Source organism: Flavobacterium sediminilitoris, assembly GCF_023008245.1.
In the GTDB taxonomy this organism is placed as follows: Bacteria; Bacteroidota; Bacteroidia; order Flavobacteriales; family Flavobacteriaceae; genus Flavobacterium; species Flavobacterium sediminilitoris.
Map to the genome: position 1 here is coordinate 288,357 of NZ_CP090145.1, position 57,671 is coordinate 346,027.

The window sequence follows — 57,671 nt, forward strand, 5'->3', positions numbered from 1 at the left end:
ACAATAAGCTTTTATAACTAGTACTCATTATATCTTTCAGGATAAGTTCTATTGCTTCGTATGTGTTTGGAGGTACTCCCTTTTCTACAAAAAACAAAAAATCATCTTGAAAATTATCAATAGGTATATACGGAATTAAATTCAGTATAAATAAAGCAAAAGGGAATAATGCCATAAAGAAACTAAATGCAACTGCACTTGCTCTATTTGAAAATGCACCTCTTAAAATTCCTAAAAAATAGAGTTCAATAATATCATACAGGGTCAACCCTTGCAAAGATGATAAACTTATACTTTTAGCAAAACCAACTAATTGTTTCACTAAAGGAATTTTATTAAGCTTATTTTCAATCAATTCAGACATTAGATTGCTTTTAAGCTTAAATCCATATTATAAACAGAGTGTGTTAAAGCTCCTGAAGAAATATAATTAACTCCACATTCTGCATATTGTCGAATAGTCTTTTCATTAATATTTCCAGAAGATTCTGTTAAACATTTATCTCCTATCATACGAACTGCTTCTTTAGTCATATCATAAGTAAAATTATCTAATAAAATTCTATAAACACCTTCACAAGTTAATATTTCTTTTACTTCATCTATATCTCTTGCTTCAACAATTATTTTCAAATCTCTATTACTTTCTTGAAGATATTTCTTTGTTTTATTGATTGCGTTTGTTATTCCTCCTGCAAAATCAATGTGATTATCTTTAAGCATTATCATATCATACAAAGCAAAACGATGATTTTCTCCTCCTCCTATTTTTACTGCCCATTTTTCAAGAGCTCTAATACCTGGAGTTGTTTTTCTAGTATCTAAAATTTTTGTTGGAGTTCCTTCTAATAAATCTACAAAATATTTTGTTTTAGTTGCTATTGCACTCATTCTTTGCATAGCATTTAAAACCAATCTTTCTGCTTTTAAGATAGCTTGAGAACTTCCGAAAACATTAAATACTATATCTCCATATTTTACACTTTCTCCATCATTAATGAATGTTTCAACAATCATATCTTTTTCTACATGTGAGAAAACCATTTTTGCAAATTCAACACCTGCAATTACTCCTTCATCTTTTACTAATAACTTTGCTTTTCCACGTGCTTCTTTAGGAATACATGCTAAAGAACTATGGTCACCATCTCCTATGTCTTCACGTAGTGCATTCTCTATTATCAACTCTAATTCGTTTTGAAATTGTGCTTCTGAAATCATCTTATTTTTGTAATTTAATTGCTAAGTTATGAATTCAAACTAACAAACTCAATTGTTTTAAAAAAAAGCATAAAAAAATCCCGCTTATGCGGGATTCTAGTATAAAATAATTCCTATTTATAAACAGATTCTTTTTTAAAATGCTTTGTCAATAAATAATAAAAAACAGCTCTATATTTATTTTTATTCGATTTACCATATTGATCAATTACAGCCGCAATTGCAGTATCTAGTTCTGGACCATCTTTTAGTCCTAACTTTTTAATTAAAAAATTATTTTTTACTGTTGCTAATTCTTTTTCATCAGTACCTGATACTGTTGAAGAGTCAGCATTGTAAATTGATGGACCGCAGCCAATAGTTACTTTAGTTAATAAATCCATATCGGCAGTTACACCGCATTTGTCTTTTAAATCTGCTGCGTACTTTGTAATCAGTTCGTCTCTTTTACTCATAATCATGTTGTTTTTAAATGTTAAGACCAATCGCTTTATTTTATATAAAACGTATTATATCCTTATAAAATTATAATTTTATTTTAACTTTTTAAAATATTCCAATAAAATTTTGTCATTTAATTTCTCAGGAGTACTTATTTCTAACAAAGATGGTCTATTATCTAATTTTAAAAACGTTTCTAACTTTATTTCTAAATCTATTGAATTATCAGCAATTTCATAATTAAAATTAAACATCTTAGCTAAATGATTTGCTTTTAGATTATGAGAGGTTTCAAAAAAAGTATTAAATGTGTTTTCTTCTTGATGGCCTGGTAAAATTCTAAAAATTCCTCCTCCACTATTGTTAATCAAAATTATTTTAAAATTATTTGGAATATATTGATTCCAAAGTGCATTACTATCATAAAAAAAACTAACATCGCCCGTTATTAAAATAGTTTGTTTTTCACTAGCTAATGCCGCGCCAATTGCTGTTGAAGTGCTCCCATCAATTCCACTTGTTCCTCTATTACAATAAACTGTTACTGATCTATCTACATTCAAAAGTTGCAAATAACGAATTGCAGAACTATTACTTACTTGTAATTGAATATCCTTTGGTAGTTTTTTAGTTATAATTTCAAAAGCTTTAAAATCAGAAAAAGGAATATCTTTTAAATAAATTTCTGATTTTGCCATTCTATCTTTTACAATTTGAGACATTTTAGCTTGATAAAACCCTTCTAAACTATTTCTTTTTACGGTTATTTGCTTCAAAAAGCCTTCAATATCAGTTTTAAAATGCTTAGTAAGACATCCATAAGTATCATAAGCTCTTAGTTCATCTACATGCCAATGTTCATTAGGTTTATACTTTCTAAGAAATGCTTTTATTCGTTTTGAAACAACCATTCCTCCAAAAGTTAATAAAATATCTGGTTTAAAATACTCAAACTCTTCTTCACTAAAAGGTGTAATTATAGTATCAATGTTAGAAATGAAACGCTCATGATGTAAATTTGACGTTTTTTCTGTCATTACAATTACAGAACTATCATTAGCTAAACTTTCTAAAACAGACTGTTCTATTGCGTTTGGTTTACTTTCACCAATAAGAATCAGTTTCTTCTCACTAGTATTCCACTTTTGAATATATTCTTGGCCTAAAACAAAATTCTCATCTTCCTCATCAAAATCAACCCATTCTGGATTCACACTAACTTCTGAAATTATCCCATACAGAGGTTCTTCAAATGGTATATTTATATGTACAGGACCTTTTTTATTTTTTGCTAAATGTAACGCGTATTGAATAGCAACATCATTATCTCTTGAAGCTAATTCAGTTAAATTAGCACTATTTAGTATATGATTAGCAAAAACATTTTCTTGACGAATTGTTTGACCATCTCCTATATCAATTTTCTCTTGAGGTCTGTCTGCACTAATTATTACTAATGGTATTTGACTGTAGAATGCTTCCGCTACTGCTGGATAATAATTTAGAACTGCTGATCCAGAAGTACATACCACAGCTACTGGCTCTTTTAATTGTTGTGCCATACCTAACGCAAAAAAAGCTGCACATCTTTCATCTACAATACTGTAACATTTAAAAAAAGAATTATTTACAAAACCAATAGTTAAAGGTGCATTTCTAGAACCAGGAGAAATAACAATATGTTTTAATCCTTTGGCTTTACAAATTTCTATTAAGCTTTGAGCTAAAGGTATTTTTGGGTATTTATTTTGTTCTATCAAAGTTATATTTTAAGAGTTCAAAAAAGTGAACAAAGAATTTCAAATACAAAGTTATAAAGTTGAAAAGGTTTTTAATACTTTTACTTAAAATAAATTATTACATAATGAGAGTCAATTTACGTGCTTACTCTATTTCCGACTGTCAATCAATTTTAGACATTATAAACTATAATATTTTACATTCTACTTCCTTATATGATTATGATGTTAGAACACTAGAGCAGCAAATTGCGATTTTTGAAGACAAATTAGAAAAAAAATTTCCCATTATAGTCGCCGAAATTGATAATGAAGTTATTGGTTTTGGTTATTATAGTGAATTTCGTTTTAGAGAAGCATATAAATTTACCGTTGAACATTCTATCTACGTTTCAAACACATATCATGGAAAAGGAATTGGTAATCTTTTGTTATCTGAACTTATTCGTTTAGCCAAAAATCAAAAACTCCATACTATGATTGGAGTTATTGATTCCGAAAACCAAAACAGTATAAATTTTCACGAAAAATTTGGTTTCAAAATAGTTGGTAATATTAAAGAATCTGGGTATAAATTTAACAAATGGCTTAATTCAATAATAATGCAATTATTTTTAGACTAGCTGCTATTTCTTGTTTTCTATCCAATTAATAATTGAATCATCGGTTGGCAATACTCGTGGTGAGATCACATTATCAAGTTCCCCTTTTTCATTAATTAAATATTTTTGAAAATTCCACTCTACCTCACTATCTACAAGTCCATTTTTAGCTTTCTGAGTTAAAAATTTATAAATTGGATGCATATCATCTCCTTTAACAGAAATTTTACCCATTATTGGAAAGCTCACACCATAATTTCGTTCACAAAAAGTTGCAATTTCATTATTTGTTCCTGGCTCTTGTGATCCAAAATTATTAGCTGGAAAACCAATAATTACAAAATTATCTTTACTATATTTTTCATACAATAATTGTAGATCTTTATACTGAGGTGTTAATCCACATTTAGACGCTGTATTTACAATCATAATTTTTTTTCCTCTTAAAGCAGAAAAATCAAAATCATTTCCTTCAATATCTTCAACTTTAAATTGATATATATTTTCTTTCATTTTATCATCTTTTTTTAAAGTGAGTGTTTTATTTGTTTGAGATTTTACATTTAAAACTGAAAACACACAAAACATTCCAAAAATTAAATATTTTTTCATCGCTATTTTTACTTCAAATTTACCTTTTTAGAAGCTATATTTCCTTAAACAAATCATAAATCTAAATAAAATTTGTAATTTAGAACATTAAATAACTAAACTTTATGTTTTTCTTTAGAACACTAATTTCTTTTTTACAAGATGATGAATATAGAGATTTACTCATTACCACAGCCATCATATTATTAGTTGGAACATTAGCTTATCATTATTTAGAAGGATGGAGCGTAATAGATTCTTTCTATTTTTCAGTTGTAACATTAACAACTATTGGATATGGAGATTTTGCTCCTCAAACAGATGCTGGAAAACTTTTTACGGTTTTATATATTGTAATAGGAATTGGAATGATTCTTAGCTTTATTAATACAATTCAGCACCATTACACTTATATGAGATATAGAGAAAAAAAAGATATCTTAAAAGGTAAAAATTTTAAAAAAGAAGTCAAAAAAATTAATCCAAGAAAAGATTCAGTACTTTAATTGTCTCTTTTATGTTTTACATCTAACAATAATTTTATTATAAGCTTTCTAGCTTTGTTTTAGAAAAACAAAGCTTATGAAACAATATCTTATACTCCTTATATTTCTTTTTTACATTTTTAAATAACTATTCTCAATCTAATTTAGAAAACAATGTTGCTATTCAAGGTTACAATTCTGTTTTTTATTTTAAAATTGGAAAAGCTTAATTAAACAATCAAAATGAAAAAAAACTATATTCCATTAATTACAAAACTAATTATAGTCATACTTCTTTTACAAACTTTATTTTTTAAATTCACTGGAGCTCCAGAAAGTGTTTATATTTTCTCAGAATTAGGTTTAGAACCATACGGTAGAATTGGTATCGGCATAATTGAACTACTTATTTCCATTTTAATCATAATTCCTAAAACTACATTAATAGGTGCTATTTTAGGATTAGGAACAATTTTAGGCGCTATTTTTTCTCATCTTTTTTTCTTAGGAGTCGAAATACAAAATGATGGCGGCTTACTCTTCATATTAGCACTAATTATCTTTTTTTGTTGTCTTTATTTAATTTATATAAACAGACATAATCTTCTAAATTTTAAATTTACAACATAAGCTCACTAAAGATATTTATCCTATTATTAAAACATTTCAAGTTTTTTTCTATTTTTACGAAAACTACAATAATGAGACTTTTCTTAGCTTTTACTGCAATCCTAGTATTATCATGTACTACTAAAAAAGAGATGATTCAATCATCTGAAAATCAAATTGTTTCTGAAATAAAAGAAACTAATTTTTCTAAACCAGAAAATGTAGCAAAGACATTATCCTTTTTAGCTTCGGATGAATTAGAAGGAAGAGATTCTGGAAGTGAAGGTATTGAAAAAGCAAGTATCTTTTTAGAAAGAATTTTAAAAGAGAATGGTGTAAAACCATATTTCAATTCCTATCGTGACACTCTTACAAACTTTGATAAACCATCTTACAATATTGTTGGATATATTGAAGGTAACGATCCAAAATTAAAGAATGAATTTGTTATTATAGGTGCGCATTACGATCATATAGGTAAAATTGCAGCAGTAAACGGAGACGATATAGGCAATGGTGCAAACGATAATGCATCTGGAACTACTGCCGTGACAGAAGTTGTGAAATACTTTGCTAAAAGTAAAAGCAATAAACGAAGCCTAATTTTTGCTTTCTTTTCTGCCGAAGAAAAAGGGCTATTAGGTTCAAAACATTTAGCTAAAAAATTAAAAAAACAAAACATGAATTTATATTTCATGTTTAATTTCGAAATGATTGGAATTCCAATGAAAGATCGTGATATGTTAATGTATATAACTGGTTTTGGAAAAAGCAATATGGCACAAAAAATAAACGAATATGCAAATGAAAAACTAGTAGGATATCTACCAATAGAAACACAATATCAACTATTTAGAGCTTCAGACAATTATCCTTTTTTCAACGAATTTGAAGTACCAGCGCAAACTGTATCTACTTTTGATTTTGAAAACTTTCAATTTTATCATCAACCAGATGATGAATTTGAGTTAATGAACCCTACTCATATGGCTAATGTTGTAAATAAAATGATTCCTGTTTTAGAAGAAATGATGAATGCTAAAACAAAGGAAATAGTCCTAAAGAAGTAGTTTTTAAAATTATTAAAAACCAAACATTAACAAATATATTATTATCCATCAGGTATAAGTCCCGAAATTTCTTCGGGATTTTTTTATTTCTTACTTTTACAAAAAATCTAGATTAGATGAAAAATATTGTTATCACAGGAACATCAAGAGGAATAGGATATGAATTAGCACTACAATTTGCTAATGAAGGTCACAATGTATTAGCTATTTCAAGAAAAACACCTCAGATGTTAATTGAACATAAAAACATCACATGTTTATCTATTGATATTTCAAATGAAAATGAATTAAAAAAAGCGGAAGAATTTATTTCAAATTCATGGAAGAAAGTAGATATTCTTATTAATAATGCTGGAAGTTTATTACATAAACCGTTTGAACAAATTACATCAAAAGAGTTTCAAAACATCTATAAAGTAAATGTTTTTGCTGTTGCAGAACTAACACGTATTTGCATTCCGTTTATGATAACAGGAAGCCACGTAATAACTATCAGCTCAATGGGTGGTATTCAAGGAAGCATGAAATTTGCAGGATTAGCCGCTTATAGTTCTAGTAAAGGTGCAGTCATTACATTATCAGAACTATTAGCTGAGGAATATAAAGAAAAAGGAATTGCTTTTAATGTTTTAGCTTTAGGTTCTGTAAATACTGAAATGCTTCAAGAAGCTTTTCCGGGGTATGAAGCTCCAGTTTCTGCTAAAGAAATGTCTGATTACATCTACAACTTCGCCTTAACAGGAAACAAATATTATAACGGAAAAGTATTACAAGTATCTTCTACTACGCCTTAGTTTTTAATTTCAAAATTATAGACTTGTAGCCCATGAGTGACGTTTTACAAAAATACCTCCCTGAACATGCTGTTCTTCCTTGTTTTGAACTAATCAAGACTAATCATGTACACTTAAAAATTGTAAACGAAAGACAAACTCGTCATGGTGATTATAGAAAAAATGCAAATGGCTACCATCAAATTACAGTAAATGCTAGTTTAAATAAATATCGCTTTTTAATTACTCTAATTCATGAAATTGCGCATTTAGTTGCTTTTGAAAAATATGGTCAATTTATAAAACCTCATGGAAATGAATGGAAATTAACATTTCAACATCTAATGCTTCCTTTTATTCGTTCTGAAATTTTCCCTAATCAATTACTTCCGCTTTTAGCACGACATTTTAAAAACCCAAAGGCAAGTAGTGACACTGATGCTACTTTATCCTTAGCTTTAAAACAATTTGACGAAAAAGAATCTGATAAAAATTATATCTTTGAAATTCCTTATGGAAGTCATTTTAGAATTCAGAATGGTAAAGTTTTTAAAAAAATAGCCCTTAGAGTAAAACGATATGAATGCATTGATCTACAAACAGGAAGAATGTACTTATTTCAACCTAATGCTGAAGTGGAATTAATTCCAAATTAATTTATACTTAAAAAAACAAAAAAAATTGACATAATACACTCTATCTTTTTTATAATATTGATGACTTTATCTCAAATTCTATTTATACTAAATATTTAAATTAGTACCTTTAAAATATCAAAACTAAAATTACGAGCTACAAGCTAAAATTAAAAATATGAATACAAATTATTATGCAATATTAATGGCAGGCGGAGTCGGATCAAGATTTTGGCCTGTAAGCACTGCTGATTTTCCAAAGCAATTTCACGATATGTTAGGAACAGGAGACACATTAATTCAAAAAACATTTAGTCGATTATCTCAATTAATTCCTAAAGAAAATATTTTAATTTTAACTAATGAACGCTACAATAATTTAGTCTTGGAACAATTACCAATGGTAAAACAAGAACAAATTATACTAGAGCCTGCCATGAAAAATACAGCTCCATGTATTTTATATGCTTCACTAAAAATAAAAAAACAAAACCCTGATGCAGTTGTTGTTGTTGCACCTAGTGATCATTGGATTGAAGATGAAGTACAGTTTGTAGCAAATATTCAACGCTCATTTGACTTTTGTGAAATGCAAGAAACTCTTATGACATTAGGAATTGTTCCTACTTTTCCAAATACAGGATATGGTTATATTGAATTTGACAAACTCGACAGTAGACCTATTAAGAAAGTAGCTCAATTCAGAGAAAAACCTGATTATCCAACAGCTAAAAAATTTATTCAAAGCCGAAACTTCTTATGGAATGCTGGTATTTTTATTTGGAGTATAAAATCAATTACTCAAGCATTTGAAAAATTTCAACCAGAAATGTATCACCATTTTATGAAAGGTTATGATTTATACAATTCTGAAAATGAGAAGGCATTTATTCTTGAAAATTATCCTGAAGCAGAAAACATTTCCATTGATTATGCAATATTAGAAAAAGCGCAAAATGTTTTTGTCTTACCTGCTACTTTTGACTGGAATGATCTTGGGACTTGGGGTTCATTATATGACAAATTACCAAAAGATAAACAAGAAAATGCAATCATAAATGCAACAGTTCTTTTAGAAGATTCATCAAACAACATCATTAGAACGGAAGGAAAAAAAACAGTAGTAATAGACGGTTTAAATGATTATATAATTGTTGATAAAGAAAATGTACTTTTGATATATCCAAAAAGCAAAGAACAAGACATAAAAAAGATAGTCAATAAGTTAAAATAAAAAAACATGGATAAAAATCAAGATTCAGGTATAAATATTCTAGGTATTTTAAAAAAATACTTGCTAGAAATATTTGATATTGCTCATGATACAAATAAACAAGCTACTATAGACGAGATTAAATCAGGCGTTTATATGAAAGGACAAACCGCTTGGGTATTGATTTTTTCTATTTTAATTGCTTCTACAGGATTAAATACTAGTTCCACTGCTGTTGTAATTGGTGCCATGTTAATTTCACCATTAATGGGTCCGATTTTAGGAATGGGGTTGTCTTTAGGGATTAATGATATTGACTTCTTAAAAGTTGCATTAAAGAATTTCGGAATTATGGTTGTTTTAAGTTTAACCACTTCTTTCCTATTCTTCAGTATTCCAATGTTCCAAAATGAAACACCTGAATTAATAGCGCGAACTTTCCCTGATGTTAGAGATGTTATAATTGCTCTTTCAGGTGGATTAGCTTTAATTATAGCTTTAAGCAGGAGAACTAAATCTCTAAACACTATTGCTGGTGTGGCTATTGCAACTGCTTTAATGCCTCCTTTATGTACAGCAGGCTACGGATTAGCAACTGGAAAATGGGATTTCTTTGGCGGTGCTATTTTCTTATTTTCAATTAATACTATTTTTATTGCTTCTGCTACTTTTATTATCGTTCGCTTTTTAAAATTTCCTTACGAAGCTTATGCTAATTCTAAAAGAAGAAAACTTATATCTCAAATCATTTCCTTTTTTGCTTTAGTCATATTAATTCCCAGTATGTACATGTTCTATGAATTATATAAAAAGTCTGACTTTAATCAAAAAGTAACCATTTTAATTAATAAATTAAAAACAGAGCAAGGTATCTTAATTTTAGATGTTGACACAGATTATGCAACAAAAAAAATAGAATTTGCAGTAATAGGAAAAAGTCTTTCTAATAGTGACATTGCCCAATTTACAAAAGAAATGAATCAAATGGGTTATAAAGACTGTAATTTTAAAGTTCTACAAAACGCAGGAAATATTGAAACAATTAACAAGATTAAAGAAATTGAAAATTCTTTTTTATCAAATCAACAATTGCTTGTTAAAAAAGATGCAACCATATTAGAAAAAGAAAAAGAAATTTTTGAATTGAAAAGTCAGTTAATTTCTAAAAACGAAACAGTATTCCCTTTTACTGAGATAGCTAAAGAAATAAAAGCTCTGCATCCTGAAATTAATGAAGTTGCATATTCCAATGCTGTAATTACAAATTTCTCAAAAACAGATACAATTCCATCTTTTGAAGTAAAATGGAACAAAACATTCAATTCTAAAAAGAAAACAGAAGCAATTGCAACATTACAAAACTGGCTGCGAACAAAATTAAAGAACGAAAAAGTAATTGTAAAATAAGACTATTATTAATGAGTATCTTCTTCCAAATACATTTTTCTCACTTTTTTAAACAATTCAGATGAATACACAAAATCGGTTACCGCTTCATTATCTGTCTTAAAAATCTCTTTATTAGAACCTTCCCATTCTAACAATCCATTTTTTAAGAATATGATTTTCTGACCAATTTCCATTACGGAATTCATATCGTGTGTATTAATAACAGTAGTGATATTGTATTCTTCGGTAATCTCTTTAATTAAATTATCAATTACAATAGCGGTTTTTGGATCTAACCCTGAGTTTGGTTCGTCACAAAACAAATATTTCGGATTGTTTACGATAGCTCTAGCAATAGCTACTCGTTTTTGCATTCCACCAGAAATTTCCGAAGGTTTTTTATCGTTTGCATTGATTAAATTTACTCTATCAATCACAAAATCAACACGTTCTTTTATTTCGGCAGGTGTTTTTTTTGTAAACATTTTTAAAGGGAAGCCTATATTTTCTTCAACAGTCATACTATCAAAAAGTGCACTTCCTTGAAAAACCATTCCTATTTCCGTACGAAGTTCTCTTTTTTCATCATCTGTTAAATCAGAATAAATTCTACCATCAAACTCAATAGTTCCTGTTTCTGGTGTGTGGATTCCAAGTAATGACTTTAAAAAAACCGTTTTACCAGAACCACTTTGACCAATAATAAGATTAGTCATTCCTGCTTCAAATTGAGTCGTTACACCTTTCAATACTTTTTGATCTCCAAAGGTTTTTTCTAAATTAGTAACTATTATCATTAGCTTAAAAGGAGTTGAGTTAAAATATAATTCATTAAAATAATAACAACTGATGTCCAAACAAAAGAAACTGTACTTGCTTTTCCTACTTCTAATGCTCCACCTTTCATATAAAAACCATGAAAAGATGGTATTGTTGCTAATATTAAAGCAAATACAATAGTTTTAATAAAAGCATAGGTTATGTGAAAAGGAATAAATTCTGTTTGAATACCTTGAATAAATTCTGAACTTGTTGTAAAACCACCATAAACACCAGCAATATATCCTCCAAAAACACCTAAAAACATACTTAATCCAATAACAAATGGATATAACAATAAGGCTATTATTTTTGGAAAAACTAGATAATTTAGCGAATTAACTCCCATTACTTCCAAAGCATCTATTTGTTCGGTTACACGCATTGTTCCAATACTTGATGTAATGAATGATCCCATTTTTCCTGCCATAATAACCGAAATAAATGTTGGTGCAAATTCTAAAACAACAGATTGTCTTGTAGCAAATCCTATTAAGTATTTAGGAATCAAAGGATTTGTTAAATTTAATGCTGTTTGAATGGCAACAACACCACCTACGAAAAACGAAATAAAGGATACAATTCCTAATGAATCTATAATTAAATCATCTATTTCTTTAAAAATGAGTTGTTTCATTACGCTCCATCTAGTAGGTTTATTGAAAACCTCTTTAAGCATAATAAAATATTTTCCAATTTGTGATAAATAACGTATGAGCATCATTTTTTTGATTGTTCAATTTACAGTTTATAATAGGTAGTAAAAATCCGTGAGGTAAAAATAGTATATTTTGATGGATTTTTTAAAATTTCATTCATTGAATAATACGCAACCGTTATTTAAAACAACTTTTCTTTCATTTTCTTCCAAAAAGAAAATATAAAAAAACGAGTTACTAAAACACAGTAACTCGTTTACAAATTGTGTAGCAATTATTTAATTATAATCCTAAACAAGCAACTCCTTCAGTATATACATAACGGTCTGGACAAACTCCATCGCCAGATGGAACAACCCCTAATTGAGGATTATTAAAATACCCAGGCTCTGGTAAACAACAATAATCTGCTATAACTTGAACTTTACCTCTTCCTCCTCCAATGTTCTTTTTATTTTGAGCTGTTAACTCTTCTACATTGTTTAAACTTAAAATTGATTTTTTCATAATATAAAAATTAAATGGTTAAAATTATTTTTCTTAGAAACTTGCAAGAATTCTTTGGCAAATATTAAAGGAATTAAACCGTTTTACAATTGGTCTTTTATACTATTTATAAATCTATATAGTATTATTTATAAATAATACACTTTTAAAAACAAATCAATTAACTAAAAATCAACGACTTAACACGTTTAAAAACTAAACACTCTATATCAACCAGCAAAATTATCTTAAAACACTATTTTGCTTTAAATTTGAACTTAATCTTAAAATGAAAAAAATGAAAAAGTCTATTAATCAACTAAAGTTTGAAAAATTAAGTAAGAATGAATTAATGAATATAAATTCAATAGAGATTGAAGGTGCTAGTGGGAAAAATGGAGGAAACCCTGATGGATTAGTTGGTCCATGTGGAACTGAACCAAGCCCAAATCAACCAAACTATGAAATGGTATATTTACTATGGAAAAACTGTGTTGAAATGTATGAAAACCCAGCCATGTCTGGAAATTGTATTTTCTAAACTATTTTTCGTTTAATTTATTAATAAAGAGAATCGGGGTGACACCCGTTTTCTCTTTAAATATTCTAGAAAAAGAAGCTCCATTTTTATACCCTAACATTTCAGCAAGTGCTTGTGTAGTATAGTTTCTAATTTTTTTATCTTCAATTAAAATTTTAACAATATAATCCACTCGTAAGGTATTTGTATAATCATTAAAACTCATTTTTTTATAATTATTTATAAAATTTGAAAGGTAAGTAGTGTTTGTATTTATTTTTTTAGCTGCATTATGAAGATTGAAATTTTTATCTAGAAAATATTTCGTTTTTTCAATTTTATCTAATCCTTCAATTATTTTTAATTCAATATCATCATTTATAAGAACAGCGTTAGAAATGGTGTTATTTTCAAGTTCTTTTTTATTGTAATTCTCTATAATTTCAAGTAGTTTTTTATTTTGTTTCTTCTTTTTTAAAATGAATAAATAGAAAACAATCAAGATAATAAATATTGTTAAACCAAGTATTAATGTAATTATAGTTTTATCAGATTTAAGATTGATATTCTCTTTTTTAATTAAGCCTACTTCTTCTTTTAGATCGGTATTTTCAAGTGTTCTATATGCTTCTGCAAATTGTTTTTTTTCTTCGTCTGTTATTTTTTCATATAAGAATAAAAAATTATCATAGTAGTGATTAACCGAATCTGCGTTATTTTCTTTAATATAAATCTTAGATAAATATTTATGTGATAGTAAATAGTTAAAATCTACCAAAGTATCCGAATCTGAATGATTATTTACAAACTCTAAAAACCCTTTTTTTGCAATTTTATAATCTCCTTTTTGATAATTATTGTAGTAATAATTAAACTTTGCATTCAACAATAATTGTTTGAAATTTAGTTCTTCATAAAGGGTAATTGCTGTAACAGAATATTCATTTGCTATATCAAACTCTTTTTTATGATTATATAGAAGTCCTAAATAATAATTAGCTGGTGCTAAATATTGTTTTTCATTCGTCTTTGATATAATTTTATTAAACTCTGTAATTGCAGAATCACAATATTTTGTATTAGTCTTAGAATCTTGATTTAACTTTCTAAAATAAATAGATCCTAATGTGTTTGTTATGTATTTATCAATAAAACTATAATTGTTAACATCATGAATTTTTTCTAATAATACTCTTATTTCTTTAATTTCTTTTATTGCTTCATCTAACAAATTTATTGCACCTAGGTTCATTGCAATATTAATTTTAATTTTTGCTAATTGAAAAGTGTCGTCATTTAACAAGGCGTATTCTTTTGCTTTTACATACTTCTTTATGGACTCATCAAGTTTACCATTATTTTTATCAATATGACCTAAGAGTATATATATGCTAGCTAAATCTTTATAATTTTCCTTTTTAATTACAATCTTGCCTAAATATTCTTTTATTTTTTCATCAAATGAGGTTATATCAAACTCAGCTCCTGTTACTGTTAAAATATATTTCTTTGTAGTATAAGCAAATGCTAAATCAATATCGTTTTTTGATTGAAATATTTTATTTACATACAATAATGCACTATCAGGTTTATTTTGTAATTGAAAAAATTGTTCTTTGTAAAATTCAAAACCTTTTTCATTCGGTATTTGAGCATTAACTTTTAAAGTTAAAAACAATATTACAATAGTAAGTAATCTCAATTTTTTCATAAATTTCAATAATTAAAACAACTTTTCTTTGATCTTTTTCCAACGATAATTCCTGATAAAGATAGCTTGTTCTTTAGTAACGAATAGCTCTTTCTTAGAAAACTTGGCCTTTAAAAAACCTTGAATATAATCGATAAACAATAAAGGTTTCTTCTTTTTTATCGCTAATTTTAGTGATGCAATTGCTGTAATAATAAAACCATAACCCAAACTATAAAAAGCTTCACCTTGTTTGTATCGAGCTGTTTTATTATAATTTGCTCCTGTTGGTTTTAAGTGCTTTACGTGTAATGATTCGTTTGTTATTACTTTCCAATTATAAAATTTACAAAGTAATTCATCCACTGTATCCCAACCCATAGCTGGTTTTAAACCACCAATTTGCTTAAATGTTGCTTTTCTATAGGCTTTAAAAGCTCCGCGAATATGATCTTTATCGGTTAAGTTTTCTAAAATCCATTCTCCATTTTTCTCAATATAGGCAAAACCGCCAACCATTCCGATAGCATCATCAGATTTAAAATGTGTAATGATAGTTTCAAAATAATTTATTGGAAAAATCAAATCGGCATCTACTTTTACGATAATATCGTAATTTTCATCAATATGTTTTTCGCCTTCATGAAAAGCTTGAATAACCTTACTTCCTGGCAAATGAATAGCATTTGATTTTCTTTCTACTAATGAGATAAATGAATGTTTTTCTATAAATGTTTTTACTATTTCAGCCGTTGTATCTGTAGAATTATCATCAACAACAATAATTTTACTAGGCAAAACTGTTTGACTTATTAAAGAATCTAAAGTCAAACTTATAAATTGTGCTTCGTTGTGAGCTGGAATAATAATGTAGTAATTCATTGTTTAATCACTATTGACTAATTATTTTTCACTTTTTCTGCATAAACCAAATAGTATCTATTCGTAAAATAACGAAGTAATGGTCTGAAGCCTAATTTCTTTACAGGATGTGTAAACTTGATACTATCTAAAATCTTAAATCCTGTTTTTTCTAATAGCCAATCTAATTGCCAATCTTCAAACTCATGATAATGTCTGTCCCATTTGTCTGTTTTGCTTCTATAGGCTGATGAAAACCATAAACGCATAGGAATTGATATTAAAATTTTATCACATTTTACATTTTCCAAAACGGTATATGGATTTAATAAATGTTCAAAAATTTCAAATGCAGTAAACACTTCATAATTTTCGTTTACAAGGCTACTTTGATCTTTATCTATATCTTCTCCTTTAGTATTAATAACGGTATAGCTGTTTTCTTCCATTATCTTTGAAAATGGATTTGAAACTCCTAAATCTAAAATTGTCTCTGAAGTTGAAACGTGCTTTTTAAGAAACTCTAAAGTTATTTTAAAGCGTTTATTTGGAAATGTTTTTTCGTACATGAAAAAGTTTAAAATTTGAAACTTGCGTAAAATTAACCTTTAAACTTTAAACCTTAAACTTTTAAATAAAAAAATTACATTCTATATACAATTGCATTGATATTCATTCCTGCACCAACAGATGCAAAAAGAATAACATCTCCTTTGTTTAATTGATGATTTTCTATTTCTCCTTTAGTTAATAAATCAAAAAGTGTTGGCACTGTTGCTACGCTACTATTTCCTAATCGATGAATGCTCATAGGCATAATTTCTTCTGGAACTGGTTTTTTATATAGTTTATAGAAACGTTGAATAATAGCTTCATCCATTTTCTCATTAGCTTGATGAATGAGTATTTTTTTGACATCTTCAATATCAATTCCGCTTTTATCTAAACATTCTTTCATTGCTTTTGGAACATTTAATAAAGCAAACTCATAAATTTTTCGTCCATGCATTTTTATATAACGAACGTTTGGATCGTGAGTTTCATTAAATGAATTTCCAAAAAACAAATAGAAAGCTTCGTCATAAGCGAATGTAGCTGTTTCATGAGCTAAAATTCCACCTTCATCATTTGTAGCTTCAATTATAGTGGCTCCTGCTCCATCAGAATAAATCATAGAGTCTCTATCGTGAATATCTACTACTCGTGATAGCGTTTCTGCTCCTATAACCAAGCATTTTTTTGCCATTCCTGCTCTAATAAATGCTTGAGCCTGTATTACTCCTTCTATCCAACCTGGACACCCAAACAGCATATCATAAGCCACGCACTTAGGGTTCTTTATTTTAAGATTAAACTTTACACGTGTTGCTAAACTCGGTAAAATATCTGTTTGAATTGCTCCCTTTTTTACATTTCCAAAATTATGAGCAAAAATGATATAATCTAATGTTTCTGGGTCTATATTCGCTTTTTCAATTGCTTTTTTTGCTGCTATTGTAGCAATATCCGAAGTATTTAATTCGTCTGTAACATATCGTCTTTCTTTTATTCCTGTAATTTCAAGAAACTTTTCCGCAACAACATCATTTGGATGTGGAAAAGGTGTTCCATCATCATTCAAAAAAACGTGTTTTGCAAAATCTATATTAGATACAATTTGTGTTGGAATATAACTTCCAGAACCTGTTATTTTTATATTCATAGCATTGGGTTTCTAAAACGAATTTATTACTATTTTTTTAACTACTCTATAAACATCTCTTAATATTTAAAGTTATTGCGAAATAATCAAATTATTTCTCTTAAAATGGTTTTTTCTTTATTATTTCTTTATTTATTGAGAAAACTTTATTTGCAATACTGTTGCCATACTTAGAGCTTGTGTTTTCATTTGCTCAGCATATTTCCCTTCAAAATAAGCATCAATAGTAGAGTATAAATATTGTAACCAGATATCAAAATGTGTTTTAGTAAATGCTGCTTTTTCGTGTACATTTTTATGGATTTGAAACATATTATTTTTATATCCTCCTTTTAAAAATAAAGCTTGCTCCCAAAAGGTAGCTAAAATTTCAAAATGTTCTTCTAAATGTTTATCTGTATCTGTTATTTTGGTAAAGAAAAAATTAATTGCATCATCTGCTAGTAATTTATCATAAAATTTACGCATAATGAGTATCAAATCTTCTCTTGTTTCTATATCTTTCATTTCATTTATTTCTTAAAAATTAATTCTATTTTCTACATATTTAATTATAATAATAACACTATTATTTTATGTAGAATTCCTAGAAAAAAGCGGACAATTTTTTATAGTCTTTAAGCTAGCCTTTTTTAATTGTTGTTCATTCTTTTTGATACTCTAAAATAGTTAAATTATTTAATTATTTGTGCCTTCTTTTGGTATTGTAAGATGTTTCGATATATTGCTTCGCTAGTTCGCTATCGCTTGAATCAAAGATTGATAAATTAATCTTACTTTTAATGCTTTGAAAAAGCTTTCTACAACAGCATTACTAACCATTCCTTTTTCTTGACCTGTTTCTTATTATGGATTTGTATCTGTTTAATTCTGATACAAATTCTTCGCAAGCATGCTGTGTTCCTCTATCAGAGTAAAAGATTAATGATTTGTTTTTGATTGGTCTATTAATGAAAGTCATTTACAATAGCTGCTTTTACTTACTTTAAAAAACGAAACACATTTTCTCGACTGAAAATTCAGTTTTATAGGATTGGATAAATTTATATTTTACTTGTTGTTCTTGGAAATCGAAGATTCATGAATTCTAATCAATAAAATGAAAACTTATGAATAAAAGATGCCAACTGTTTTTTTAAATATGTTAGGTTCTATTTTTACATCTGCTAACTCTTTTGCAATTGTATTAATTTTTCTTCCTCTTTGCTTCTCCTTGATATTGTCTTATTGATCAATTTTCCTTGATTAAACGTCTTAATTAATTGTCCACCAAAGATAGTAACTCCAATTTATCTATTATTTAATAAAGTATACTTACAAGCTTCCTTCCTATAAACAGGAATAAATAGAAAAAGGCTTCAATTATAATCGAAGCCTTTTTATTACTTACTAGTTTCTAAAAACTAATTACTTTATTATATATATGCTTCAATGGGAGCACAACTACAAACTAAGTTTCTATCTCCATACGTATCATCTACACGACGTACGCTTGGCCAAAATTTATTTTCAGCAACATATTCTAATGGGTAAGCCGCTTTTTCTCTTGAATATGGTAATTCCCATGTATTAGCTGTTAACATGGCTAATGTATGAGGTGCGTTTTTCAATTCATTATTTGGTTCTTCTGCTGTAGCAGCTTCAATTTCTTTACGAATAGAAATCATTGCATCACAAAAACGATCTAATTCTGCGATATCTTCACTCTCTGTTGGTTCAATCATTAATGTTCCTGCCACTGGAAAAGAAACAGTAGGAGCATGAAATCCATAATCCATTAATCGTTTTGCAATATCTGTTACTTCAATTCCTTTTACTTTAAATCCGCGACAATCTAAAATCATCTCATGAGCAGCACGTCCCATTTCTCCTGAATATAATACAGGGTAATGCTCTTCTAAGCGTGCTTTCATATAATTTGCATTTAAAATAGCATGTTTTGTAGCATTTGTTAATCCTTCAGAACCTAGCATACTAATGTATCCATAAGAAATTAAACAAACTAATGCCGAACCATAAGGAGCTGCAGAAATCGCTGTAATAGCTTGCTCTCCTCCTACTTTAATAATTGGATTTGATGGTAAAAACGGTACTAATTTATCGTTTACACAAATAGGTCCTACACCTGGTCCACCGCCACCATGAGGAATAGCAAATGTTTTATGTAAGTTTAAGTGACAAACATCTGCACCAATTGTTGCTGGATTTGTTAGTCCTACTTGAGCATTCATATTTGCTCCATCCATATATACTAACCCACCATTATCGTGAATAATTTTTGTAACTTCTTTTATTGTACTTTCAAAAACACCGTGTGTTGATGGATAAGTAACCATTAGACAAGAAAGATCAGCTGCATGTTCTATTGCTTTTGCTCTTAAATCTTCAACGTCAATGTTTCCTTTTTCAGTTGTTTTTGTAACAATAATCTTCATTCCTGCCATAGCAGCAGAAGCAGGGTTTGTTCCGTGTGCAGAAGCTGGAATTAAACAAACGTTTCTGTGTGCATTTCCATTTGAAATATGATATGCTCTAATAGCCATTAGCCCTGCATATTCTCCTTGTGCTCCAGAATTAGGTTGTAGTGTTGTTCCTTGAAAACCTGTTATTACGTTTAATTGTTGTTCTAATTTTTTAAGTACAATTTGGTATCCTTCTGCTTGCTCAATAGGTGCAAACGGGTGAATACTGTTCCAGTTTGCCATAGACAATGGTAACATTTCAGCAGCAGCATTTAGCTTCATTGTACAAGAACCTAAAGAAATCATAGAGTGGTTTAACGATAAATCTTTACGTTCTAATTTTTTAATATAACGCATTAACTGACTTTCAGAATGATGGTTATTGAAAACCTCATGTTGCAAAAATTCTGACTTTCTTTCTAGCAAAGTCGGAAAATTATTTTCTGTTGTTAATGCTGTTACTTTAGTTATTTCTTTGCCAACAGCTTCTGCGAAAATGGCAATTACTTTATTAATATCTTGTAATGAAGTTGTCTCATTGAAAGATATTGATATTGTTTCATTATCAATATAATAGAAGTTTACTTCATTTTTCTCTGCAATTGTTCTTACTTTTTCAGCGTCTGCTTTTACAACAATTGTATCAAAGAAAGAAGTATTCGTTTGATATACTCCTATTTTGTTTAAAGCTTCAGCAGCAGTAACGGCCGAAGCGTGCACTTTTGAAGCAATATATTTCAATCCTTTTGGTCCGTGATAGACAGCATACATACCTGCCATAACAGCTAGTAATACTTGAGCTGTACAAATATTTGACGTTGCTTTCTCACGCTTAATATGTTGTTCACGTGTTTGTAATGCCATACGCAAAGCACGATTACCATTTGCATCTTGTGATACTCCGATAATTCTTCCTGGCATACTACGTTTGTATTCTTCTTTTGTAGCGAAGAAAGCAGCATGAGGGCCTCCATAACCCATTGGTATACCAAAACGTTGTGTTGTTCCTACTACTACAGCAGCTCCCATTTCTCCAGGAGGTGTTAATTTTACTAATGATAAAATATCGGCAGCAACTCCTACTTTAATATCGTTAGCATTTGCTTTTGCAATAAAATCAGTATAATCATTTACTTGTCCATATTTTCCTGGATATTGCAAAATAGCTCCAAAAAAGTCTGTTGAAAAGTCAAATGTTTCATGATTACCTATAACTAATTCAACCCCTATAGGAGTAGAACGTGTTTGTAATAATGATAGTGTTTGTGGTAATATTTCTTCTGAAACGAAGAATTTATTAACATTGTTTTTCTTTTGATCACGTGTACGCACATCAAACAATAAAGCCATTGCCTCTGCTGCTGCTGTACTTTCGTCCAACAGTGATGCGTTTGCAATTTCCATTCCTGTTAATTCAATAACTGTAGTTTGAAAATTTAAAATGGCTTCTAAACGTCCTTGTGCAATTTCTGCTTGATATGGTGTATAAGCAGTGTACCATCCTGGGTTTTCAAAAATATTTCTTTGAATAACAGCAGGTACAATTGTAGGGTGATATCCTAGTCCAATGTAAGAGGTAAATACTTTATTTTTCTTTCCTAATTCTTGAATATGATTTAAATATTCATATTCTGTCATAGCAGTATCTAAATCTAAATTAGATTGTAATCGAATATCGTCTGGAATAGTTTCATAAATAAGTTGTTCCATATTTTCAACTCCTACAGTTGAAAACATTTTTTCTAGGTCATTTTCACGAGGACCTATATGTCTCAAAGCGAATGCATCTGTTCTCATATCCTTAAAAAATAGGTATAATTTGTGTGTGTTGTTATTGGGCAACAAAAGTAATTATTAATCTTGTAATATTTTCTTTTTAAAAAGCTAATTTTTGTGATTTTATGAACTAATTGCCATTGTTATTAACACATTCCTTATTTTTGTTATATGCGTATTTTTAAAAACCTTGTTGATTTTTATATTGAAAGTAGCCTACATGTAGCTATAGCACTATATGCTTTGATAAGAATTACCTTTCTAAAATTAGACATTCCTTATGATGAAGCTGTTACTCATTTTGGTTTTTTTGGGACTATTGTGGGTTATAATTTTATAAAATATGATGAATTAGCGCGCATAAAGAAAATAAAACTTACTTTCCGTTTAAAAGCTATTATAGTGCTGAGTATCCTTTCCTTTTTTGCTGCTTTTTATTACTTTTTAGAATTGCATTCTCAAACGAAATTTGTGGGATTTATTGCTCTCTTTATTACTATTTTATATACTTTACCTTTTATTCCAAACAGAGGTAATATGCGCAACTGGAGTGGTATAAAAATCTATTTAGTTGCCATTGCATGGGTAGGCGTCACTGTTATTCTGCCTGTTATTAATGCAGACTATGATTGGAACATTATTGTAATTTTAAAATGTATTCAACGCTTTATTTTTATTATTTTATTAATGCTTATTTTTGAAATTATTGATTTAAAAGTAGATCATTGGCATTTAAAAACTATTCCACAACAACTAGGAATGCATAAAACCAAAATTTTAACTTATTTGCTATCATTCATCTTTGTGTCTTTGGATTTTGCAAAACCTGATATTACAATTCAAAATTTATTAACTACACTCTCAATTGCAATTATTATTTGCTTATTTTCTTTTTTTGCTTCTACTAAGAGGAATAAATACTACACTAGTTTCTGGGTTGAAAGTATTCCTCTTTTTTGGTGGCTCTTGTGCTTGTTTTAAACTCAACTCTTTTTCCTTTATTAAATCAAAGAGTCGTTATGATTGATTATTAAAAAATGAGTTGATTTAAAAAGATATTTCATTACAGTTTTCTTCTTATTCCATTTCTTTCTACTCTTGTTTTTTTACTAAAAACCGCAAAAGAAAATAAGCCATGGGGTACCACAACTACGACTTTGATAAGGGGTATATACGGGGTTGATAGGGTGTATATAGGGAGTATCACCGTCTTTGACTCGTTTTTGACTCGTCCTAAAATAACTATACAAATACAATTCCTTAATCTGTTTATTTTACTCTATACAACGATTCTTCATTTGGTTAATACAATTTGTTGTCTTTTTAAATACTATTACTCTTCCATACTGTTTCTATACACTATCCTCCCTTTATCCTAACCTTTAAGTAACCTTTAATATGGAGTAGTAAGTTTTTGACTCGTCCTAAAACAACTATACAGGTTATTAAATTAATCCTGTTTTAACTATACAAATATAGTTTTTAACCCTCCATTTACTCTTGTGATTTTTTTTTCACTTTCAAAATAAAATTACAAAAGTTGTAAACTTTTTTTCAAAACGAAAAAAAAATCACAACATAAAAACAACACGAAATTCTGGAATTTCGTGTACTACTTTAAAAAAATAATTCCTCATTGTGTTTTTCTAACTATTTTTAAGAAAAGAAAATACGCATCCCAACCTTTTTTACTTTTTGATACTCTATAAGAATAAGGTTATTAAAAAAAAGATAAAAAAAAGATAAAAAAAAGGCATGGTCTTTGTAACTTTTTTATACGATTAATCGTATAAAAAGTATAGAACAGTTAAAAAGTACGTATTTATACGTACAAAAAACATTGAAAAATACGTATTTATACGTATTGACCGGTGTCTTTTTAAAAACTAGCTTTGACTTTTACAATTTGCTAATTAACCATTCACTTATGCATATAAAATTAAAATTAGGTGTGCTGGCAATGACTATTGCCTCACCCTTAGTGTTTGCCCAAGACATTCTTTGGGAAAAATCTTACGGAGGAAAACATGCTGAATATCTGTATGATGCTATTGCAACGCCAGATTATGGCTTTATTTTAGCAGGAAGTTCTATTTCGGGAAAAAACGGGAACAAAGAGGATAAAAACAAGGGCGATTTGGATTATTGGCTTTGGAAAATGGATGAGCATGGGAATCTAGATTGGCAAAAAAGTTTTGGAGGTAATAAAGTGGATTTATTGCAGAGTATTGCTATTACTCATGATGGTGGCTTTATTTTAGGGGGTACTTCTGCTTCTGATAAAGGACTCGATAAGAAGGAAGTGTGCAAAGGACAAGAAGATTTTTGGGTTATAAAACTCAATGCTAAAGGACAAGAAATGTGGCAAAAAACCATAGGTGGTAATGGTATGGAGCGTCTTTTGAGTATTGCACCTACAAAAGATGGTGGTTATATCTTAGGAGGTACATCGAGTTCAGATAAATCGGGTAAAGATGAAAAGGGAGTTGATGATGTGTATGGTAAAAGTGAAGATAGTAGAGGGAATCTGGATTATTGGGTAGTGAAATTAGACAAAGATGGAAAAGTGCTTTGGCAAAAAACCTTAGGGGGTAAATATGTAGACGAACTAAAAAGTATTTCACAAACTACAGATGGTGGTTATATTTTGGGTGGTTATTCTAATTCTCCTATTTCAGGGGATAAAACCGAGAGCAACTTTGGACTAGGTGATTACTGGATTGTAAAACTAGATGAAGAAGGGACAATAGAATGGCAACGCACTCTGGGTGGCGATCAAGATGATCATTTATTTGCGCTATCTCAGACTACAGATGGTGGTTATATTGTGGGTGGTAATTCTAATTCTGGTGCTACTAATTCCAAATCAAAAACCAACAAAGAAGGCACTGATTTTTGGGTGTTAAAACTAGACAAAACAGGGAATATCGATTGGCAAGAAACCTACAATTATGGGAAGATTGATATTTTAACTTCTATTGTAGAAAATCCGGATGGAAGCTACTTAATAGGGGGTTATGCACAGAGTGAAGCACAAGTGAAAAGTCAAAAGTCAAAAGTGAAAAGCCTGCAATCGGACAAAGAAGGTATTAACGATTATATTGCATTAAAAATCAATGCAAAAGGGGAAGAAATCTGGACGCAAACCGTAGGAAGCAAGGGTGAAGAAGTGATGAAAAAACTACTTGAAACCCGAGATGGTGGTTATTTGTTAGCGGGTACATCAAAAGGTAGTGTTTCTAGAGATAAAAATTCGGTAAAAGGCGGCTATGATTTTTGGGTGGTAAAACTACGCGATAAAGAGCGAGAGGAAAAAGCACGAATCACGGTAGAAGCCATGCCAAATCCGGCTATACATTTTACCAATGTGATTGTCAACTTCGAATATAAAAAAGGAACTGCTACCCTGTATGATTTAAATGGAAGAAGCTTGCAAAGTATGGAAATTACAGGAGACAAAACCATTCCTATGGAGCTTAGCACTTTACCACAAGGGATTTACCTTATAGAAATTAGAACCAATACCCAACACGGCAGTGTGAAGGTGATTAAAAAATAAAGAATTGAAAACAAAACGATACACCATGAGAATAACAAAACTGCTAACTATTGTATTGATAAGTGCTTTAGGGTTTGGGCAAAACGATCCTAACCCACAAGATTATCTGCCAAATATAATTCCTCCATCTCCTGAAGCTTATGCATTGGGAAACTACGGAAATATTCCAGTAGGATTATTTACAGGATCTCCCAATGTACAAATACCCTTACTAGAATTTAAAACAAAAAGTATTACTATCCCCTTTAGTCTATCTTACAGTTCTAATGGAATAAAGATTGATGATGTTAATTCAAAAGTAGGATTAGGTTGGAACTTAATTGGTGGTGGTGTTATAAATAGAGTTATAAGAGATCAGCCAGATGAGAATGAAAATTTCTCTATTCCAATAATATCTAATAATAATTATCAAGACCCACTCTTCATGCAATCGCTGGATGTTATAAGCGAAAACGAATATATGGATTCTGAAAGAGATTTATTCAGCTATAGTTTTAATGGAAATTCAGGACAGTTTGTTTTCAACACTGATGGATCAATTGTTCATTTACCTCAATCGGATCTTAAAATTGAAGTTCAAGTAAGTCAAGAAACCCCCAATATTTACAACTTCAAAATAACAGACCCATTTGGCGTAATTTATTTTTTCGAAGAAAAAGAACAAACTATGTTAAGAACTTCGGGAGGAGGTCATTCAGTGCCAAATACAAATTATACTGCTTGGTATTTAAGTAAAATAAAGACAATTGATGGGCTTGAAATATACCTTAACTATTCTAATGATGTTTCTTATTATGTTGCCTCACAAAGTCAGCAGCTGTCAAAATCCTATCCCAGTTTTCAATATTCAGTTGGAAAACCTCATGTAAAAGGGATAACATATTCTCCTATTTACTCTCATCATATTAGAGTTATTGGTAAAAGAATTGAAAGTATTGAGAGTAATAATCCAATGTATGGGAAATTGTTTTTTACTTATAATAATGAATTATATAACGTTGAAGATCCTAATACAGTACTTAAGGAGATACGTAAAGAAAACAAAAACAACGAAGTTATTAATAAAGTATCCCTTAATTATCTTTCAACAAATACTGAACGTCTTTTTCTTCAAGAAATCATCTCAAATGATCCTAACAAAAAATATAGTTTTGAATATATACAGCCTAATGCTTTTCCAGCAAGATTATCGTTTGCAAGAGATGAATGGGGCTATTTTAATGGGATAACTTCTAACGTGAATTTAATTCCAAAAGTTAATTCTCATGGTTTAGAAAACACTAATTATAATCATGCTAATCAACAAATAAATCCTATTTATTCTAAAATAGGCTTATTATCAAAAATCTTTTATCCTACAAAAGGTTATTCTTCTATTGAATATGAATCTAATGATTATTTAAAAAAGAATACAAAGGTCCTTCCTACAAATTTATTTAATCAGTTAATAAATATTAACTCAAATAGTAATGAAAGAAATAAAACTGTTTCTCAAAACATATTTACTTATTTTGACCATAGGGTTAAATTAACAGGTAGCTCTGAGTTTTATAATTGTGATCCTGATCTTAATGTGGGGAATAATAAACATAAAACACTTACTAGTATATTTTGCGTAGAAGACAATGAAGAGGTGCGATTATTTAAGTATGACCAATGGGGAGATATGATAGATGTGGGCTATTCAACTGACTTAAATTTTGGAGATTGTTATTTTTATGCCAAAGAAAACAAGACATATACAGTTTCATTAAAAAATAATTTTAATTGTACTAGAGGATATACTTCTATTGAGTATTATAAAGATGACTACACAATAATTAATCAAAATATAAATGTTATAGCGGCTGGTAATAGAGTAAAAAGTATTATTGACTATAATCATGATAATATGATAATTGATACAAAACGATATTACTATTCTAAATTAAATGAGCTTAATACTTCTTCTGGTATAATTGGGCTACAGCCATTTTATGCCAGTATAATGAGATGGAGAGAGGCCGTTATGAATGATGGATCACCTGCACCAATTGGCTTTCGAGAATTTTCTGATTTAGTAGTTTCTTCTAGTTCTTTAAATAATATGTATGTTAATGGAAATAACATCTATTATTCTTATGTAACCATCAGTTATGGAGGCAATAATTTTGAAAACGGAGCAGAAGAAAAACAATTTATGATTAATAAAGACTATTTTGGGAAAACGATATACAATAGTGATGATATTTCTGGAGCTCCATTTACTAATTTTGGATGGAATAACGGCTTTGAAATTGAATCGAAAAGTTATACCAAAAAAGGAAGTAATTTTTATCTATTAAAAAAACAATCCAACAACTATTTTCTTGACGAGACTAAGACTGTTGAATTAATCAACTTTGCTACTCGAAAAAAATATGATGAAATCCTAGAAGGCCCAGCTGTATACACGTGTAATTCGACTGATGTTACAACAAGATATCCTATAAAAACCTGTACAACAAATCATAATCACATAAGATATGTAGGGAGTTGGCATTGCATTGTGCCTGGAGCGAACAATGTTACTTCTTATATAAATCACCCTTGTTATGGCAGAAATGTAGGAGATTTAATCCCTTATTACGACAGATTGGACAATGCTGACATTGTTGAATACAAGAATATATCTTACCGATTTTATTTAAAAAATAAAACATCAACAGACTATTTTTATGACACTTCAAACAATCTAGTTGGCCAAGTTGAAAATACGATTATTAATTCACATAATAGCCCTAATCATCTTCAACAAACAACACAAACTATAATAACCAGTTCACCAGAAGAAACGTTAGAAACCAAATATTCTTATGCCCATGAACAAAGTAATCAAGCATTAATTGATAAAAACATGATTGCTATTCCATTAAAAACAGAAATAAAAAGAAATGGAGTTGCCCTTTCTTCTCAAGAAACCCAATATAGAGACTGGGGCAATGGTATAATAGCGCCTGAAATTATAAAAACAGCCAAAGGAGCTGCAACAGCGGAAGACAGAATAAAATACAATGCACTAGACAACACCACAGGTAATCCACTAGAAGTGCAGCAAGAAGGCGGACAACCCATCACCTATATTTGGGGCTATAACAAAACGTTGCCTATTGCTAAAATAGAAAATGCCACCTATGCCCAAGTGCAACCATATGAAGTTAATTTGCAAACTCTTTCTAATGGAACAGATGAGGCAAGTTTAATAACGGCTTTAAATAATTTGAGAACAGTTTTACCCAATGCGATGATAACCACCTATACACACAAACCACTTATAGGTGTAAGCACTATGACCGATTCTAAAGGGAATTTTGTACGATATCATTATGATCCTTTTAACCGATTGGAATTTGTAACGGACAAAGATGATAAGGTAGTAAGCGAAAACAAGTATCATTATAAGAATTAGAAAACTTTATAATTGACCAATATGGGTGTAATTAAATAATGCTATTTACATGCTCAATATTTTTCTTTCTTGGAACGATAACAGAAAAGAAAAATGGTTGAAAAATGAGGTTAAAAAAATAAAATAAATCATCCCGCTCGATGGACACTCCTCCAAAGGAGGGGAATGCAAAAAAGACAACTATATAGTTATGAAAAAAATAATATACCTATTAACCCTAATCCCCTTTCTTGCTTTAGGACAAAGTACCGATCAAAACTGGGTGAAAACCATTACGTACAAACAACCCACTGCAACTCCGATTCCAGATCCTGATGTAAGTGTTGCCACTGTACAAGTGAGTTATTTTGATGGATTGGGAAGACCTATTCAACAAGTAGCCCACCAACAATCGAATTCAGGAAAGGACATTGTAACCCATATAGAATATGATGAATTTGGCAGACAAACCAAAGAATATCTGCCTTATGTGAACACGACGTCTAATTTAAATTACGATCCGACTGCCCAAGCTTCAGTAATGAATTTTTATGGCATACTCGATCCTTCAAAAACAGGTAATCCTGCTTTTGATATTACAGGCAATCCATACAGCGAAAAAGAACTAGAAGCTTCCCCACTAAACCGAGTATTCAAACAAGCTGCTCCAGGTGATCCTTGGGCAATGGGACAAGGTAAAGAAATAAAATTTGAATACGGAACGAATATAGGAACAGGAAATGGAGCTGTAAAATTATACAAAGCCAATGCGACATGGAATGCTGCCTTAGGCTTATACACCATTAGTCCTCAAGACTTAGGGTATTATGCCGAAAATCAACTATACAAAACCATTACCAAAGATGAAAACTGGAAATCGACACAAACTCATCCAAGGGACAATACCACTGAAGAATACAAAGACAAAGAAGGACAAGTGGTATTAAAACGTACTTTTAATAATGGCAATCCACACGAAACCTATTACATTTACGATCAATTTGGTAACCTTACCTATGTGATTCCACCACTAGCAGAAGGCATTGCCAGTCAGGCTAATTTGGATAATTTAGGGTATCAATACAAATACGACCATCGCAACCGATTAGTAGAAAAGAAACTACCGGGTAAACAATGGGAATTTATTGTTTATGACAAACTAGACAGACCTGTAGCTACCGGACCTGCTTTTATACCTGATGGTGGAACAATCGTAGGCTGGATGATAACGGAATATGATGTTTTTGGAAGAGTAATCCAAACGGGTTGGAAACAAATGACTGTTACGGCATCTGAAAGAGCCGCAAAACAAAATAGTATAAACACTGGAAGTAATCCTTTCGTTTTCGCTGGAGATGACCTTATCTTAACCAAAAATTATTATGATAATTATTCTTATCCAAATGCTCCAAATCCTGTACCAACGCAAGTGGAAGGTCAGACTATTGCTACCAATGTAAAAGGCTTACCAACCGGTTCATGGGTAAGGGTGATGGACAATGCCAACTCAAATGCAGCAGAAACCAGCTATACTTTGTACGATGATCGTTATAGACCTGTGCGTTCGTATACATCTAACCATTTAGGTGGATTTACACAAGTAGATTCTAAACTCGATTGGGCTGGAAAAACCGAATATACCATTACCACCCATAAATACGATACGAACGCTACAGTACTAACGGTTACCAATCGTTTTAGCTATTCCCCACAAGACCGTTTAACCCAACACAAACAACAAATAAACAGTCTGCCAGAACAGCTTATCACCCAAAACACCTATGATGAACTAGGACAATTGATTAGTAAAAAAGTAGGTGGAACCAATGTAAGCCCAAGTGCTACAGGACTACAAAAAGTAGATTATACCTACAACGTGAGAGGCTGGCTGAAAAGCATTAATGATGTCAACGATATTGCCACTGAAAAGGATTTGTTTGCTTTTAAAATTAGTTATAATGATCCAACAAATGCTTCAAAAGCGTTATTCAATGGGAATATTTCAGAGACTTTTTGGAAAACAAACAGTGATAATACTTTAAGAAAATATGAATATTCTTATGATAATCTAAATCGATTGTTAGACGCGAACTATTCAAAAGCAGGAGGAGCAGCAACAGCACCTGATGCTTATAAAGAAGCTTTGACCTACGATAAAAATGGAAATATTATAACTCTAAATAGGTACAGCGCTACCGATAGTCCTGATTATGCATTTCACATAGACAATTTAGAATATTTCTATGATTTGGAAAAGCGAAATCAATTAGTAAAAGTTATTGATTATGAAGCAAACCCACAAGGTTTTAAAGATGGTATTAATACCGACAACGATTATACTTATGATAACAATGGAAACTTAACAAAAGACAAAAACAAAGACATAACGGCTATTGTCTATAACTATTTGAATTTGCCTGTTAAAATAGTTGTAGGCACCAATACTATTACCTATATTTACAATGCAACAGGACAAAAAGTAAGCAAAATAGTGAATGAAGCAACCAACATAACCCAAACCAATTATTTAGCAGGAGGTTTTCAATACAAAAACAATGTATTGCAATTTTTCCCACATGCTGAAGGCTATGTAAAACATGAAGCAAATAATTACAGCTATGTTTTTAATTATACTGACCATTTAGGAAACGTAAGAGTCAGTTATTCAGATATAGATAAAAATGGTAGTTTAGGGGGTGAATTAAATGTTGAAAGTTGTGAAACTCATTATGACAGAAATGGTAATCCATATACTATTTGCAATACTTATTTTACAGACTCAATACTAGAAGAAAATCATTATTATCCTTTTGGACTGAAACATACTGGATATAATATGAATAATTCTCAACCTAATTACCAGTATAAGTATAACCATAGAGAGTGGCAAGGTGAATTAGGACTGAATGTTACTGCAATGGACTTCCGTCAATACGACCCAGCGATAGGTAGATTTAATGTAATAGATGTGATGACCGATATTATGCCTTCATTATCTCCTTATCGTTTTGCATTTAATAATCCTATTTTATGGAATGATCCTTCAGGAATGTTAGAAGGTACTGATCCAGAAACTGATCCTACGATTATTTTAAAGGAAGTTGTAGTTACAGGAAAATCAAAGAAAGAAAGTTTAGCAACAAGACCTGCAAATTTTACTTATAATTTGATCGACTGGAGTAGTGTTGATAACAATAAAAGACCTACACTTGAGCAGTATAATAAACATAATGGTACAAATTATCAATCTTTTGATGATTATTATTACAATGAGCATTATAAGCCTGCTTATAATCAAATGATTGGAGATATACATGGAGCCACTGGTCAAGCTGCTACAGTTGTTGGAGTAGTCGCAGCAACTTTAGTAGGGACAGCTTTAATATTACCTGTATTAGTTGCTGCTGCACCTACAGCTCAGTCTTTTATTGCAGCAGAACTCACAGGATATACTACTATAACAGGAAAAACAATTGTAACAGGTATGGCTTCAAATGCACTATCACAAGGCATTGCTAATGGAGGGGATGTATTAGAAATAAATGTTATAGAAGTAGGTTCGTCTGCTATTCCAGGTGTTGGCCCAACTATAATTGGAGAAACATTTAATTTAAAAGCTGGTGATATAATGAATGGTAATTTTACTCCTACTACACCACAAAGTTTTGATCATGCTCTACTTCAAATTGGTGGGGGACTTCTGAGCAATTATTCAGGTAATAAAATTGATAATTTTACTACAGGAAATACTGTAGAATCTGTATACAAAGAAGTATTGAAATTTACTATTGAAACAGGTTCAAATGTTGCACCAGGATTAGCAGATAAATAATATTAATTTTATGAAAAAGCATATTTATAAATTTATCATTCTGGGATTTCTATTAGTTTTAGGATATTTAGTATTTAAAGGTTACAATTATAAAAAAGAAATAAATGAGAACAGCAAAACCACAATAGCTAAATTTTTGCACTATAAGAATTTTCCTAAAACAAAAAAGTATTATTTTAAATATTTTGTAAATGAAAAACGCTTTGTAAATTCTTATGGTCAAACACAAAAAGGATTTCACAAGAACAAAGGTAAATTCTATAGTATTAAATACTCTAAAAACGATCCTAATAAAATTATAGTAAATTTTGACAAAGAAATCACAGATACGGTTGCTATATTAGAAGCTGGATTTTCTATAGAAGATATAGAGTGATAGTGTTAATAGTATAAAAAAACCAGTTCTATTTGAACTGGTTTTTTTATTACATCATATTTATTTTAGCTGACTTTATAAAATGGTCAACGGTGGTAAGTAAACAATCTCTATCTTTTTCGGGTAGTGTAGCAATATCCTGAAATCGTTTTAACATTAAAGGGTCTTTGAATAAATCACTTTGTTCGTTTTCTCCTAAAAGATACCCTACTGAAGTATCTAATATATGGGCTAATTTTTTAGCAGCCCCCACGCTGGCGCAAGCATCTTGCTTGTGCCCACAAAGTAAATAAAGCAAAACCACTCTGTAAAAAGGGGTAATGTTTCAAAGTTAGTGACACCTATTTTTATAGTTATTAATCCATTGAGAAACAAAGTTTAATTGAAAAAAAGCATAGAAAAGGAACGCAATATTGCGTTCCTTTTTGTATTATATAAAGCCTTAAAACGAAGAAAACAATAAAAACTAAGACCTTGTGTGTTAAAGTTAGTGATGCGTTTTTTACTTATGAAAATAGTTGTAGGCACCAATACTATTAGCTATATTTACAATGCAACAGGACAAAAAGTAAGCAAAATAGTGAATGAAGCAACTACCATAACCCAAACCAATTATCTAGCAGGAGGTTTTCAATACAAAAACAATGTATTGCAATTTTTCCCACATGCTGAGGGCTATGTAAAACATGAAGCAAACAATTACAGCTATGTTTTTAATTATACCGACCATTTAGGAAACGTAAGAGTCAGTTATTCAGATATAGATAAAAATGGTAGTTTAGGGGATGAATTACAATACTATTGTAAGCCTAGAGTCCCTTCAAATTGTATAGAGTATTTTACAAGCTCAATATTAGAGGAAAATCATTATTATCCTTTTGGACTGAAGCATTCAGGATATAATATAAATAATTCTCAACCTAATTATGCATATAAATATAATGGAAAAGAATTGCAAAGTGAATTAGGACTTGACCTTTACGATTATGGAGCTAGAAATTATGACCCTGCACTAGGTAGGTGGATGAACATTGACCCACTTGCGGAGAATAGTAGAAGATGGACACCATATAACTACGCTTATAACAATCCTATGTATTTTGATGATCCTGACGGGATGCAAGCAGACCATGATTATAAATATGGTACAGATGGTCAAATAACTTTAGCAAAAAAGACAGAAGATAAAACAGACAGATTAATAGCTGAAAATGGAGATGTTATTGCTGATAATATTGATCAAAGAATATTAAAAGATAATATAAATATATCTGAAAATGGTTTGTTGATTGATGGATTAGACAAAAATGAAGATGTTGATTTAAATGCAAGAGTTGGAGATTTAATGACTAAAGTATCTCTTTATGAGCAAAAAGAAATTAGTTGGGGGTTCTTTGGAGAAAATAAAGGAAATGGGGCGCAAATTGTTGTTTATAGTTATAAAGATAATAACTATAATACTAGTGAAGCTGTGCCAAGCACCTTTGGTAGTGATTATTCATTAGATTATGGTAATCATACTCATACAGATTTATTAAATGGAGGAGGCAGTAGTACTCCTAGTAGGGATGATATGGAAAATGCAAATGCAAGAAAAGGTAATTTTGTTTGGGGTAGAAAAGGAGTTTCTCAATATAATGAAAATGGGAAAATTATTCAACCTAATGGTAGTGATTTGATAAGAGATTATAGAAAAGACAGAATGAAATCAGTTTATGATATGAATTATATAAAGAAAACATTAAAATGGAAAAAAGAATTTACCTCTTCAAAATAGTATTAATATTTTTAGTGTTATCTGTGTTTTTTTCTTGTAAAAATAAAAACTCTAATAAAAACATAATAAAAGCCATAGAGTTGACAGAAAACAACTCGGTAATTAAAGACTCTATTAAACAATTAAAGAATAAAGGAGTAAATTTTCTTGTTTGTTTTGTTAAATCAGATGAAAGTTATCAATTTTTATCATTTAATTTAGTTAACGATCCTGGAACGAATAAATATCCTTACAATATTAAAACTAATTTTGAAATAAGGAATATAGAAGGTATTGATATTTTATTTAAAGATTCAAAAGATAAGTTTTTTGGTCAGAAAAAAAAGTCTGAAAAGAAAGTCCAAGAACTCTTAAATAAAAAGATTATATGTTTTGATTGTAAAGAATGGTTTAGAGATTATTATTTTGTTGAGTTTATTTTTTGTAAAAATAATTACAATAATTTTAAATCTTTTGACTCCAAAATACAAAATAAAGAAGAAGAAATAAAATATAAAGAAGAAAAACCTTATCATAAAGAAGTTTTTTATCCTGATTGCAATTAAATAAAAATCTTCTATAGATAAAAATATTAAACCACTTTTAACGGAGTGGTTTTTTTATGTTCAAAAAGATGACTTTTAGAGAAAATAAGGTTTAAGTACGTATAAATACGTACAAAAAAGGGTTAAAAATCAGTATAAATACGTATTGACAAACAGGAAATCAAAGTTTATATTTAGGGCTACGGTTTACCGTAAGGAAATGTAAAACAAATTAAAGTTATTTGTTGTTAAAAGTATAGCAATTAAAGAAGCTTAAAAAAGTATTTATTAATTAATCAAAAATCCTTATTATGGAAAACATTAAAGCAATTAAGCCAGGTCCAAAACCAAAAACACCAGATGGCACACCAGATGAAAGAAGACGAGTTAACCCAGAGAATCAACCAAAGCATCCAAAGTTAAAACCACATAAGCATAAGCCAAATGATTAGGAATTAACTTAAAAAACAGCTTCTTTAACTGTAAGCTTCCCTAAAAATCGGACAGTTATATTATAGGATAAAAAGAAGTATTTAGGGAGTGAGATACTCAAGATTTTGAAGGAGTATGATTAAGGAAATGTTGAGCTTAGAGTTGCTACCTTTGAGTAGACGAAAAAGTTAACCTCTCTTACCTAAAAATCAATAAAAAATTTATATTCTATTTTTGCATAATTAAACAAATCAGCTATCCTTTAAAATTTGGAATAAATGCCTTTAGATATAACAATTCGATTTGGTCAACTAAGTGATTTAGAAATTTTACAGTTCTTATTTGTTGAAACAATAAATTCAACATGCCAAAAAGATTATACGAAAGAACAATTAGAAGCTTGGATTTCAGGCGTTGAAAACAAAGATCGTTGGGTTAACATTATAACGAATCAGTACTTATTAATTGCAGAAAACAACGATGTTATAGTTGGGTTTTGTTCTTTAGATAATGGAAATTATATCGATCTTTTATTTATTCATAAAGATTTTCAAAGACAAGGTATTGCTCATACTCTTTATCTAACTATAGAAAAAGAAGCCAAAAAACAAAATCAAATCTTATTAACTGCTGATGTAAGCAAAACAGCAAAGCCTTTTTTTGAAAAAATAGGTTTTAATGTAGCTACGGAACAAATTGTCATAAAGAAAGGAATCGAATTGATAAATTACAAAATGAAAAAAGAATTAACAGAACTCTTAAATTAAAAATAGATTAACCTATCCCGTTATTCTATAAAAAGTAATTTCAAAAAAATGAAACTTTTTTAAATACAACAATCTCTATTTTTTATTTACAAAAAATATCTTTCGTGCTACCGTTTGATTATGAAAAACTTAGAGTTAAAAAACACTATAAACCTCTACTCTATCTGGCATTCTCTTGATTTAACAAAAAAATAGCCTCTTTTTTATTTGTATTTTCGCAACCCCAAATCAAATAAAAAATACCTATGAAAAAACAATTACTAGCTCTTTTTGGGCTTACTTTGTCATTATCAGTCCAAAGTCAAACCACAAATGAAAGTGTTAAGCTAAAACAAATTAAAAGTGTAGAAACCAACACTCTAAATGGAGATAAAATTACAAAGACATACTCCTTTCAAGATGGAAAATTAACTAGTATTAAAACATCTGATCTTATCCAATCTTTCTTTTATAATAAAAAAGGTATTTTAGATAAAACCGTTAAAGAAAGAGAAGGCAGTACATGGAAAGAAGTGGCTTCTTATTTTTATGATGAGAGTGATCGTTTAGTAAAATTTACAAGTAAATATGAAGAAGGAGATGAGAATGTTACTAAAACGGTAACTTTTAAACATGAAGGAAGCCGAATTATTGCCATTACTAAAAACAGTAATAGTTCTCTTAAATTCACTAAATACATTGATTACGTTGTAGAAAATGGAAAAATAATACGTGAATCTGAACGCAATTTAAGTCAAAAAATAATCAATAAAAAGGAAATGCATTATTACAAAGACAATCTATCTAGATATAAAGGATTAGTTGGTGATAAATCTATTGATAATTACACTTATGATGATAAAAATTCTGCGATGTTATTACTTGTAAAGAATGTTTTTGGAGAAAATTATCAAACTATTGTGCCTTTGATTGCACCACACGAAAACGAATTTCCTATAGAAAGTATTTCGTATCATAACTTTTTGAATTTTTCATCTACTGCTACTCACAAAACAAAATATGGCAACACTTATACTTATAATAATTTAAACTTTCCTAAAACTCATACTCAAAATAAAGGTAAGCTTAAAACAGTTGTTTCCTATGAATATGAATAAAACATAATTTTTAGGTTCATTACTTACTCTTACATAATTTTAAAAGAGGTTGAAGGTAAAATCTCAACCTCTTTTACTTTTTCTATAATTTTAAAAATACTTAAATTTATACTATCTCAAAAAAATGAAAAAATACGTATTTATACGTATTGATTACTGTAAAAAGAAAGCTTAACTTTGAAAATGAAAAATATTCTTAATCATCTATAATTCTTATATTTAAAACAGATTATAGTGTATTGAATATATAAAACAAACAAATAACAAATAAACCAACGCTTTGGGAAAATCGCTTACTAACTTTGATTAAAGTAAGGAAAGGGAATAGAGCGATTATACTATTATAATGGGATATTCACTAATCTTTTAAATTATTACTTATTATGAAAAAAACTAAATTGTTTTTATCTAGCATACTATTATCGGGTATGTTATTCATTTCTTGTGGAAGTGAGGAAACAACAGTTGAACAAAACGTGGAAACTATTTCGTTTTCAAAAACAGATGAAATGTTAAATTTTGAAAGTGCATTGAAAACATGGATGCAATTTAAAAAAGGAGACAAATTAAACACCAAACAAAACCCTACTCTAATTCTTGAAACTGAAAAAGCTTCTAAAGATTTATTAGTAGCAATTGGTAAAGATGAATTTATTGGAAAAGCTGAATTGTCTACTGATGAACTGGTACGCTTAACCATGAAAGAATACTCTAAAAAACTAACTGAAATGTATAACCAACAAAAAAATCATTAAACATTATGAAAAAAATAATCTTAATTGCAGCACTTTTAGTTGGTTTACAAAACTTTGCTCAAAAAACATTTGAAATATATAATTTTACAGGACAAACTGTAGAAATTGCTAGTATCATTACAAAAGGGACTTCAACTTATCCTGAATTTCACAGTAAACCTTTTGGGTTAATATCTATTCCTCCTGGAGGAAGTTTTACTTTGGAGAATGCTTCTAATGTTTTTAGATTTCCATTTGAATCGCCTACAAGTATACCATATATAGATAAATGGGAAAGATTAAATTCTCCTTCTTCTGGAACGGTACTTACAAGTCCTATTGCATGGTCTTTTGGTAATAGTCAAGTATTCCATAGAATGCTGTTTTATGTAGGTAGTAGTTATAACAATTTACCTGCTGTGCCAACAGGCGTAACAACTGTTGCTCCTGCGGTAACTGGAGCTGGATGGCAATTAGACTATGATTGTTCTAATCCTGCACCAAATGTTTGGTTTTATACTATTGTAATCTATTAATATAAATAGGGAATAATTTATTGCCTATCTTATAATTAACTGTGTAAAGCTATTAATGACCTTTGCACAGTTTTTTATTTGAAAAACTTAAGTGGTACAGGAACTTGGGAAAGTCCAATTGGTGGCGGACTAAATTTTAATGACAACATGCTATTTATCGCTACAAATGATAAGAGCGACAAAGTATTTTATGGAAATGATACTAAATTTGAATTAATTATGAGTAAAAATGATAAAATAAATGGATTGTAACTCCAATAAATTCAATTAGCAATGACAATTTAGGAGTTATAATATATGTATGCCTTTGACAAAGAAGACAATTGGAGTGAAAGGCTAAATAATTCTTCCACTGAAAGTTAAGATAAATTCATATTAGTCTAAACAACTAAAAAGTTTTTTTTATCAATTTAGAAAACCTTTTTTTATATTTGGTATAGATTATTTATTTACTTATTTTAAAAATATTATAGTTCTAAAAATGGAACCTAAAAAAATAGAATTGATTGAACTTGAAAGGCAATTAAGTTGTCCTACTGGCGATAATGGGATAAAAGTTGCCGAAAACATGAACTATACTAACATTAAAATGACCTTATCCTCTATTGAAAATTTAGAACTTAAAAATGAAGATTCTATACTAGAAATTGGACATGGAAATTGTGGTCATTTAAATAAAATATTAGAAAAAGGAAACGCTATTCAATATTTTGGTTTAGAAATATCGGACACCATGAAAAACGAAGCTGAAAGGATTAATAAAGATTTTATATTGAATAATACTGTTAACTTTCAAATTTATGATGGAAACACAATTCCTTTTCCAGATAATTCCTTCGACAAACTGTTCACTGTAAATACTATTTATTTTTGGAGCGATCCTATTTCTTTTTTAAATGAAATATTCAGAGTCTTAAAATCAAATGGAATTTTCACTTTAACCTTTGCCCAAAAAAAGTTTATGCAAAGTCTTCCTTTTGTAAAAGATAAATTTATGCTTTATAATAATGACACTTTAAAAGAGCTTATTTCAAAAACAAATTTTATAGTATTAGATATTATAAATAAAACTGAAAACGTAGAGAGTAAAATAGGTGATTTTGTTGAAAGAGAGTTTACTGTAATGAAATTAACAAAGAAATAATCTGATTTAGATTATTTCGTAATATTTACTCCTTTAAAATGCAAGAAATAGAAGCCTATTCACATTTTATTAAAAACTTTTTTACAGCATATTATCCTATAAGTGAAAAATCTACTTTACTTATGCTGTCAATTGCTACCGTTAAACACTTAAAAAAAGATGATTATTTACTAGCTGTCGGACAAATTTCAAAAGATGTTCATATTTTGTATAAAGGAATCGTTGTGTCAAGTTTTTTATATGACGATGGAAGTACTTATCATAAAAATATATTTTTAGAAGGTGATTTCGTTGGTTCAACTGTTTCTGCGTTAAAAAATGAACCTTCAAATTTTGCTTTAGAAGTTGTTGAAGATTGTATTATCATAAGCTTTGATTATAAAAAATATAGAACTCTTATTGAGGAAAATGTAGATTTAAAAAACTTCTATATTTCATATCTTGAAAAAAATTGGGTAATAGACAAAGAGCAACGAGAAATTGAAATAGTTATGAAAGAAGCTAAAGTTAGGTATATAAACTATATTAATCAACATGTTGATATAGAAAAAAGAATTCCTTTGCATTATATAGCTTCTCATTTGGGAATTACTCCTACGCAATTAAGCCGAATTCGAAAAGATTTGAAAAAAAAGTTATAGAATCAACATATGTAAATGCAAAACAAATTTCATCTCTGCAACTTTGCATTATGAAATTTATTATTGTATATCTATTAGCGTTTATCGGTGGTGTTTTCTTAGCTATTCAAGCTGGATTTAATACTCAATTAAGTGTTTTATTAAAACAGCCTATTTTGGCCGTTATTTCTACATCTATAACTAGTGCTGTTTTAGGCTGTGTTCTTATCTTAATTTTCGGAAAAGAGAATATTCAACCTAATACATTTGGACAAGTTCCTTGGTATTTATGGTTTGTAGGAGGTCTTTTTAGTGTAATTGGTATTTCTTTATACTTCTATACTATTCCTAAATTAGGCATTTCAAAAATGATTGCTTTAGGTCTTTGTGGGCAATTGGCTTTTTCTTTAATTGCAGGTAAATTTGGCTGGCTTAATCTTCCTATTGAACCCATAACAACAAAACGAGTATTAGGTATTTTAGCAATGATTATTGGTATTTTTTTAATTAACACTAAATAACTATGGACATTATTCAATTAAACATTAACAATCTTATTTCACTCTGGAAAACTGTGTGTAATCCTTTCAATAGTTATAATGAAACTGGTAATATTCATTATTGCTTGATTCCAAATTCTAAATGGCCTAATCGTATTTGGACTACAGATGAGTTAACAGATGATCAATTATTAAAAATTGCAGAAATTATAACACTAAATGAAACTGAGCTTACTTTTTCTTATTTTGATAAAATTGTCAATGGACAAGAAAACTCATTCGCTATCAGTCATAATTTTAAAAGCAAATCTATTCAATATGGTATGAGTTTACATCTTACTCGCCTATTTAAAACATCAATGAATTTGACTTTTAAGAATGTTAAAAATGAGAAAGATTCAAAAATATGGTGCGAAGCATTTGAGTTAGCATTTGGCTACAAAATAAGCGAAGAAACAGTTAACAAAAGTTATTCGAAAATTAATTATACTATTGTTCTTCATGAAAATGAAGTGGTTGGAACTGTCATCTTATATTTAACAAATCACATTGCTGGAATTCATAGCTTAGGTATTATTCCTGAAATGAGAGGAAAAGGTTATGCTCAAGAAATAATGTATTCTGTTTTAAATAATTCTCTAAATTCAGGAGCTCTTTTTGCTACATTACAAGCTTCTGAAATGGCAAGAAATATGTACCAAAAAATGGGCTTTTCAACTCAATTTATAATGCGAAACTTTCAACTTTAAAAAACTCAATAAGCTCATTTAAATCAACTTAACAATATAAAACGAGCTATTTTTATTTTTTTAAACTCTAAAAATCATTAAATTTATTCCATTAATAAACATTTAGACAGAAATCCAATGTTTTTAAAAAAATGGAAAATCAAACAATTAAACAATTTATTATGTTAAAAAAGAATTTAAAATTAGAAGGCGTTAAAGAGTTGAAAAAAAATGAATTAAAAAAAATAAACGGAGCTTCTCCTGTGGATCATTGTAGCAGAGCTTTACAAAATGCTGATACAGGAGTATATAGTTGTTTTGGTCCTTATGCTCTTGTAATATATAATGGTCAAGGATATTGCTGTCCTATTTAAAAAGTAAAAAATATAGAGTATTTATAAAGACAGATAATTGTTAATTATCTGTCTTTTTTATTACATACAACTAACAATAATATTAATAATCGCTATTAAGACAGTGATTGTATATTTATATTTTATTATTACATTTGCAAAAGAAATAGAAGGAAATGGTGTTCTTCCTTACCCAACCGCTTTCTAAAAGCTGATGACGCCTGATTAATATAATGTTTAATGCATTTAATCAGGATTACTATGCAAAAAAATAAAATAAAGAAGCCGTCATTCAGTAGTAGCATTACAACTCAAATAAACTTATTACTAAAACAATTTCCTGTAATTTCTTATCTTACAAAATGGCTATTTATTAGTTTAATTATTGGATTATGTATAGGTTCTGCTTCGGCTGGATTTTTAGAATCTTTAAATTGGGCCACAAATTTTAGGGAAAATCATTTATGGCTTATTATGTTTCTTCCTTTAGGAGGCTTACTTGTAGGCTTATTATATCATTATTTTGGAAAAGATGTAGAAGCTGGGAATAATATGCTTATTGATACTATACATAAGCCTAAAGAAACTATTCCTTTTAAAATGGCTCCTTTTGTTTATTTAGGAACTATAGTTACTCACTTTTTTGGTGGTTCGGCCGGACGAGAGGGAACTGCTCTTCAAATGGCTGGCGCTATTGCTGATCAATTTAGTAAACCTTTTAAACTAAATACAAGTGAAAGAAAAATTTTAATTATTGCTGCTATTGCTGCTGGTTTTGGTTCTGTTTTTGGAACACCATTAGCTGGTGCACTTTTTGGTTTAGAAGTTTTTTTAATAGGCCGAATTCGTTACAATGCTATTTTCCCTGCTTTTGCTTCTGCAATTTTAGCTGATTTAGTAACGGATCTTTGGCAAGCAAAACACACTCACTATCATATACCTACTATTCCTGAAGTATCGTTTACAACTATTTTATATAGTGTTTTAGCTGGTATTTTATTTGGTCTTTGTGCTGCTTCATTTAGTAAAATTATTCATTTTACAAGCTCAATATTTAAATCTAAAATTAAATTTCCTCCTTTACGTCCTTTTATAGGAGGTATAATTGTTGCTATAGCTGTTGTTTTAATTGGTACTACTAAATATATTGGTTTAGGAATTCCTACCATAGTAGAATCTTTTGAAATACAAATGCCAACTTATGATTTTGCTTTAAAAATGGCTTTTACAATTATAACGCTTTCCGCTGGGTTTAAAGGTGGTGAAGTAACCCCATTATTTTATATTGGTGCTACATTAGGAAGTGCTTTATCTCTTTTTATTCCACTACCAACTGGTCTTTTAGCAGGAATGGGATTTGTTGCTGTTTTTGCAGGTGCTACAAATACACCTATGGCTTGTATGTTAATGGGTATTGAATTGTTTGGTTCTTCATGTGGCATTTATATTGCCTTAGCTTGTGTAGTTGCTTATCTTGTTTCTGGGCATAATAGTATTTATGGAAAACAAATGATTGGCGAACCTAAACACAATAAGTACATTAATTATAGAAAAAAACGAATAAAAGATCTTTAATTCAGTTTACAAAAAATGGTAAAGAAGAAAATAAAACGAAAATTACGTATTTCAAGATATGTCATATATAAAGAAACATTAGTTGATTACAAAGAACATTTATGGTCTTTTATTGGAGCCTTTTTTGGTATTGGATTAATTGCATTTTTACAAAGTAATTTACTATCAAAAACTGAGAATATTTTCCTTATTGGCTCTTTTGGTGCTTCTTGTGTTCTTATTTATGGTGCAATTCAGAGCCCTTTAGCACAACCTAGGAATTTAATTGGTGGTCATACAATATCGGCAATTATTGGTGTCACAATTTATAAAATAATACCTGACATTATTTGGTTGTCAGCTCCTCTTGCCGTTGCTTCCTCTATTGTTTTAATGCAAGTTACCAAAACCTTACATCCACCTGGTGGCGCAACAGCTTTAATCGCCATTATAGGTACTGAAAAAATTAAAGAGTTAGGATATTTTTATGTTTTATCTCCTGTGCTATCTGGCACACTTATTTTGTTTACCCTTGCATTAATTTTCAACAATATAACTCCTCGCAGACAATACCCAACTAATAAACGGTTTACAAATTCTATTCGGAAAGTTTTTATTAAAAAGAAAAGTTAAGTACTTTCAATAAAAAAGCCTCGCTTGGATATGAAACGAGGCTTTGTGAATTATTCTATTTCATTTTTTTCATAGATATCGCATTCATACAATATCGCAAACCACTTGGTTCTGGTCCATCTGGAAAAACATGACCTAAGTGTGCATCGCATGTATTACAAACTGCTTCTACTCGAATCATTCCAAATGAAATATCTTTAACATAACCTACTGCATTTTCTTTTATAGGTTGTGTAAAAGAAGGCCAGCCTGTTCCGCTTTCAAACTTCTCATTTGCATCAAACAACAAAGTATCACAACAGATGCAACCATAAACTCCTGGCTCAAATAGAGAACATAATTCTGAACTATGTGGTCTTTCGGTTCCTTTTAATCGAGTTATTCTATATTCTTCTTCTGTTAATTGAGCTTTCCATTCGGCATCCGATTTTACTACTTTTTTGTCTGGGTCAGGATTACCTCTATTCGTAAAATGTATAATATTATTCCAATTTAGCATAATTTTAATTTTTAAGAGTTAATCGTTTTTTTAAACTCAATAGTATCTGAAAAAAGTCGCATAATTTTCTTTAACTTAGGATTTATAATATTCTTGCAAAAAGGCTTTTCAGGATTTTTTAAATAATAATTTAATTGTTCTTCTTTGTTCATTTCGAAAGAACGAAAGGATAATACTTTTGTAATTATCTTGTTATCAAATTCTTTTTGCAAATCATTAAGTATTGTTATTGCTTTATTTTCTTGCTCTTTTGAAAAATAATAAATTGCTGAACGATATTTTTCTCGCATGGAATGATTTGAAGTACAGCTATGTGTGTTTAAATGGACTTCAATTAAAGTTTTAAGACTCATTTTATTTAAGTCGTATTCAACAATTACGGCTTCTGAAAAAGATTCATTTTCATTAACGGATGCAATCCAACCTTGCTCTACTCTATTTACTCCTACTAATGATTGAAATATAGCTTCTGTACACCAATGACAACTACCTCCAAGTCCTATTTTTTCTATCATATTATTTTTTTTTAAGAACTACATGACAAGGCAGAACAGCCAATTTTATGTCGAGCCCAATCAGGTCTTTTAGCAAACCATTTTTCATACTTTGGTTGTTCGTCATAAGGATGTAAAAGCATTTCGTATAACTCATTTAACAAGTTATAATCACCTTTATTTGCATCGTCAATAGCTAATTGAGCCATATAATTACGTAAAACATATTTAGGATTAACCTTATCCATTGCTATTTTTCGTTCCATATTAGAAAGATTTTCTATATTCAATTGATTTAAATATAAGGTTAACCAATAAAACCAAGTATCTAAAGTTAAGTCTTTTACCTCATCAATAATATAAAAAGCATTTTTAATTTTTTCAAATGCTGTTTCAACCGAATCTTCTTTGTTAATTTCACTTAATTTTCTAAAGAAAATAGTCATGTCAGTCTCTGTAAGCTGAAGGTTTTCAGTTAATAAATACACTATATTTCTTGTGTTTTCATCTTCCTTTTTAATTCCTAGCTTATCATGCATCATTTTCAAATACTTCATCTCATACTTCTTTGAAAAATCATTCAAGATTTCTTCTAATGGCTTAGCTTCATCAATTAATGGATACAATGCATTGGCAAGTTGTAATAAATTCCATTGCGCAATTTTAGGTTGGTTACCAAAACGATAACGTTTATGTTCGTTATCCGTTGTATTAGGCGTCCAATTTGGATTATAATCCTCTAACCATCCATAAGGCCCATAATCTATAGTTACTCCATGTATAGACATATTATCTGTATTCATTACACCATGTACAAAACCAACACGCTGCCAATTTACAATCATCTCTAATGTATTATTAGCAACTGCTTCAAAAAAAGAAATGTATTTATCTTTACCTTCTGTTTTTATTTCAGGATAATAATATTTTATGGTAAAATCTGTTATTATTTTCAAGTTTTTATAATCTTCACGAGCTGCAAAGATTTCAAAATTTCCAAATCGAATAAATGATGGTGCCACTCTACAAACTATAGCTCCTTTTTCATAATCCGCATTTCCATTGTACAAAACATCTCTTAGGACTTCGTCTCCACTTAATAATAGTGCTAAAGAACGTGTTGTTTGAACACCTAAATGAAACATAGCTTCGCTACATAAATGTTCTCTAATAGAAGAGCGTAAAACTGCGAAACCATCACCACGTCTTGAATAAGGTGTTTTTCCCGCTCCTTTTAATTGAAGCATATAATATTGATTATTATGCTCTACTTCAAATAAATTTATAGCTCTACCATCTCCTAATTGTCCTGCCCAATGTCCAAATTGATGACCAGCATAACACATTGCATAAGGTTCTGTATTTTTTAAAACTTCTTTTCCCGAAAATACATTTAAAAATGCTTCTGAATGGGTATCTTCTTTTGATAAACCTACCAAATTAGCTACTTCCAATGCAGAATGAATAAGTTTTGGATTTGAAGGATTCTGTGGTTTCACATAAGAAAAACAGGCTTCTACTACTTGCCTAGGCTCGTTAACCTCAACTATATCTGAAGGCAATTCATTAGTAAATCTATTTTTTATATTGAGTTTCATTTTTGTTGTATATAAGAGTTACTTCTCTGTTAGCTTTTGCAATTCTTTTCCAATTTCAGTTTCTTTTGGATTTCTTAATCTCTTTGTGCCAATAACAATTGTAGGAAAGTTTAACTTTCTATTTTCATATAAATTTCTCAATTCGTCAGCATAAAATTCATTTTCTTCTACATCGTAAAACTGAAAATTTATATTTCGACTTTTAAAATAGTGAATATAATATTGTGTTTTATGACACCTATTAGCACCATAAATCTTAATAATTGGTAATTTAAGCATAATTTATAATGTTTTCAAAAATTCAATTGCTTTTCAACATTCAACTGAAAATCATTAAAGACAACATTGCTTTTTGATTTATTAAAATAAACCAAAGTGTTCCACTTGTTCTATAATCATATATAACTGAAGAAATATTATGAGTTTCTTCCGAACCTTCATCGTGTTTTGAAAGAAATTTTTAAATCCTATTTTTTTGCATTTCAATAATTTTATCACATGTATTGGTAGATTTCCTTTAAAAACAGTTTGAATCGCTAAAAAGATAGCTTTATCATTTCCCTTTTAATGCATTTACCATTTTTTGAAGTAATAATACTTCATGACTATGACAACCTAGACACCAATGCTAAAAACAATATATTACTTTAACCTTTCTTCATAATTTGATAATTGAATAGGACTTATTCATTACCGTTTTCATCAATCCATCTTTTCATCTTTAATTCTAGCGCTTTTCTTAGCTTAATTCCGTATTGTATTACATTTGTAGATATAACATTTCCCTTTCTTTATTTTAATTTATCGGCATACATTTTTCTTAGTTTAGCTATTTTTGGATCAATAACCGCTCTACAATAACCTGCTTCTTGATTTTCATTGTAATAATTTTGATGATAATCTTCTGCTTCATAAAAAACATCTAATGGTTTAAGCTCTGTTACAATAGGCATAGTATATACTTCTTGTACATTTTTAAACACTTTTTTCGCTATTTCTTTTTGTTCATCATTATGATAAAGTACAATAGAACGGTATTGTGTTCCTCTATCTGCTCCTTGGGCATTAAGAGTTGTAGGATCATGACTTGTCATAAAAATAGTCAATAAATCTTCATAAGAGATTTCATCAGCATCAAAAGTTACTTGAACAACTTCTGCATGACCTGTGTTTCCAGAACAAACTTCACGATAAGCAGGATTTTTAATATGTCCATCTGCGTAACCAGATACGATTTTTTCAATCCCTTTTAATCTTTGAATTACTGCTTCAATACACCAAAAACACCCACCTCCAAAAGTTGCTAACATTCTATTTTTCATTTTTTAAACCTTTCTTTTATAGTGTTGATTATTTACTTATACAAAGGTAGTATAGAAGTAATTTTTATACTTAATAATACTTCCTTTTTATTTGTGCTTTCTTCCCATAATTAAACTAAATACAATTTTAGCTTTAAAAATCAGGTATTTATACGCTATAAATAACTTTTTAATACTCTTAATTTTGAGTATATCTTAAAATATTTTCTAAAAGAAAAACAATAAAAAAAAAGCAAACAATAAAAACTTACAAAAATGGATTTCGAAAAAAGACTTGAAAAATTGTCTAAACCAGACATTATCTTAATTATTACTGACCAAGAAAGAGCCACTCAAAATTTTCCTATTGGTTGGGAAAAAGAAAATTTACATAGCCTTACATTCTTAAAACAAAATGGATTTAGTTTTGATAGAGCATTTTGTAATAGCTGTATGTGTTCACCTAGTCGTGCAACTTTATTCACTGGAACTTATCCTGCACAACATAATGTAACACAAACTCTAACTTTTGGTGGAGATTATTCTTCCGCAGAAGTAGAATTAAGCAATACATTACCCAATATGGCCAGAATGCTTATTGATGATGGTTATGATGTTCAATATCGTGGAAAATGGCACTTAAGCAAAGGTGAAGGAGAAAATGGATTAACCGCATCTGATGTAGCCTTATATGGCTTCAAAGGATGGGAAGCACCTGATGCAGGAGAAGATACTAAACCTGAAAACTTTGGTGGAGGATTTGCTAATCATGATAAAGATTATATCCAACAAGGAATAGCTTTCCTAGAACAAGTTAAAAAACGTCGCTCTAAAGGAGATAATCAACCTTATTGTTTAGTATTATCGTTAGTTAATCCTCATGATGTGTTATGCTATCCTGGTGGGTTTGATTATGGTTATAATGACAATTTCTTAAAAGGATCTATTGGTTTACCTAAGACTGTTAATGAACATTTATTAGTAAGTAAAAAACCAATGGCACAAGAGCAAATTTTAATTGGTTCTGCATCATTATTAGGACCACTTCAAACGGATGAAAAAAAACTAAATTACATTAATTTCTATGGGAACATGCTTAAATGGGTAGATAAGGAAATTAGTTTTTTCTTAGATACTCTTTATAAAAAAGACGTTAACAATGAAAGCTTAGCGGACAAAGCTATTGTATTTAGGTTATCTGACCATGGTGAAATGGGACTTTCGCATGGAGGATTACGCCAAAAAGCATTTGTAGCGTATGAAGAAGCTATTAGAATTCCAATAATTATATCAAATCCTATATTATTCCCAGCAGATGAACCACATAAATCAACCATGAATTTAGCTTCTCTGATTGATATAATGCCTACTATAGCTTCCTTAACTGGAGCTACTCCTCCTTCTGGATTACGAGGTGTAGACTTAACTCCTATACTTAAAGAAGATGTTTCTGTTCAAGATGCTATTTTATTTACGTATGACGATACTAAAGCTGGAGCTAATAATATGCCTTCTGCTGTGAAAGCCTCAAACAGACTGAGATGTATTAGAACAAAAGACTGGAAATTTGATTATTATTTTGACGCTTTAGGAGCTTATCCTACAGAATATGAACTGTATGATTTAAAGAATGACCCTGAGGAGACTACTAATTTAGCTTATGATTCTAATTATAAAGAGATACGACTAGAATTAGAATTAGCACTAAAAAAACTTGAAGCAGAAAAATTACTAATTCACAACTAACCCTATTTAATATAAAAAAACACTTGCAGTTTATCAAATAAACTGCAAGTGTTTTTTGTTCAAAAATTATTTTAAAGATAATTAATCTAATCATTTAAAAACATCTCCCAGTTTTAAAATAATTGTATTATTTATTACTTCAATTCCTTACCTCTTTTTTTTGATTATAATTTTGATTTATTAAACTCGTAAAAACACTTTTTACATCAAAAAAAAAACATAATTAATTAAAAAACAGGTATTTATACGGTTAAAAAAACAATCTATACTAAATACCTTTACATAGTAATATTACAAAATCCCAACGTGGAGTTCAGAAACCACATTAATAAACGAGGCGAAAACCTGAAAAGCCTTATGAGTAAGGAAACAAATAAATAAACAAACAAACAAATTATGAGTCAAAGTTTAGCAGCCTCATCGGCACAGATCGATGTTCTTGTAGTCATAGACACAGAGTACATCAAAAATAATTTTCCAAAGAATACTGACCCTAAAAAAGCTCAAGGTATAAATCATAACAGTCAATATATGATTTGCTATAGTCCTAGAGGAATTGTTTCTGGTCAAGGAACAGCAGATTTGAGTTTTAAAGCTAATGTTGGAGATAATGTTTCTTTTAGAGGCACATCAATTCAACAAAATTCTGATGATTCAGTAATTCTTTATGGAATTGAGTACTGGAAAGGAGATAAAGTTTTTAATACATTTACTACTAATATTGTTACTCGAAATAGAGCTGTTCAGCCTAATCCTGAACAACAAAATGGTATTCCACCTGTTTTAACAACTCAGAATTTTACAAGTTATGATTCTAAAATTGCTAGAGGCGGAACTGAAAACTTCTATGTTTACATTGCTGTCTATACTCTTGCTAGTGATGGACAAACACAAGAGTTATATGGATATTACTATTGGGATCCACAAGTTGTTGTTCCAACCTAGTTTTTCATCAACTTTATTAAACATAAGGTCTTAATTGAGAACACGAACATGAGAAATCTAGTTCGTGTTTTCTAAATTTAAATATATATTATTATGATGATGTCTACAATAACTCAACAGTCTATTTTTAAAATTTTGATTGTAATTGATACCGTTGAAATTCAAAAAAGATATACAAATCCAAATATTAACTATGATGAACCTATTAAAATAGATGAATCGACTTGGTTTGCTATCTATCCAAAAAAAACGAATCATAAATTACCTGATTCTCTACATTCTGTTTTTTTTCAGGCAAAAAAAAATCATAAAATTTCTATTTCAGGGATTTCTATTGATGGAAATTCGTCTGATAGTATTATGCTAAATGAAATTGAAAACTTTAATACAAAAAAAGAAACTTCTAATTTGTTTACATCAGTTTGTACTTCTAGAAATATTGTTACAAGTTATTTAAATACTGATAATGATCTAGCTATAACTAATACTAATCAAAATTTTATCTGGTTTGAATCTACTATTGCTTCTTTCGGGAAAAATAAATTTAAAATTATATTTTCAGTTTACAATTTAGATAATAATGGTAATCAACAAAATTTATATGGCTATTTCTGGTTTCCTTTAGAAATAAACATTCGCAAAAAATCAATATTCAATTAAACTTTTCATTTTCTGAAGTATTTTTTAAAACTTGATTCCTATATAGAAGAAATTTAGTAAGGTGTTTTTTTAACAGAAAGTAATCAAATAATTTTCCAAATATTCCAAATGGGGTTTCATATTGCAAAATATCTTGCATTATTGTAGTACCTTCTCTTTGTTCAAATAAATGTTGATGCTTAAATGATTTGAAATGCCCTTTTAATTGTTCGTCTATAAAATAAGTAGGAAATTCCATTTCAGATATGATACTTTGATGTTGAATATAAATCCCAAAATGTTTTCCTTTCCAAGTTACTGTTTCTCCTTTTTCTATTAATCCTAATGTAACTCCTGCAATTGCTTTTTCTTGCGTTTGACTAGCTGATTTTTGATGCAAATCAATATTTCTAGAATTATTGAATACCGTAAATATTGGAGCTTTTATTTCAGTAGTAATGTGTATAACTGTCATATCTTTTTTATTAAAGAGTTAATTGTTATTTTCTTTATTTTTTAGAAGGATAAAAAAGACTATCGAAAATAAATTATATTATCAATGATATTAAAGTTTGTTATGACACTAAATTCTTAAATGTTTTCTCAATAGTATCAAATTGAAATTGAAATCCTTTTTGAAGCAACCGTTCTGGAACTACGTTTCTACTTTTCAAAACTAATTCAGATTCTGTACCAATAATTTTAGCTCCCATTTTTAAAAGTGATATTGACATTGGCAAACCAATTGATACTTTAACTGATTTTCTTAATCGGCTCATAAATATTTTATTTTTAATTGGTTTTGGTGCTACAATATTTACAATTCCAATCATTTTTTCTTGAACTACAAAATCGAGAGCTCTTGCAAAATCATATTCATGAATCCAACTTATAAATTGATTACCATTACCTTGTTTTCCTCCAAAACCTGTTTGTACTAATCTTTTTAATGGAGCAAAAGCACCTCCACTTTTTCCCAATACTATTGAGGTTCTTAAGGCTGTTTTTAATGTATTTGGTGTTTCTGTTTCAAAAAAAGCTTTTTCCCAAGCTTTAGCTACATTCATAGAAAAATCATTTCCTATTTCTCCATTGTTTTCTGTCATTTGCTTATCTTCAGAATGTCTATATATCGTTGCTGTAGATGAATTTAACCAATGTTTTGGTGGATTTTTACATTTTAAAACGGCTTCATTTAATATTTTAGTACTATCAATTCTTGATTTTAATATTTCTTGTTTATTCTTATTTGTATAACGACAGTCTACTGATTTTCCTGCTAAATTGATTAATACTTCTGTATTTTCTAATTCATTTTCCCAACCTGTTAATGACACTGTGTTCCAATTAACATATTTAATATTATTTCTCATTCTTGATTTTCCTCTTGTTAGAATCACAATTTCATCAAAACTATTATTAAAATAATTCACTAAAACTTGTCCTAAAAACCCTGTTCCTGCTACTATGACTATTTTTTTCATTTTCAACTATTTAAAATGATTAATAATGCTATTATTCGATATAAAACCCAAGTCATTGTTAAATACTTTGGTAATTCTAAAAGTTTAATTCTTCTGAAATGTTCTAATATCATTATACTTACAGTTAATCCAAACCAACCTAAAATTAGATATTCATTTATAATTACAAATTGGTTTAATAATAAAATTGGCAATAAGACTAAACTTCCCATTACTGAAACTGTAACTAAGTTCCCTATATAATTAAGTTGTTTTTGTTTATCTAATTTTTGAATAAACAAATATTGAAATCCAATTTGTCCAATAGCTAAAAGTATTTCTCTTCCAAAATTAGCTTTAGGTAAAAGTGTAATCATTTTTGCATATTGAAACAATATAATTGCAGTAAAAAAGTTTGCAAATAGAATATAAAACATTCTATATTTTACATTAAAATCAGGAACACATTCCGTTGTATTTTTATTTTTAATTACACTTGGTGCAATTACTTTTCTGTTATAAGAAATAAATTTATATACTTTTTTTAGTCCATAATTTATTGGTTTCCAATTTCCTATTTTTTCTATCCAAGGAAATGAAGTTCCAATTACTTTTAGTAAACTATCAATCCCATAAAAAACTTTTTTATTTTGGGTATCAACTAAAGCTATTTCATTTTTTGCTCTATTAAAATCGATATAATTTTGTTCTTCCTTAATTATAGAAGCATATGATTTACGTCCATTTTCATCTAACATTTTTACTTTAATAAATCCAGAAGTATAAATATTGCATAATGGACAATCTTCATCATAAAGAAGTGTATGGTTGTTTAGCGTTTTCATCTTATTTTCCTTTTATTTTCAACACTTATTTCAGAACCTTCTGCTAGAATTATTGAATTTGGTTTCATTTCTTTTAAATGGGCAAATTCCTTTCCATATACATTTTCAAAATCAACATTAATTTTTGTTCTAATTACTTCATATTGCTTCCATCTAGGATGTTTTACTTCATATTCAAATGTTGTATTGTTATTAAATTTAGTATAACCAAAATAATGTTCGCAAATAAACTCTGCCTCTGTATTCTCCTCAATAGGAAGTAATTTGCTTTTAACTGTTACATCAATTGAATTCCATTTGTTATCTAACTTCCATTGATATCCAATATCCATTTTTCCTTCAGATAATATGATGTTATGATTCATTGGAAGTGTTTGATAGTGCTCTTTATAAATTGTATTAGCAACAAGAGTTAAGGCATATTTTGGAACAATTTCTTTAATAAATACCACACCTCTCTTCCATTCGTTATTTTCAAAACGTTTTACATAAAACCGAAGATTAACTTCTTCAAAATTAACATGGAATGGAATTTTAAATCCCAACAATTTGGTCTCTTGAAAGAGAAAGCCAACTAAACTTACATAGCATTTTCCGTTATAAAAATCTATTTCAGTCCCTTTTGGAAGGTATTTTTCCAAAATTGAAGCGTCAATTTCATAATTAATTAAAGCTAAATTTTTCCATTGTGCAGTTAAAAAGCTCATGTTCATTGTATTTTGTTTATGAATAATAAAAGTTAAGAAAAAGATCAAAAAAATCGGTATTGAGAATAGCCAATTAAAACTACCATCCCAAAGACAGAAAAAGACTATTACTAAGGTAAAATATACATATATGCATTTATTTTTTGGAAATTGTATCAGAAATAAAATAGCAGCTAAAACTTGCAATATTCCCGTAAAAACCAGCCCATAAGCTCCAAATAGTAATAATAACAAAGCTACTATATTTATGCCTTTTATTAGTTTAAGAATTGTTTTCATGCTTTTTTTTATTTTTAAACTTTCAGAAAAAAATGAAAGTTTTGATTAAATTTTTTTCTTTATTTCTTCATTATTTTTACAACTAGTTTGGCTAACCAATTGTCTTTATACTCGGTAATTTTATCTAAAACGTTATCTGCTTTTAAAACAAATTCATATAATTTGCCCGTCTGTTCTATAAAGTGTTTTTCTTCTTCCGTTTTATAGGCTTCAATAGATGAAACTTCTTTTAATACTTTTAATGTTGGTTTTATTTCTCTTTTACTTCTTTCTCTTGAAATTTTTACAGCTAATTCGTCTAAATCTTTTTCAGCTATAAAAAATTCTCTACGTTCACCTGCTTTATATTCTTTATAAACAATTCCCCAATCCATCAAAGCGCGAATGTTCATACTTGCATTCCCTCTTGAAATTTGCAATTCTTCCATAATATCTTCCATTGAAACTGGCTCATTACTAACCATTAACAAAGCATGAATTTGAGCCATAGTTTTATTAATTCCCCATTGAGAGCCAAGTGCTCCCCATGTTTGAACGAATTTATTTTTAGCCTCTTTAAATTGCATTTATTATCTCTTTAATTTGATACTACAAATGTATATAAAAGTTTTTAAACTTTCAAAAAAAAATGAAAGTTTGTTTTTGGCACAATAATTGATTTTAGTTTAAAAGAAAACAAACAAGATGCCTTATGAAATATACATTTAAAAATAACTTAGGAAGTTTAAGAAAAAGTTTTAAAATATTTGCAGCGACATTTGTAATACTATTTTCATTACAGAGTAATGCTCAAAAAGTTGCAATTAGTATCAATGTGAATTCACATCCTGAAGTTCACAATCACTATGAAGAGGTTGAATATTATTATTACCCAGAAATTGAGGCTTATTATGACACTCATTCATCTGTTTACATTTATTATGAGTCTAATAATTGGGTAAGATCAAGATATTTACCAAGATACTGCAGAGATTATGATGTAAATAGAGGTTACAGAGTGGCTATTGATTATCATGGTCATAGACCTTATACTCATTTTAAAACTCATAGAGTAAAATATCACAAACCATCATATAAAAAGGTTTATAAGCATAAACATTATAAAAAACACAAAAGACATTATTATGATGAAGATGACGATTAATTGCCATAATTTTTAATTGTTAGATTTTAAAAAACGAATTATTTTAAATAGTTCGTTTTTTTTATCTCTATTCCTTTTTTAAATAATTTAATATCATAAAAAAACTGCCTAAAAAATTATTTAGACAGTTTTTATATATTGTAATTATGTTTTTTATGCTAACATGGTAACAGGGTTTTCCATAAATGATTTGAAAGTTTGTAAAAACTGAGCTCCTGTTGCTCCATCAACTGTTCTATGATCACAAGCTAAAGTAACAGTCATTGTATTTCCTACAACTATTTGACCATTCTTTACTACTGGTTTTTCAACAATTGCTCCAACTGATAAAATAACTGAATTTGGTTGATTAATAATAGAAGTGAAAGATTGTATTCCGAACATACCTAAATTAGAGATAGTAAATGTACTTCCTTCCATTTCTGCTGGTTGAATTTTCTTAGTTTTCGCTCTTCCAGCCATATCTTTAACATTTGCTCCTATTTGAGATAAGCTCATTTGATCTGTAAATTTCAACACAGGAACTACTAATCCGTCTTCTACTGCTACAGCAACACCAATATTTACATGGTGATTAATAATCATTGCATCGTCTTTCCATTGTGAATTTACTTGAGGATGTTTTTTTAATGCCATAGCACTTGCTTTAACAACCATATCGTTAAAGGAAACTTTAGTTTCTGGAAGAGCATTAATTAATCCTCTTGAAGCAATTGCATTATCCATATCTAACTCAATTGTTAAATAATAATGTGGAGCAGTAAATTTAGATTCTGCTAAACGTTTTGCAATTACTTTTCGCATTTGCGAATTTTTAATTTCTTCTTGGAATACTTCTCCTGCTGGAACAAATGGTTTCACATTTGCAACTGTTGAAGTAGCTTGAGAAACTTCCGTTTCAACTGATTTAGTTACTACAGAAGATGGTGTGAAATTCTCAACATCTAACTTTACAATTCTTCCATTTTCTCCAGATCCTTTAACCTGACTTAAATTTATTCCTTTTTCTTTAGCTATTTTTTTAGCTAAAGGAGAAGCAAAAATTCTACCACCTGAGTTAGTTTCAGAAACTGAAGTATTAGAATTAGAAACTACAGCCTCTTTTTCTTCTGTTTTAGTTTCAGTTTTTACTTCCTCAGCAGAATTATTACCTGAATCATTTTTATAATTAGCAACTATATTAGAAACGTCAGTTCCTTCTGGTCCTAATATTGCTAAAATTGTATCAACTGGTGCAGAATCTCCTTCTTGAACTCCAATATAAAGTAGAGTTCCAGCATTAAAAGATTCGAACTCCATTGTTGCTTTATCCGTTTCAATTTCGGCTAAAATATCACCTTCATTAATTTTATCACCTACTTTTTTAAGCCATGTTGCTACAGTTCCTTCTGTCATTGTATCGCTCAAACGAGGCATTGTAACAACAACTACTCCTTCAGGAATTGTAACAGCGTCATTTGTTTCTACTTTCTTTTCTTCAACATTTGTATTCTCTTCAGTAGCAGATGTTTTATCTCCTGCTAATATTCCTGAGATATCTTCTCCTTCTTTACCAATAATTGCTAATAATGAATCTACAGCAGCCGTTTCACCTTCATTTATTCCAATATGTAATAACGTTCCAGCATTAAAAGATTCAAATTCCATCGTTGCTTTATCCGTTTCAATTTCGGCTAAAATATCACCTTCATTAATT

59 protein-coding genes and 1 riboswitch (2 of these 60 cut by a window edge) are annotated in these 57,671 nt (G+C 29.2%); of the genes, 33 read left to right on the forward strand and 26 right to left on the reverse strand.

Translation table 11 applies throughout. The features are described from left to right. The 4 genes from LXD69_RS01420 to menD all read right to left on the reverse strand — a co-directional run. Positions 1 to 364, reverse strand: partial view of a YihY/virulence factor BrkB family protein gene (locus LXD69_RS01420; protein WP_045968583.1) — the beginning only. It extends 563 nt beyond the left edge of the window; only the first 364 of its 927 coding nucleotides appear in the window; the start codon lies at positions 362 to 364; its stop codon lies beyond the left edge, outside the window. Continuing rightward, complete coding sequence (gene nadC / locus LXD69_RS01425) at positions 364 to 1,221, reverse strand: carboxylating nicotinate-nucleotide diphosphorylase (protein ID WP_246916871.1); 858 nt, start codon at positions 1,219 to 1,221, stop codon at positions 364 to 366. Before nadC ends, LXD69_RS01420 begins: the two co-directional genes overlap by 1 nt. 113 nt (positions 1,222 to 1,334) lie before the next feature. Continuing rightward, positions 1,335 to 1,676 carry a DUF2853 family protein gene (locus LXD69_RS01430; RefSeq protein ID WP_045968587.1) on the reverse strand — a complete coding sequence of 114 codons (342 nt, stop codon included), beginning with the start codon at positions 1,674 to 1,676 and terminating at the stop codon, positions 1,335 to 1,337. Positions 1,677 to 1,754: 78 nt separating this feature from the next. Beyond that, the gene (gene menD, locus LXD69_RS01435) at positions 1,755 to 3,422 is read right to left on the reverse strand and encodes a 2-succinyl-5-enolpyruvyl-6-hydroxy-3-cyclohexene-1-carboxylic-acid synthase (protein WP_246916874.1); all 1,668 of its coding nucleotides are present in this window, start codon (positions 3,420 to 3,422) and stop codon (positions 1,755 to 1,757) included. Between the two features lie 104 nt (positions 3,423 to 3,526). Between menD and LXD69_RS01440 the strand changes: the two genes are divergently transcribed. After that, entirely contained in the window at positions 3,527 to 4,024 is a 498-nt protein-coding gene (locus tag LXD69_RS01440; RefSeq protein ID WP_246916876.1) for a GNAT family N-acetyltransferase, read from the forward strand. Positions 4,025 to 4,027: 3 nt separating this feature from the next. Here the strand turns inward: LXD69_RS01440 and LXD69_RS01445 are convergent, their stop codons facing one another. Continuing rightward, positions 4,028 to 4,615 (reverse strand): glutathione peroxidase, encoded by a 588-nt coding sequence (locus tag LXD69_RS01445; RefSeq protein ID WP_246916879.1) that lies wholly within the window; start codon positions 4,613 to 4,615, stop codon positions 4,028 to 4,030. Between the two features lie 104 nt (positions 4,616 to 4,719). Here LXD69_RS01445 and LXD69_RS01450 point away from each other — a divergent pair, with 104 nt between their 5' ends. The 7 genes from LXD69_RS01450 to LXD69_RS01480 all read left to right on the forward strand — a co-directional run bounded on the left by LXD69_RS01450 (position 4,720) and on the right by LXD69_RS01480 (position 10,786). Then, complete coding sequence (locus LXD69_RS01450) at positions 4,720 to 5,100, forward strand: potassium channel family protein (RefSeq protein WP_045968593.1); 381 nt, start codon at positions 4,720 to 4,722, stop codon at positions 5,098 to 5,100. Positions 5,101 to 5,322: 222 nt separating this feature from the next. Further along, positions 5,323 to 5,709 (forward strand): DoxX family protein, encoded by a 387-nt coding sequence (locus LXD69_RS01455; RefSeq protein WP_045968595.1) that lies wholly within the window; start codon positions 5,323 to 5,325, stop codon positions 5,707 to 5,709. A 71-nt stretch (positions 5,710 to 5,780) separates the two neighbouring features. Next, a complete protein-coding gene (locus LXD69_RS01460) occupies positions 5,781 to 6,758 on the forward strand; it encodes a M28 family metallopeptidase (protein WP_246916882.1) in 978 nt (325 codons plus the stop codon). 116 nt (positions 6,759 to 6,874) lie between these two features. Further along, positions 6,875 to 7,552 carry an SDR family NAD(P)-dependent oxidoreductase gene (locus LXD69_RS01465; protein WP_246916885.1) on the forward strand — a complete coding sequence of 226 codons (678 nt, stop codon included), beginning with the start codon at positions 6,875 to 6,877 and terminating at the stop codon, positions 7,550 to 7,552. A 32-nt stretch (positions 7,553 to 7,584) separates the two neighbouring features. Further along, positions 7,585 to 8,187 (forward strand): SprT-like domain-containing protein, encoded by a 603-nt coding sequence (locus tag LXD69_RS01470; RefSeq protein WP_045968600.1) that lies wholly within the window; start codon positions 7,585 to 7,587, stop codon positions 8,185 to 8,187. A 157-nt stretch (positions 8,188 to 8,344) separates the two neighbouring features. Beyond that, entirely contained in the window at positions 8,345 to 9,400 is a 1,056-nt protein-coding gene (locus tag LXD69_RS01475; RefSeq protein ID WP_045968602.1) for a mannose-1-phosphate guanylyltransferase, read from the forward strand. Between the two features lie 6 nt (positions 9,401 to 9,406). Further along, positions 9,407 to 10,786 (forward strand): DUF389 domain-containing protein, encoded by a 1,380-nt coding sequence (locus tag LXD69_RS01480; protein WP_246916888.1) that lies wholly within the window; start codon positions 9,407 to 9,409, stop codon positions 10,784 to 10,786. A gap of 8 nt (positions 10,787 to 10,794) precedes the next feature. Here the strand turns inward: LXD69_RS01480 and LXD69_RS01485 are convergent, their stop codons facing one another. From LXD69_RS01485 to LXD69_RS01495, 3 genes are all read right to left on the reverse strand, one after another. Beyond that, a complete protein-coding gene (locus LXD69_RS01485) occupies positions 10,795 to 11,565 on the reverse strand; it encodes an ABC transporter ATP-binding protein (RefSeq protein ID WP_045968608.1) in 771 nt (256 codons plus the stop codon). Further along, entirely contained in the window at positions 11,565 to 12,311 is a 747-nt protein-coding gene (locus LXD69_RS01490) for an MlaE family ABC transporter permease (protein ID WP_045968609.1), read from the reverse strand. The genes LXD69_RS01485 and LXD69_RS01490 overlap by 1 nt, the downstream gene beginning before the upstream one ends. Before the next feature lie 217 nt (positions 12,312 to 12,528). Continuing rightward, a complete protein-coding gene (locus LXD69_RS01495) occupies positions 12,529 to 12,753 on the reverse strand; it encodes a hypothetical protein (protein ID WP_045968610.1) in 225 nt (74 codons plus the stop codon). Between the two features lie 277 nt (positions 12,754 to 13,030). On the opposite strand from LXD69_RS01495, the gene LXD69_RS01500 reads away from it, so the two are divergent. Further along, positions 13,031 to 13,273, forward strand: coding sequence for a hypothetical protein (locus tag LXD69_RS01500; RefSeq protein ID WP_246916890.1), 243 nt, complete (start codon positions 13,031 to 13,033; stop codon positions 13,271 to 13,273). Between the two features lies 1 nt (position 13,274). Here LXD69_RS01500 and LXD69_RS01505 read toward each other — a convergent pair whose 3' ends face one another. The 6 genes from LXD69_RS01505 to gcvP all read right to left on the reverse strand — a co-directional run bounded on the left by LXD69_RS01505 (position 13,275) and on the right by gcvP (position 21,764). Further along, the gene (locus LXD69_RS01505; RefSeq protein ID WP_246916893.1) at positions 13,275 to 14,963 is read right to left on the reverse strand and encodes a helix-turn-helix domain-containing protein; all 1,689 of its coding nucleotides are present in this window, start codon (positions 14,961 to 14,963) and stop codon (positions 13,275 to 13,277) included. Positions 14,964 to 14,975: 12 nt separating this feature from the next. Beyond that, on the reverse strand, positions 14,976 to 15,824 hold the full coding sequence (locus tag LXD69_RS01510) for a glycosyltransferase (protein ID WP_246916896.1): 849 nt from the start codon (positions 15,822 to 15,824) through the stop codon (positions 14,976 to 14,978). Positions 15,825 to 15,841: 17 nt separating this feature from the next. Next, entirely contained in the window at positions 15,842 to 16,372 is a 531-nt protein-coding gene (locus tag LXD69_RS01515; RefSeq protein ID WP_045968618.1) for a methyltransferase, read from the reverse strand. A 74-nt stretch (positions 16,373 to 16,446) separates the two neighbouring features. Further along, entirely contained in the window at positions 16,447 to 17,505 is a 1,059-nt protein-coding gene (locus tag LXD69_RS01520) for a 3-oxoacyl-ACP synthase III family protein (protein ID WP_045968620.1), read from the reverse strand. A 132-nt stretch (positions 17,506 to 17,637) separates the two neighbouring features. Further along, the gene (locus tag LXD69_RS01525; protein WP_246916911.1) at positions 17,638 to 18,012 is read right to left on the reverse strand and encodes a group III truncated hemoglobin; all 375 of its coding nucleotides are present in this window, start codon (positions 18,010 to 18,012) and stop codon (positions 17,638 to 17,640) included. Between the two features lie 908 nt (positions 18,013 to 18,920). Next, entirely contained in the window at positions 18,921 to 21,764 is a 2,844-nt protein-coding gene (gene gcvP, locus LXD69_RS01530) for an aminomethyl-transferring glycine dehydrogenase (protein ID WP_246916913.1), read from the reverse strand. Positions 21,765 to 21,914: 150 nt separating this feature from the next. Between gcvP and LXD69_RS01535 the strand changes: the two genes are divergently transcribed. The 5 genes from LXD69_RS01535 to LXD69_RS01555 all read left to right on the forward strand — a co-directional run bounded on the left by LXD69_RS01535 (position 21,915) and on the right by LXD69_RS01555 (position 32,916). After that, positions 21,915 to 22,724 (forward strand): UbiA prenyltransferase family protein, encoded by an 810-nt coding sequence (locus tag LXD69_RS01535; protein ID WP_246916916.1) that lies wholly within the window; start codon positions 21,915 to 21,917, stop codon positions 22,722 to 22,724. A gap of 946 nt (positions 22,725 to 23,670) precedes the next feature. After that, positions 23,671 to 25,302 (forward strand): T9SS type A sorting domain-containing protein, encoded by a 1,632-nt coding sequence (locus tag LXD69_RS01540; RefSeq protein ID WP_246916920.1) that lies wholly within the window; start codon positions 23,671 to 23,673, stop codon positions 25,300 to 25,302. A 25-nt stretch (positions 25,303 to 25,327) separates the two neighbouring features. Further along, entirely contained in the window at positions 25,328 to 28,729 is a 3,402-nt protein-coding gene (locus LXD69_RS01545) for a hypothetical protein (protein WP_246916923.1), read from the forward strand. Positions 28,730 to 28,919: 190 nt separating this feature from the next. Then, complete coding sequence (locus LXD69_RS01550; protein WP_246916926.1) at positions 28,920 to 32,540, forward strand: DUF6443 domain-containing protein; 3,621 nt, start codon at positions 28,920 to 28,922, stop codon at positions 32,538 to 32,540. A 10-nt stretch (positions 32,541 to 32,550) separates the two neighbouring features. Further along, a complete protein-coding gene (locus tag LXD69_RS01555; protein ID WP_246916929.1) occupies positions 32,551 to 32,916 on the forward strand; it encodes a hypothetical protein in 366 nt (121 codons plus the stop codon). Between the two features lie 49 nt (positions 32,917 to 32,965). Here the strand turns inward: LXD69_RS01555 and LXD69_RS01560 are convergent, their stop codons facing one another. Further along, complete coding sequence (locus tag LXD69_RS01560) at positions 32,966 to 33,169, reverse strand: hypothetical protein (protein ID WP_246916931.1); 204 nt, start codon at positions 33,167 to 33,169, stop codon at positions 32,966 to 32,968. A 255-nt stretch (positions 33,170 to 33,424) separates the two neighbouring features. Here LXD69_RS01560 and LXD69_RS18040 point away from each other — a divergent pair, with 255 nt between their 5' ends. The 15 genes from LXD69_RS18040 to LXD69_RS01635 all read left to right on the forward strand — a co-directional run bounded on the left by LXD69_RS18040 (position 33,425) and on the right by LXD69_RS01635 (position 44,315). Beyond that, positions 33,425 to 34,693, forward strand: coding sequence for an RHS repeat domain-containing protein (locus tag LXD69_RS18040; protein ID WP_317236309.1), 1,269 nt, complete (start codon positions 33,425 to 33,427; stop codon positions 34,691 to 34,693). After that, complete coding sequence (locus LXD69_RS01570; RefSeq protein ID WP_246916934.1) at positions 34,663 to 35,238, forward strand: hypothetical protein; 576 nt, start codon at positions 34,663 to 34,665, stop codon at positions 35,236 to 35,238. Before LXD69_RS18040 ends, LXD69_RS01570 begins: the two co-directional genes overlap by 31 nt. A gap of 290 nt (positions 35,239 to 35,528) precedes the next feature. Then, entirely contained in the window at positions 35,529 to 35,669 is a 141-nt protein-coding gene (locus LXD69_RS01575; RefSeq protein ID WP_246916936.1) for a hypothetical protein, read from the forward strand. A 258-nt stretch (positions 35,670 to 35,927) separates the two neighbouring features. Next, complete coding sequence (locus tag LXD69_RS01580; protein ID WP_200894145.1) at positions 35,928 to 36,416, forward strand: GNAT family N-acetyltransferase; 489 nt, start codon at positions 35,928 to 35,930, stop codon at positions 36,414 to 36,416. Positions 36,417 to 36,661: 245 nt separating this feature from the next. After that, entirely contained in the window at positions 36,662 to 37,513 is an 852-nt protein-coding gene (locus LXD69_RS01585) for a hypothetical protein (RefSeq protein ID WP_246916939.1), read from the forward strand. Positions 37,514 to 37,896: 383 nt separating this feature from the next. Then, positions 37,897 to 38,268, forward strand: a complete 372-nt coding sequence (locus LXD69_RS01590; protein WP_246916942.1) for a hypothetical protein — start codon at positions 37,897 to 37,899, stop codon at positions 38,266 to 38,268. 5 nt (positions 38,269 to 38,273) lie between these two features. Next, entirely contained in the window at positions 38,274 to 38,783 is a 510-nt protein-coding gene (locus LXD69_RS01595) for a hypothetical protein (protein WP_045968679.1), read from the forward strand. Between the two features lie 78 nt (positions 38,784 to 38,861). Then, entirely contained in the window at positions 38,862 to 39,035 is a 174-nt protein-coding gene (locus LXD69_RS01600; protein ID WP_246916945.1) for a hypothetical protein, read from the forward strand. 229 nt (positions 39,036 to 39,264) lie between these two features. After that, on the forward strand, positions 39,265 to 39,927 hold the full coding sequence (locus LXD69_RS01605) for a class I SAM-dependent methyltransferase (protein ID WP_246916948.1): 663 nt from the start codon (positions 39,265 to 39,267) through the stop codon (positions 39,925 to 39,927). A 38-nt stretch (positions 39,928 to 39,965) separates the two neighbouring features. Further along, positions 39,966 to 40,568 (forward strand): Crp/Fnr family transcriptional regulator, encoded by a 603-nt coding sequence (locus tag LXD69_RS01610; RefSeq protein ID WP_045968684.1) that lies wholly within the window; start codon positions 39,966 to 39,968, stop codon positions 40,566 to 40,568. Between the two features lie 50 nt (positions 40,569 to 40,618). Next, entirely contained in the window at positions 40,619 to 41,068 is a 450-nt protein-coding gene (locus LXD69_RS01615; RefSeq protein WP_246916951.1) for a DMT family transporter, read from the forward strand. Positions 41,069 to 41,070: 2 nt separating this feature from the next. Next, positions 41,071 to 41,796 (forward strand): GNAT family N-acetyltransferase, encoded by a 726-nt coding sequence (locus LXD69_RS01620; protein ID WP_045968688.1) that lies wholly within the window; start codon positions 41,071 to 41,073, stop codon positions 41,794 to 41,796. A gap of 131 nt (positions 41,797 to 41,927) precedes the next feature. After that, the gene (locus LXD69_RS01625) at positions 41,928 to 42,149 is read left to right on the forward strand and encodes a hypothetical protein (RefSeq protein ID WP_045968690.1); all 222 of its coding nucleotides are present in this window, start codon (positions 41,928 to 41,930) and stop codon (positions 42,147 to 42,149) included. A 142-nt stretch (positions 42,150 to 42,291) separates the two neighbouring features. Continuing rightward, positions 42,292 to 42,359, forward strand: a riboswitch (Fluoride riboswitch). A 30-nt stretch (positions 42,360 to 42,389) separates the two neighbouring features. Further along, the gene (locus LXD69_RS01630; RefSeq protein ID WP_246916954.1) at positions 42,390 to 43,703 is read left to right on the forward strand and encodes a voltage-gated chloride channel family protein; all 1,314 of its coding nucleotides are present in this window, start codon (positions 42,390 to 42,392) and stop codon (positions 43,701 to 43,703) included. 15 nt (positions 43,704 to 43,718) lie between these two features. Then, a complete protein-coding gene (locus tag LXD69_RS01635) occupies positions 43,719 to 44,315 on the forward strand; it encodes an HPP family protein (RefSeq protein WP_045968692.1) in 597 nt (198 codons plus the stop codon). A 55-nt stretch (positions 44,316 to 44,370) separates the two neighbouring features. Here the strand turns inward: LXD69_RS01635 and msrB are convergent, their stop codons facing one another. From msrB to msrA, 5 genes are all read right to left on the reverse strand, one after another. Beyond that, positions 44,371 to 44,814, reverse strand: coding sequence for a peptide-methionine (R)-S-oxide reductase MsrB (msrB, locus tag LXD69_RS01640; RefSeq protein WP_246916956.1), 444 nt, complete (start codon positions 44,812 to 44,814; stop codon positions 44,371 to 44,373). A gap of 11 nt (positions 44,815 to 44,825) precedes the next feature. Next, on the reverse strand, positions 44,826 to 45,329 hold the full coding sequence (locus LXD69_RS01645; protein ID WP_246916958.1) for a peptide-methionine (S)-S-oxide reductase: 504 nt from the start codon (positions 45,327 to 45,329) through the stop codon (positions 44,826 to 44,828). A gap of 11 nt (positions 45,330 to 45,340) precedes the next feature. Further along, the gene (locus tag LXD69_RS01650) at positions 45,341 to 46,906 is read right to left on the reverse strand and encodes a protein adenylyltransferase SelO (RefSeq protein WP_246916961.1); all 1,566 of its coding nucleotides are present in this window, start codon (positions 46,904 to 46,906) and stop codon (positions 45,341 to 45,343) included. A gap of 18 nt (positions 46,907 to 46,924) precedes the next feature. Next, the gene (locus tag LXD69_RS01655; RefSeq protein ID WP_045968699.1) at positions 46,925 to 47,185 is read right to left on the reverse strand and encodes a glutaredoxin family protein; all 261 of its coding nucleotides are present in this window, start codon (positions 47,183 to 47,185) and stop codon (positions 46,925 to 46,927) included. Positions 47,186 to 47,697: 512 nt separating this feature from the next. Next, positions 47,698 to 48,228, reverse strand: coding sequence for a peptide-methionine (S)-S-oxide reductase MsrA (gene msrA, locus LXD69_RS01660; RefSeq protein WP_246916963.1), 531 nt, complete (start codon positions 48,226 to 48,228; stop codon positions 47,698 to 47,700). Positions 48,229 to 48,483: 255 nt separating this feature from the next. On the opposite strand from msrA, the gene LXD69_RS01665 reads away from it, so the two are divergent. The 3 genes from LXD69_RS01665 to LXD69_RS01675 all read left to right on the forward strand — a co-directional run bounded on the left by LXD69_RS01665 (position 48,484) and on the right by LXD69_RS01675 (position 51,558). After that, positions 48,484 to 49,953 (forward strand): sulfatase-like hydrolase/transferase, encoded by a 1,470-nt coding sequence (locus tag LXD69_RS01665; RefSeq protein ID WP_246916966.1) that lies wholly within the window; start codon positions 48,484 to 48,486, stop codon positions 49,951 to 49,953. Between the two features lie 396 nt (positions 49,954 to 50,349). Next, complete coding sequence (locus tag LXD69_RS01670) at positions 50,350 to 50,898, forward strand: inclusion body family protein (RefSeq protein WP_045968705.1); 549 nt, start codon at positions 50,350 to 50,352, stop codon at positions 50,896 to 50,898. 93 nt (positions 50,899 to 50,991) lie between these two features. Further along, the gene (locus tag LXD69_RS01675) at positions 50,992 to 51,558 is read left to right on the forward strand and encodes an AidA/PixA family protein (protein WP_246916968.1); all 567 of its coding nucleotides are present in this window, start codon (positions 50,992 to 50,994) and stop codon (positions 51,556 to 51,558) included. Here the strand turns inward: LXD69_RS01675 and LXD69_RS01680 are convergent. The 5 genes from LXD69_RS01680 to LXD69_RS01700 all read right to left on the reverse strand — a co-directional run bounded on the left by LXD69_RS01680 (position 51,551) and on the right by LXD69_RS01700 (position 55,397). Further along, a complete protein-coding gene (locus LXD69_RS01680; RefSeq protein WP_045968708.1) occupies positions 51,551 to 52,012 on the reverse strand; it encodes an SRPBCC family protein in 462 nt (153 codons plus the stop codon). The two genes, LXD69_RS01675 and LXD69_RS01680, sit on opposite strands and share 8 nt — an antisense overlap. A 100-nt stretch (positions 52,013 to 52,112) precedes the next feature. Next, entirely contained in the window at positions 52,113 to 53,021 is a 909-nt protein-coding gene (locus LXD69_RS01685; RefSeq protein ID WP_246916971.1) for a TIGR01777 family oxidoreductase, read from the reverse strand. A 2-nt stretch (positions 53,022 to 53,023) separates the two neighbouring features. Beyond that, a complete protein-coding gene (locus LXD69_RS01690) occupies positions 53,024 to 53,845 on the reverse strand; it encodes a DUF393 domain-containing protein (RefSeq protein WP_246916974.1) in 822 nt (273 codons plus the stop codon). Continuing rightward, the gene (locus tag LXD69_RS01695; protein WP_045969294.1) at positions 53,842 to 54,552 is read right to left on the reverse strand and encodes a YqjF family protein; all 711 of its coding nucleotides are present in this window, start codon (positions 54,550 to 54,552) and stop codon (positions 53,842 to 53,844) included. Before LXD69_RS01695 ends, LXD69_RS01690 begins: the two co-directional genes overlap by 4 nt. 338 nt (positions 54,553 to 54,890) lie before the next feature. Beyond that, a complete protein-coding gene (locus tag LXD69_RS01700) occupies positions 54,891 to 55,397 on the reverse strand; it encodes a GbsR/MarR family transcriptional regulator (RefSeq protein WP_246916975.1) in 507 nt (168 codons plus the stop codon). A 125-nt stretch (positions 55,398 to 55,522) separates the two neighbouring features. Between LXD69_RS01700 and LXD69_RS01705 the strand changes: the two genes are divergently transcribed. Then, positions 55,523 to 55,975, forward strand: coding sequence for a hypothetical protein (locus LXD69_RS01705; RefSeq protein WP_246916978.1), 453 nt, complete (start codon positions 55,523 to 55,525; stop codon positions 55,973 to 55,975). Positions 55,976 to 56,128: 153 nt separating this feature from the next. On the opposite strand, the gene LXD69_RS01710 is transcribed toward LXD69_RS01705, so the two are convergent. After that, on the reverse strand, positions 56,129 to 57,671 hold the 3' portion of the coding sequence (locus tag LXD69_RS01710; protein WP_246916981.1) for a pyruvate dehydrogenase complex dihydrolipoamide acetyltransferase. It continues 86 nt past the right edge of the window; the window shows 1,543 of its 1,629 coding nt (coding positions 87-1,629); the start codon falls outside the window, past its right edge; the stop codon is at positions 56,129 to 56,131.

Excerpts from the sequence above, each read along its gene's own strand:
- gcvP (WP_246916913.1), bottom strand. The coding sequence starts at position 21,764 with ATGAGAACAGATGCATTCGCTTTGAGACATATAGGTCCTCGTGAAAAT.
- LXD69_RS01485 (WP_045968608.1), bottom strand. The coding sequence starts at position 11,565 with ATGATAATAGTTACTAATTTAGAAAAAACCTTTGGAGATCAAAAAGTA.
- LXD69_RS01455 (WP_045968595.1), top strand. The coding sequence starts at position 5,323 with ATGAAAAAAAACTATATTCCATTAATTACAAAACTAATTATAGTCATA.
- LXD69_RS01670 (WP_045968705.1), top strand. The coding sequence starts at position 50,350 with ATGAGTCAAAGTTTAGCAGCCTCATCGGCACAGATCGATGTTCTTGTA.
- LXD69_RS01515 (WP_045968618.1), bottom strand. The coding sequence starts at position 16,372 with ATGTACGAAAAAACATTTCCAAATAAACGCTTTAAAATAACTTTAGAG.
- LXD69_RS01570 (WP_246916934.1), top strand. The coding sequence starts at position 34,663 with ATGGAAAAAAGAATTTACCTCTTCAAAATAGTATTAATATTTTTAGTG.
- LXD69_RS01605 (WP_246916948.1), top strand. The coding sequence starts at position 39,265 with ATGGAACCTAAAAAAATAGAATTGATTGAACTTGAAAGGCAATTAAGT.
- LXD69_RS01510 (WP_246916896.1), bottom strand. The coding sequence starts at position 15,824 with ATGAATTACTACATTATTATTCCAGCTCACAACGAAGCACAATTTATA.
- LXD69_RS01475 (WP_045968602.1), top strand. The coding sequence starts at position 8,345 with ATGAATACAAATTATTATGCAATATTAATGGCAGGCGGAGTCGGATCA.
- LXD69_RS01665 (WP_246916966.1), top strand. The coding sequence starts at position 48,484 with ATGGATTTCGAAAAAAGACTTGAAAAATTGTCTAAACCAGACATTATC.
- LXD69_RS01590 (WP_246916942.1), top strand. The coding sequence starts at position 37,897 with ATGAAAAAAACTAAATTGTTTTTATCTAGCATACTATTATCGGGTATG.
- LXD69_RS01685 (WP_246916971.1), bottom strand. The coding sequence starts at position 53,021 with ATGAAAAAAATAGTCATAGTAGCAGGAACAGGGTTTTTAGGACAAGTT.
- LXD69_RS01545 (WP_246916923.1), top strand. The coding sequence starts at position 25,328 with ATGAGAATAACAAAACTGCTAACTATTGTATTGATAAGTGCTTTAGGG.
- LXD69_RS01535 (WP_246916916.1), top strand. The coding sequence starts at position 21,915 with ATGCGTATTTTTAAAAACCTTGTTGATTTTTATATTGAAAGTAGCCTA.
- LXD69_RS01615 (WP_246916951.1), top strand. The coding sequence starts at position 40,619 with ATGAAATTTATTATTGTATATCTATTAGCGTTTATCGGTGGTGTTTTC.
- LXD69_RS01480 (WP_246916888.1), top strand. The coding sequence starts at position 9,407 with ATGGATAAAAATCAAGATTCAGGTATAAATATTCTAGGTATTTTAAAA.
- LXD69_RS01575 (WP_246916936.1), top strand. The coding sequence starts at position 35,529 with ATGGAAAACATTAAAGCAATTAAGCCAGGTCCAAAACCAAAAACACCA.
- msrB (WP_246916956.1), bottom strand. The coding sequence starts at position 44,814 with ATGCTAAATTGGAATAATATTATACATTTTACGAATAGAGGTAATCCT.
- LXD69_RS01500 (WP_246916890.1), top strand. The coding sequence starts at position 13,031 with ATGAAAAAGTCTATTAATCAACTAAAGTTTGAAAAATTAAGTAAGAAT.
- LXD69_RS01630 (WP_246916954.1), top strand. The coding sequence starts at position 42,390 with ATGCAAAAAAATAAAATAAAGAAGCCGTCATTCAGTAGTAGCATTACA.
- LXD69_RS01440 (WP_246916876.1), top strand. The coding sequence starts at position 3,527 with ATGAGAGTCAATTTACGTGCTTACTCTATTTCCGACTGTCAATCAATT.
- LXD69_RS01540 (WP_246916920.1), top strand. The coding sequence starts at position 23,671 with ATGCATATAAAATTAAAATTAGGTGTGCTGGCAATGACTATTGCCTCA.
- LXD69_RS01655 (WP_045968699.1), bottom strand. The coding sequence starts at position 47,185 with ATGCTTAAATTACCAATTATTAAGATTTATGGTGCTAATAGGTGTCAT.
- LXD69_RS01580 (WP_200894145.1), top strand. The coding sequence starts at position 35,928 with ATGCCTTTAGATATAACAATTCGATTTGGTCAACTAAGTGATTTAGAA.
- LXD69_RS01525 (WP_246916911.1), bottom strand. The coding sequence starts at position 18,012 with ATGAAAGATATAGAAACAAGAGAAGATTTGATACTCATTATGCGTAAA.
- LXD69_RS01695 (WP_045969294.1), bottom strand. The coding sequence starts at position 54,552 with ATGAGCTTTTTAACTGCACAATGGAAAAATTTAGCTTTAATTAATTAT.
- LXD69_RS01620 (WP_045968688.1), top strand. The coding sequence starts at position 41,071 with ATGGACATTATTCAATTAAACATTAACAATCTTATTTCACTCTGGAAA.
- LXD69_RS01470 (WP_045968600.1), top strand. The coding sequence starts at position 7,585 with ATGAGTGACGTTTTACAAAAATACCTCCCTGAACATGCTGTTCTTCCT.
- LXD69_RS01690 (WP_246916974.1), bottom strand. The coding sequence starts at position 53,845 with ATGAAAACGCTAAACAACCATACACTTCTTTATGATGAAGATTGTCCA.
- LXD69_RS18040 (WP_317236309.1), top strand. The coding sequence starts at position 33,425 with ATGAAAATAGTTGTAGGCACCAATACTATTAGCTATATTTACAATGCA.
- LXD69_RS01465 (WP_246916885.1), top strand. The coding sequence starts at position 6,875 with ATGAAAAATATTGTTATCACAGGAACATCAAGAGGAATAGGATATGAA.
- LXD69_RS01450 (WP_045968593.1), top strand. The coding sequence starts at position 4,720 with ATGTTTTTCTTTAGAACACTAATTTCTTTTTTACAAGATGATGAATAT.
- LXD69_RS01495 (WP_045968610.1), bottom strand. The coding sequence starts at position 12,753 with ATGAAAAAATCAATTTTAAGTTTAAACAATGTAGAAGAGTTAACAGCT.
- LXD69_RS01585 (WP_246916939.1), top strand. The coding sequence starts at position 36,662 with ATGAAAAAACAATTACTAGCTCTTTTTGGGCTTACTTTGTCATTATCA.
- LXD69_RS01650 (WP_246916961.1), bottom strand. The coding sequence starts at position 46,906 with ATGAAACTCAATATAAAAAATAGATTTACTAATGAATTGCCTTCAGAT.
- LXD69_RS01555 (WP_246916929.1), top strand. The coding sequence starts at position 32,551 with ATGAAAAAGCATATTTATAAATTTATCATTCTGGGATTTCTATTAGTT.
- LXD69_RS01705 (WP_246916978.1), top strand. The coding sequence starts at position 55,523 with ATGAAATATACATTTAAAAATAACTTAGGAAGTTTAAGAAAAAGTTTT.
- LXD69_RS01490 (WP_045968609.1), bottom strand. The coding sequence starts at position 12,311 with ATGATGCTCATACGTTATTTATCACAAATTGGAAAATATTTTATTATG.
- LXD69_RS01625 (WP_045968690.1), top strand. The coding sequence starts at position 41,928 with ATGGAAAATCAAACAATTAAACAATTTATTATGTTAAAAAAGAATTTA.
- nadC (WP_246916871.1), bottom strand. The coding sequence starts at position 1,221 with ATGATTTCAGAAGCACAATTTCAAAACGAATTAGAGTTGATAATAGAG.
- msrA (WP_246916963.1), bottom strand. The coding sequence starts at position 48,228 with ATGAAAAATAGAATGTTAGCAACTTTTGGAGGTGGGTGTTTTTGGTGT.
- LXD69_RS01700 (WP_246916975.1), bottom strand. The coding sequence starts at position 55,397 with ATGCAATTTAAAGAGGCTAAAAATAAATTCGTTCAAACATGGGGAGCA.
- LXD69_RS01610 (WP_045968684.1), top strand. The coding sequence starts at position 39,966 with ATGCAAGAAATAGAAGCCTATTCACATTTTATTAAAAACTTTTTTACA.
- LXD69_RS01445 (WP_246916879.1), bottom strand. The coding sequence starts at position 4,615 with ATGAAAAAATATTTAATTTTTGGAATGTTTTGTGTGTTTTCAGTTTTA.
- LXD69_RS01675 (WP_246916968.1), top strand. The coding sequence starts at position 50,992 with ATGATGATGTCTACAATAACTCAACAGTCTATTTTTAAAATTTTGATT.
- LXD69_RS01430 (WP_045968587.1), bottom strand. The coding sequence starts at position 1,676 with ATGAGTAAAAGAGACGAACTGATTACAAAGTACGCAGCAGATTTAAAA.
- LXD69_RS01595 (WP_045968679.1), top strand. The coding sequence starts at position 38,274 with ATGAAAAAAATAATCTTAATTGCAGCACTTTTAGTTGGTTTACAAAAC.
- LXD69_RS01645 (WP_246916958.1), bottom strand. The coding sequence starts at position 45,329 with ATGATAGAAAAAATAGGACTTGGAGGTAGTTGTCATTGGTGTACAGAA.
- LXD69_RS01460 (WP_246916882.1), top strand. The coding sequence starts at position 5,781 with ATGAGACTTTTCTTAGCTTTTACTGCAATCCTAGTATTATCATGTACT.
- LXD69_RS01550 (WP_246916926.1), top strand. The coding sequence starts at position 28,920 with ATGAAAAAAATAATATACCTATTAACCCTAATCCCCTTTCTTGCTTTA.
- LXD69_RS01505 (WP_246916893.1), bottom strand. The coding sequence starts at position 14,963 with ATGAAAAAATTGAGATTACTTACTATTGTAATATTGTTTTTAACTTTA.
- LXD69_RS01635 (WP_045968692.1), top strand. The coding sequence starts at position 43,719 with ATGGTAAAGAAGAAAATAAAACGAAAATTACGTATTTCAAGATATGTC.
- LXD69_RS01680 (WP_045968708.1), bottom strand. The coding sequence starts at position 52,012 with ATGACAGTTATACACATTACTACTGAAATAAAAGCTCCAATATTTACG.
- LXD69_RS01520 (WP_045968620.1), bottom strand. The coding sequence starts at position 17,505 with ATGAATATAAAAATAACAGGTTCTGGAAGTTATATTCCAACACAAATT.